49 protein-coding genes and 1 pseudogene (1 of these 50 only partly in view) are annotated in these 54643 nt (G+C 70.0%); 26 read left to right on the top strand and 24 right to left on the bottom strand.

All coding sequences use genetic code 11. The annotated features are described in order from the left end of the window. Window positions 1-854 precede the first annotated feature (854 nt). Together C1J01_RS01155 and C1J01_RS01150 are read right to left on the bottom strand one after the other, a co-directional pair. Window positions 855-1619, bottom strand: coding sequence for a glucose 1-dehydrogenase (locus C1J01_RS01155; RefSeq protein WP_111175165.1), 765 nt, complete (start codon window positions 1617-1619; stop codon window positions 855-857). 72 nt (window positions 1620-1691) lie between these two features. Further along, window positions 1692-2609 (bottom strand): NADP-dependent oxidoreductase, encoded by a 918-nt coding sequence (locus C1J01_RS01150; RefSeq protein ID WP_235854159.1) that lies wholly within the window; start codon window positions 2607-2609, stop codon window positions 1692-1694. Window positions 2610-2809: 200 nt separating this feature from the next. Between C1J01_RS01150 and C1J01_RS01145 the strand changes: the two genes are divergently transcribed. Beyond that, the gene (locus C1J01_RS01145; RefSeq protein WP_111175163.1) at window positions 2810-3196 is read left to right on the top strand and encodes a winged helix-turn-helix transcriptional regulator; all 387 of its coding nucleotides are present in this window, start codon (window positions 2810-2812) and stop codon (window positions 3194-3196) included. A 169-nt stretch (window positions 3197-3365) separates the two neighbouring features. Next, on the top strand, window positions 3366-3563 hold the full coding sequence (locus C1J01_RS01140) for a transposase (protein WP_111175162.1): 198 nt from the start codon (window positions 3366-3368) through the stop codon (window positions 3561-3563). Window positions 3564-3580: 17 nt separating this feature from the next. Here the strand turns inward: C1J01_RS01140 and C1J01_RS01135 are convergent, their stop codons facing one another. Both C1J01_RS01135 and C1J01_RS01130 read right to left on the bottom strand, forming a co-directional pair. Beyond that, complete coding sequence (locus C1J01_RS01135; RefSeq protein WP_111175161.1) at window positions 3581-4582, bottom strand: C-terminal binding protein; 1002 nt, start codon at window positions 4580-4582, stop codon at window positions 3581-3583. Further along, on the bottom strand, window positions 4569-6296 hold the full coding sequence (locus C1J01_RS01130; protein ID WP_235854158.1) for an IlvD/Edd family dehydratase: 1728 nt from the start codon (window positions 6294-6296) through the stop codon (window positions 4569-4571). The genes C1J01_RS01135 and C1J01_RS01130 overlap by 14 nt, the downstream gene beginning before the upstream one ends. A 486-nt stretch (window positions 6297-6782) precedes the next feature. On the opposite strand from C1J01_RS01130, the gene C1J01_RS01125 reads away from it, so the two are divergent. The 4 genes from C1J01_RS01125 to C1J01_RS01115 all read left to right on the top strand — a co-directional run bounded on the left by C1J01_RS01125 (window position 6783) and on the right by C1J01_RS01115 (window position 13631). After that, a complete protein-coding gene (locus C1J01_RS01125) occupies window positions 6783-8660 on the top strand; it encodes an elongation factor G (RefSeq protein ID WP_111175159.1) in 1878 nt (625 codons plus the stop codon). A gap of 91 nt (window positions 8661-8751) precedes the next feature. Further along, complete coding sequence (locus C1J01_RS52930; RefSeq protein ID WP_268958552.1) at window positions 8752-8877, top strand: hypothetical protein; 126 nt, start codon at window positions 8752-8754, stop codon at window positions 8875-8877. A gap of 106 nt (window positions 8878-8983) precedes the next feature. Beyond that, window positions 8984-12106, top strand: a complete 3123-nt coding sequence (locus C1J01_RS01120) for a S41 family peptidase (RefSeq protein WP_111175158.1) — start codon at window positions 8984-8986, stop codon at window positions 12104-12106. A gap of 166 nt (window positions 12107-12272) precedes the next feature. Continuing rightward, the gene (locus C1J01_RS01115; protein ID WP_111175157.1) at window positions 12273-13631 is read left to right on the top strand and encodes a glycosyltransferase family 4 protein; all 1359 of its coding nucleotides are present in this window, start codon (window positions 12273-12275) and stop codon (window positions 13629-13631) included. 12 nt (window positions 13632-13643) lie between these two features. On the opposite strand, the gene C1J01_RS01110 is transcribed toward C1J01_RS01115, so the two are convergent. Together C1J01_RS01110 and C1J01_RS01105 are read right to left on the bottom strand one after the other, a co-directional pair. Beyond that, window positions 13644-14906 (bottom strand): PP2C family protein-serine/threonine phosphatase, encoded by a 1263-nt coding sequence (locus C1J01_RS01110; protein ID WP_181448512.1) that lies wholly within the window; start codon window positions 14904-14906, stop codon window positions 13644-13646. A gap of 137 nt (window positions 14907-15043) precedes the next feature. Beyond that, window positions 15044-15964 carry a S1C family serine protease gene (locus C1J01_RS01105; protein ID WP_111175155.1) on the bottom strand — a complete coding sequence of 307 codons (921 nt, stop codon included), beginning with the start codon at window positions 15962-15964 and terminating at the stop codon, window positions 15044-15046. A gap of 157 nt (window positions 15965-16121) precedes the next feature. Here C1J01_RS01105 and C1J01_RS01100 point away from each other — a divergent pair, with 157 nt between their 5' ends. After that, entirely contained in the window at window positions 16122-16835 is a 714-nt protein-coding gene (locus tag C1J01_RS01100; RefSeq protein ID WP_111175154.1) for an HNH endonuclease family protein, read from the top strand. A 3-nt stretch (window positions 16836-16838) separates the two neighbouring features. Here C1J01_RS01100 and C1J01_RS01095 read toward each other — a convergent pair whose 3' ends face one another. Beyond that, window positions 16839-17672, bottom strand: a complete 834-nt coding sequence (locus tag C1J01_RS01095) for an SGNH/GDSL hydrolase family protein (protein ID WP_111175153.1) — start codon at window positions 17670-17672, stop codon at window positions 16839-16841. 218 nt (window positions 17673-17890) lie between these two features. On the opposite strand from C1J01_RS01095, the gene C1J01_RS01090 reads away from it, so the two are divergent. Further along, a complete protein-coding gene (locus C1J01_RS01090; protein ID WP_111175152.1) occupies window positions 17891-19120 on the top strand; it encodes an isochorismate synthase in 1230 nt (409 codons plus the stop codon). A gap of 4 nt (window positions 19121-19124) precedes the next feature. Here the strand turns inward: C1J01_RS01090 and C1J01_RS01085 are convergent, their stop codons facing one another. Beyond that, a complete protein-coding gene (locus C1J01_RS01085) occupies window positions 19125-19745 on the bottom strand; it encodes a YigZ family protein (protein WP_111175151.1) in 621 nt (206 codons plus the stop codon). A 72-nt stretch (window positions 19746-19817) separates the two neighbouring features. Here C1J01_RS01085 and C1J01_RS01080 point away from each other — a divergent pair, with 72 nt between their 5' ends. Continuing rightward, window positions 19818-20129: a hypothetical protein gene (locus C1J01_RS01080; protein WP_111175150.1), complete on the top strand. Its 312-nt coding sequence runs from the start codon at window positions 19818-19820 to the stop codon at window positions 20127-20129. Window positions 20130-20142: 13 nt separating this feature from the next. Here the strand turns inward: C1J01_RS01080 and C1J01_RS01075 are convergent, their stop codons facing one another. The 6 genes from C1J01_RS01075 to C1J01_RS01055 form a co-directional block, all read right to left on the bottom strand. Next, complete coding sequence (locus tag C1J01_RS01075) at window positions 20143-21759, bottom strand: PucR family transcriptional regulator (RefSeq protein ID WP_111175149.1); 1617 nt, start codon at window positions 21757-21759, stop codon at window positions 20143-20145. Beyond that, window positions 21756-22790 (bottom strand): DUF917 domain-containing protein, encoded by a 1035-nt coding sequence (locus C1J01_RS49510; protein WP_181448511.1) that lies wholly within the window; start codon window positions 22788-22790, stop codon window positions 21756-21758. The genes C1J01_RS01075 and C1J01_RS49510 overlap by 4 nt, the downstream gene beginning before the upstream one ends. Continuing rightward, complete coding sequence (locus C1J01_RS49505; RefSeq protein WP_181448510.1) at window positions 22787-23710, bottom strand: hypothetical protein; 924 nt, start codon at window positions 23708-23710, stop codon at window positions 22787-22789. The genes C1J01_RS49510 and C1J01_RS49505 overlap by 4 nt, the downstream gene beginning before the upstream one ends. 581 nt (window positions 23711-24291) lie before the next feature. Beyond that, window positions 24292-25047 carry an ATP-binding cassette domain-containing protein gene (locus C1J01_RS01065; protein ID WP_111175148.1) on the bottom strand — a complete coding sequence of 252 codons (756 nt, stop codon included), beginning with the start codon at window positions 25045-25047 and terminating at the stop codon, window positions 24292-24294. Then, entirely contained in the window at window positions 25044-26084 is a 1041-nt protein-coding gene (locus tag C1J01_RS01060) for an ABC transporter permease (RefSeq protein WP_111175147.1), read from the bottom strand. Before C1J01_RS01060 ends, C1J01_RS01065 begins: the two co-directional genes overlap by 4 nt. Continuing rightward, window positions 26081-27058: a sugar ABC transporter substrate-binding protein gene (locus C1J01_RS01055; RefSeq protein WP_111175146.1), complete on the bottom strand. Its 978-nt coding sequence runs from the start codon at window positions 27056-27058 to the stop codon at window positions 26081-26083. The genes C1J01_RS01060 and C1J01_RS01055 overlap by 4 nt, the downstream gene beginning before the upstream one ends. 182 nt (window positions 27059-27240) lie before the next feature. On the opposite strand from C1J01_RS01055, the gene C1J01_RS01050 reads away from it, so the two are divergent. From C1J01_RS01050 to C1J01_RS51800, 9 genes are all read left to right on the top strand, one after another. Beyond that, window positions 27241-27645 carry a phytase gene (locus C1J01_RS01050; protein ID WP_220039666.1) on the top strand — a complete coding sequence of 135 codons (405 nt, stop codon included), beginning with the start codon at window positions 27241-27243 and terminating at the stop codon, window positions 27643-27645. Between the two features lie 292 nt (window positions 27646-27937). Further along, window positions 27938-28339: a DUF6223 family protein gene (locus C1J01_RS01045; protein ID WP_111175145.1), complete on the top strand. Its 402-nt coding sequence runs from the start codon at window positions 27938-27940 to the stop codon at window positions 28337-28339. Window positions 28340-28531: 192 nt separating this feature from the next. Next, entirely contained in the window at window positions 28532-28780 is a 249-nt protein-coding gene (locus tag C1J01_RS49500) for a hypothetical protein (RefSeq protein WP_181448509.1), read from the top strand. 288 nt (window positions 28781-29068) lie between these two features. Beyond that, complete coding sequence (locus tag C1J01_RS01035) at window positions 29069-31522, top strand: glycoside hydrolase family 3 N-terminal domain-containing protein (protein ID WP_220039665.1); 2454 nt, start codon at window positions 29069-29071, stop codon at window positions 31520-31522. Between the two features lie 182 nt (window positions 31523-31704). Further along, a complete protein-coding gene (locus C1J01_RS01030; protein WP_111175143.1) occupies window positions 31705-32718 on the top strand; it encodes a LacI family DNA-binding transcriptional regulator in 1014 nt (337 codons plus the stop codon). Window positions 32719-32878: 160 nt separating this feature from the next. Beyond that, window positions 32879-35062, top strand: coding sequence for an alpha/beta hydrolase (locus tag C1J01_RS01025; RefSeq protein WP_111175142.1), 2184 nt, complete (start codon window positions 32879-32881; stop codon window positions 35060-35062). A 198-nt stretch (window positions 35063-35260) separates the two neighbouring features. Continuing rightward, the gene (locus C1J01_RS01020) at window positions 35261-36613 is read left to right on the top strand and encodes an ABC transporter substrate-binding protein (RefSeq protein WP_220039664.1); all 1353 of its coding nucleotides are present in this window, start codon (window positions 35261-35263) and stop codon (window positions 36611-36613) included. A 99-nt stretch (window positions 36614-36712) separates the two neighbouring features. Then, on the top strand, window positions 36713-37645 hold the full coding sequence (locus C1J01_RS01015; RefSeq protein WP_220039663.1) for a carbohydrate ABC transporter permease: 933 nt from the start codon (window positions 36713-36715) through the stop codon (window positions 37643-37645). An 80-nt stretch (window positions 37646-37725) separates the two neighbouring features. Continuing rightward, complete coding sequence (locus C1J01_RS51800; RefSeq protein WP_235854157.1) at window positions 37726-38526, top strand: carbohydrate ABC transporter permease; 801 nt, start codon at window positions 37726-37728, stop codon at window positions 38524-38526. Window positions 38527-38616: 90 nt separating this feature from the next. On the opposite strand, the pseudogene C1J01_RS51040 reads toward C1J01_RS51800, so the two are convergent. The 4 genes and pseudogenes from C1J01_RS51040 to C1J01_RS00990 all read right to left on the bottom strand — a co-directional run. Further along, window positions 38617-39732, bottom strand: a pseudogene (locus tag C1J01_RS51040) (glycoside hydrolase family 68 protein); the annotation flags it as partial. A gap of 61 nt (window positions 39733-39793) precedes the next feature. Beyond that, a complete protein-coding gene (locus C1J01_RS01000) occupies window positions 39794-40618 on the bottom strand; it encodes a carbohydrate ABC transporter permease (protein WP_111175137.1) in 825 nt (274 codons plus the stop codon). Then, complete coding sequence (locus C1J01_RS00995) at window positions 40615-41469, bottom strand: carbohydrate ABC transporter permease (protein WP_220039662.1); 855 nt, start codon at window positions 41467-41469, stop codon at window positions 40615-40617. Before C1J01_RS00995 ends, C1J01_RS01000 begins: the two co-directional genes overlap by 4 nt. A 65-nt stretch (window positions 41470-41534) precedes the next feature. Further along, window positions 41535-42896 (bottom strand): ABC transporter substrate-binding protein, encoded by a 1362-nt coding sequence (locus tag C1J01_RS00990; RefSeq protein WP_181448508.1) that lies wholly within the window; start codon window positions 42894-42896, stop codon window positions 41535-41537. Window positions 42897-43044: 148 nt separating this feature from the next. Between C1J01_RS00990 and C1J01_RS00985 the strand changes: the two genes are divergently transcribed. Next, a complete protein-coding gene (locus C1J01_RS00985; protein ID WP_111175135.1) occupies window positions 43045-44118 on the top strand; it encodes a LacI family DNA-binding transcriptional regulator in 1074 nt (357 codons plus the stop codon). A gap of 147 nt (window positions 44119-44265) precedes the next feature. Here the strand turns inward: C1J01_RS00985 and C1J01_RS00980 are convergent, their stop codons facing one another. Beyond that, window positions 44266-45288 carry a hypothetical protein gene (locus C1J01_RS00980; protein WP_111175134.1) on the bottom strand — a complete coding sequence of 341 codons (1023 nt, stop codon included), beginning with the start codon at window positions 45286-45288 and terminating at the stop codon, window positions 44266-44268. Further along, window positions 45288-45866, bottom strand: coding sequence for an RNA polymerase sigma factor (locus C1J01_RS00975; RefSeq protein ID WP_111175133.1), 579 nt, complete (start codon window positions 45864-45866; stop codon window positions 45288-45290). Before C1J01_RS00975 ends, C1J01_RS00980 begins: the two co-directional genes overlap by 1 nt. Window positions 45867-46231: 365 nt before the next feature. Between C1J01_RS00975 and C1J01_RS00970 the strand changes: the two genes are divergently transcribed. After that, window positions 46232-46717 (top strand): hypothetical protein, encoded by a 486-nt coding sequence (locus C1J01_RS00970; RefSeq protein WP_111175132.1) that lies wholly within the window; start codon window positions 46232-46234, stop codon window positions 46715-46717. Window positions 46718-46906: 189 nt separating this feature from the next. On the opposite strand, the gene C1J01_RS48950 is transcribed toward C1J01_RS00970, so the two are convergent. Then, window positions 46907-47221 (bottom strand): hypothetical protein, encoded by a 315-nt coding sequence (locus C1J01_RS48950; protein ID WP_146615428.1) that lies wholly within the window; start codon window positions 47219-47221, stop codon window positions 46907-46909. Window positions 47222-47337: 116 nt separating this feature from the next. Then, a complete protein-coding gene (locus C1J01_RS00960; protein ID WP_111175130.1) occupies window positions 47338-47934 on the bottom strand; it encodes a hypothetical protein in 597 nt (198 codons plus the stop codon). A gap of 352 nt (window positions 47935-48286) precedes the next feature. Between C1J01_RS00960 and C1J01_RS00955 the strand changes: the two genes are divergently transcribed. Then, complete coding sequence (locus tag C1J01_RS00955) at window positions 48287-48586, top strand: hypothetical protein (RefSeq protein WP_146615427.1); 300 nt, start codon at window positions 48287-48289, stop codon at window positions 48584-48586. A 397-nt stretch (window positions 48587-48983) separates the two neighbouring features. On the opposite strand, the gene C1J01_RS00950 is transcribed toward C1J01_RS00955, so the two are convergent. After that, window positions 48984-49646 carry a TetR/AcrR family transcriptional regulator gene (locus tag C1J01_RS00950; RefSeq protein WP_181448507.1) on the bottom strand — a complete coding sequence of 221 codons (663 nt, stop codon included), beginning with the start codon at window positions 49644-49646 and terminating at the stop codon, window positions 48984-48986. Window positions 49647-49747: 101 nt separating this feature from the next. Between C1J01_RS00950 and C1J01_RS00945 the strand changes: the two genes are divergently transcribed. The 4 genes from C1J01_RS00945 (at window position 49748) to C1J01_RS00920 (ending at window position 53219) form a co-directional block, all read left to right on the top strand. Beyond that, window positions 49748-50956, top strand: coding sequence for a cytochrome P450 (locus C1J01_RS00945; RefSeq protein WP_111175127.1), 1209 nt, complete (start codon window positions 49748-49750; stop codon window positions 50954-50956). Window positions 50957-50963: 7 nt separating this feature from the next. Beyond that, window positions 50964-51155 carry a ferredoxin gene (locus C1J01_RS00940; RefSeq protein WP_111175126.1) on the top strand — a complete coding sequence of 64 codons (192 nt, stop codon included), beginning with the start codon at window positions 50964-50966 and terminating at the stop codon, window positions 51153-51155. Between the two features lie 649 nt (window positions 51156-51804). Further along, window positions 51805-52332 carry a recombinase family protein gene (locus C1J01_RS00925; RefSeq protein ID WP_235854156.1) on the top strand — a complete coding sequence of 176 codons (528 nt, stop codon included), beginning with the start codon at window positions 51805-51807 and terminating at the stop codon, window positions 52330-52332. Between the two features lie 263 nt (window positions 52333-52595). Further along, window positions 52596-53219 carry a DUF6461 domain-containing protein gene (locus C1J01_RS00920; RefSeq protein WP_111175125.1) on the top strand — a complete coding sequence of 208 codons (624 nt, stop codon included), beginning with the start codon at window positions 52596-52598 and terminating at the stop codon, window positions 53217-53219. Between the two features lie 154 nt (window positions 53220-53373). Here C1J01_RS00920 and C1J01_RS00915 read toward each other — a convergent pair whose 3' ends face one another. After that, a complete protein-coding gene (locus C1J01_RS00915; protein ID WP_111175124.1) occupies window positions 53374-54120 on the bottom strand; it encodes a TetR/AcrR family transcriptional regulator in 747 nt (248 codons plus the stop codon). Between the two features lie 113 nt (window positions 54121-54233). On the opposite strand from C1J01_RS00915, the gene C1J01_RS00910 reads away from it, so the two are divergent. Continuing rightward, on the top strand, window positions 54234-54643 hold the start of the coding sequence (locus tag C1J01_RS00910; protein WP_111175123.1) for an ATP-binding cassette domain-containing protein. 574 nt of this gene lie beyond the right edge of the window; the window shows 410 of its 984 coding nt (coding positions 1-410); its start codon is at window positions 54234-54236; its stop codon lies off the right edge, out of view.

The raw sequence follows: 54643 nt of genomic DNA, 5'->3' as shown, positions 1-54643 counted from the left end.
CAGTCCCCCACCAGAGCCCGAACAACTCCGCCTGCTGTGAACATGGGGCGAGCGCCGACGCACCGTTCGAGTCGGAACCGACTGCCGCTTCTCCCCGGGATCGGCCGTCGGCACACCCTGCGCGCTGAACAGCCCGCAGGCGCGCAACGACGCAGCGCGTACGCCGCGCGGCCGGCCCCCGGTCCACCTCGATGATCTGCTCGTGGTCTCGTCGAGGACCCTCACCTGCCCGGCGCCGGCGTTCTTCGGGCGATCAAGGGTTACGGGATGTCCGTCGCAGCGGACGCGAAGTCTGCCGTGTTGCGCATCGGAGGTCCCAGCTCGGCATCACACCCAACGCGCCGCCCGACTGGTGCGTTCCGTCACCTCGACCTGACGGCGGAGGAGGTCCGCACGTTCATGCTCGAGAGCGGTCCGGCGCGCTCGGGCCCCCGGGACGGAGCCGCCCAAGGGGCGACAGGTCATCCTCGATGTCCCGCATACGGGCACTGAGGGCAGCGTCCAGGTCGGAAAGGTCTTGGGCGCGCTGGGCCGGTGTGCCGTAGACGGGAAGCGGCGTTCCGGGCGGCGTCCAGGCGCTGTATCCGGTCGGTGAGTGCCTGGCGGCGCCGGCGCAGGTCTTGCTCGGCCGGACCGCCACCGTGATGGGTGTAGCGGGCGAGGGCCTGCTCGGCAGCGCGTATGGCTGAGGCGGGCTCCTGTCGCTTGAGTCGGAGTACGGCGATGTGAGCGGCGAGTCGGGGATCTGTGAGCAGCCCGACACCGTACGGCTTCAGCGCGGCCGTGAGATGTTCGTGGTGCTGGACCAGATCCGTGATCGCCTTCTCCTGCCGTCCGAACGGCAGCATCCGGCGTCAGGCGGCGGTCATGCCGCCATCGATGGCGAGGGCGGCGCCGGTGATGAACGCCGCTTCGTCGCTGAGCAGGAACGCTGCGAACGCCGCGATCTCCTCCGGCTGGGCGATCCGCCCGATCGGGTGCATCGCCCCGGCCGCGCGCAGTGACTCCTCCGGCGTCGGCCCCAGGTTGCCGCGCAGCAGCGGGGTGTCGACGCCGCCGGTGACCAGGGCGTTGATCCGGACGCCGTCCGTGGCCGTCTCCAGCGCGGCCGAGCGGGTGAGGCCGACCACGCCGTGCTTGGCGGCGCTGTAGGAAGCCATGCCCGGCGCCCCGACAACGCCGAGGTTGGAGGCGTTGTTGACGATCGCGCCGCCGCCGTTCGCGCGCAGCGCAGGAATCTGGTGTTTGAGGCTGTAGAAGACGCTGCTGAGGTTGAGCGCGAGGTCGGCCTGCCAGGCGTCGCCGTCGATATCGGTCACCGGGCCGATGGCGGTGGCGGCGCCGACATTGTTGAACGCCCCATCCAGCCGCCCGTACCGCTCGACCGTCTGGCGGACCAGCTCTGCCATCTCGGCCTCCACCGTCACGTCGGCGGGGATGAAGGTGGCCTCTCCTCCGGCGGCACCAAGCTCGGTGGCCAGCGCGTTACCTGCGTCCTTGCCGCGCGCGGCCAGGACGACGTGTCCGCCCTCGGCCGCGATTCGCTCGGCGGCGGCGCGGCCCATGCCGGAGGTGGCGCCGGTGACCAGAATGACTTTGTCTGTGAAACGTGCGGACACGATGACTCCTATGTCAGTGCGAATGAGTGGTATCGAAGGGCTCAGATCAGAGCTCTCAGTAGGGGGCTGGTGTCAGAAGGTGAGCACGAGCCGGCCGCGCAGCCCGCCGGCTTCGAGCCGCTGATGCGCGTCGGTTGCCTCGGCGGCGGGAAGCGCTGCGGCAACGCGCGGCTTGATCACGCCCGACTCGGCGAGCCGGCGGATCTGGTGCAGCTTGTCGGTGCGGCCGGCATAGTCGGGGACGAACGTGGTCTGCACCACGACCCGGCCGTTGCCGTCGAACTCGTGGCCGCCGGGTTCGTCCGCGGTGCGGAAGCGGGCGTAGGCGCCGCCGTCCCGTACGGCATCGAGCAGGCGCGGCCCGATCAGGGCCGTGTCGGCTACGGCGTCCACGCCATCGGGGTAGCGTGCCCGGATGCCTGCGGCGACATTGCTTCCCCTGGCCACGACGTGGGCCGCGCCCAGACGGCGGACCAGGGCTTCATCGGCGGGCGCGGCATCGGCGACGACGGTAAGCCCCGCGTACGCGGCTAGCTGCACCAGATAGCCGCCAAGGATGCCGGCGGCCCCGGTCACGGCCAGGACCGAGCCAGGAGACAACGCCAGCAGATCCAGGGCCAGCAACGCGGTGAGCCCGTTCATCGGCAGTGTCGCCGCCGCCACGTGATCGGCGCCCGCCGGTGCGGGGACGACCCAGCCGGCCGGCAGGACCACATGCTCGGCGTAGCCGCCCGCGGCCGTGCCCATCGGCACGACCATCGCCATCACCGGCTCGCCCGGGGACAGATCGGTTCGCGTCCCTGGGCCGATCTCGTCGATCACACCGGCGATGTCCAGCCCGGGCACGTACGGGCCCGGGACACCGGCGAGCATCCCCGCGTGCACGCCGGAGCGCAGCAGCGTATCCGCCGGGTTGACTGCGGCCGCGTGCACGCGCACCCGGACCTCGCCGGGCCCGGCGTGCGGTTCCGGCAGTTCGATGACCCGCAATACATCGGGTCCTCCGAACTCATACAGGCCTACTGCTCGCATAGTCGCAGCTCCTCGATGGTTCTCTTTCATTACCTGGTACTAAGCAGGAACCATCGCATCGACCCAGCGGAAATCGCAAGAGAGCACTTTGACGTGCCCAGGTATCATCGGAAGAACCGTTCCTCACAGGAACCTGGTATACGGCATATACTGGAAATATGGCGCATCCGATCATCCAGGCGAACGGCACCGCCTCAGACCGGTGCGAAGAGGGTCGTGACCTGGTCCGCGACGTGCTCGAACGCATCGGTGACAAGTGGTCGGTGGTCGTGATCTGCCAACTCGGTGACACCACCCGGCGGTTCAACGAGCTGCGCCGGATGAGCGCGCCCATCACCCAGCGCATGCTCAGCGCGACGCTGCGCGGGCTGGAACGGGACGGGTTGGTGACACGGACCGTCCATGACACCACCCCGCCGCGAGTGGACTACGCGCTGACCTCGCGCGGGCTCAGCCTGCTCAAGGTTGTCCGCGACCTGGCCGGATGGGCCGAGGACAACGCCTCCGGCATCCTGAGCTCCAGGACGGCCTTCGACGCTCGATAATCCGCCTGTGATGCGGACGCGCCCGAGAACCGGCGGACACCGCTGGCACTGAGAGCGATCAAGAAGCACAAGGCTGAAACGGCCTCACTTGTAACGCATCAGTCACTATCACGTCCGGAAGCTGCGACGGCAGAGGGTTAGCGACCTGGGAGAACGCCGTTAACGCCGTGTGGAAAATCCGTACCGGTGCGGCCATCGCGGTGGCCGGCCGCCACGCTTCGATCACTCCCTCTACCGGCGCCGCAATGTCGTCGAGCGCTGCTTCAACCGGCTCAAGCAGTTTCGCGGGTCGGCCACCCGCTGCGACAAGACCGCCACGTCCTACGCCTCAGTCGTCACCATCGCGTGTCTGATGCTCTGGCTATGATCATTTGAAGACACGGCCTATCCGGTCGTGAGGTCGTTGACGGGTGAGCGGGCGGGATGGCCGGTCAGGACGCGGACGGCCTCCTCGGCGGCGATGCGGCGTACCGTGGCGATGGCCTGTTCGGAGTAATAGGCGGCATGGGGCGTGACGATCAGGTTGGGCAGGCTGAGGAGGGGGTTGCGCGGGCGCCAGTCGCGTTGTTTCGCGGGCTCTTCCTCGAGGTCGTCCAGCGCTGCGCCGGCGATCCACCCTTCCGCGAGCGCGTCGTGGAGGGCCGCGTCCTCCACGATGGGTCCTCGCCCGGTGTTGACGAGAACGGCGGTCGGCTTCAGCCTTCGGAGCGTCGCGCGGTCGAAGGTGTGGTGTGTCTGCGGGGTGAGCGGCGACTGGACCACCAGGTAGTCGGCGCCCTCCACCAGATCATCGAAGCTCACCGGCCGGACCTGGCGCGATCGCATCTCGGACTCGTCGACGAACGGGTCGTGCGCCCAGATCTCGACGCCGAACGCTCTCACCCGTTCGGCGATGAGTCGCGCGATCGCGCCGAAGGACATCAGCCCGAACACCCGTCCCCTCAGCCGCCAGATCGGCTCTCCGCTCTGCCACTGCCACACGCCCTGACGGGTCGCCCGGTCGTATTCGCAGATCTTGCGGGCGGCGGCGAGCCAGAGCGCGACGGCGTGATCGGCGACCTCCTCGGCGCACCACTCGTTCGGCGCGTTCGTGACCTGGATGCCCCGTCTGGTCGCGGCGTCGACGTCGACGATGTCCACCCCCGTGCCGTAGCGGGCGATCACCCGGCAACGGGTGAACGCGTCGATGGCACGGGCGCCGACCCGCGCGTACTGGGTCAGGACGCCATCGACGTCCCGGCCCTGCTCGATCACCTCGTCCTCGCTTTTGCACTGCGCCGTACGCAGCTCGAATCCGGCGCCTTCCACGATCGCGCGTTCGATGTCCGCATCGCCGAAGTCCGAATCGGCGATCAGGATCGTGCCTCTCGGGTCAGTGCGAGTCACGCGGAATCCCCTTGGTATGTACGAGATCTTGGTACGACACGGCGAGTTCGAGGCAGCCTCCGCTGTCCAGCTGGCCCACTGTCGAGCGGTAGATCTCCTGCCACGGTGTCTGGTGCTCCAACGGCGGCGGCGTGTAACGAGCCCACCGTTCGGCGATCTCCTCGGCCGACAGGAGGACGTCGACGCGGGCGTTCTCCATGTCGACGCGGAGTCGATCGCCGGTGCGCAGGATGGCGAGGTTGCCGCCGACCGCGGCCTCGGGGCTGGCGTTGAGAATGGACGGCGCGTCCGACGTGCCGCTCTGCCGGCCGTCACCGAGCGTGGGCAGCGCGGTGACCCCCTTCTCGAGCAGCGCGACGGGGACCTCCATGTTCACGACCTCGGCCGATCCCGGATAGCCGATCGGCCCGGCGTAACGCATGACGAGGATGCAGTCCTCGTCGATGCCGAGCCCGGGATCTCCGATGCGGGCGTGGTAGTCCTCGGGCCCGTCGAAGACGACGGCGCGGAGCTCGAACACCGCTGGGCCACCGGGGTGGGGGAGGTAGCGGGCACGGAACTCATCGGTGATGACCGAGATCTTCATGATCGCGGAGTCGAACAGGTTCCCGGACATGACGAACAGTCCTCCCCGGGCGGCGACCGGCTCGTGGAGGGGCCGGATGACGGCCGGGTCGACAGGCGGGGCGTTCTCCAGGTTCTCGGCCACGGTACGGCCGGAGACCGTCAGCGCGTCGCCGTGCAGGAGCCCGGCGGTCAGCAACGACCACATGACCGCGGGCACGCCGCCGGCCCGGTAGAAGTCCTCGCCGAGGAACTCACCGGCAGGCGCGACGTTGGTCAGCACCGGGATGTCGGCTCCGACGCGTTGCCAGTCCTGGTTGGACAGCGCCACCCCGACGTGGCGGGCGATGGCGTTGATGTGGATGGGCACGTTGGTCGAGGCGGCTATGGCCGACGCGACGACGATCGCGTTCTCGAAGGCCTGCCGGGTCATGATCTTGCGTGGGGTGAGGTCCTCGTGCACGATGGCCACCGCTCGGCGGCCTGTCTCGTAGGCCATCTGGGAGCGCGTCCGGTAGGGGGCCGGGATCGCCGCGCAGCCGGGCAGCGACATCCCCAGAGCCTCGGCCAGGCTGTTCATCGACAACGCGGTCCCCATCGTGTTGCAGTGCCCGATGCTCGGCGCCGAAGCGGTCACCCGCTCCATGAACTCGTCGGGGTCGATCTCTCCGGCGGCGAGCAGCCTCCTCGACTGCCAGATCACGAGCCCCGAGCCGGACGCGCCCACTCGGTCGCCATGGTGGTAGCCGTTGAGCATCGGCCCGCCGGACAGGACTATCGCCGGGATGTTCACCGTCGCCGCCGCGGTCAGACACGCGGGCGTGGTCTTGTCGCAGCCTGTCGTCAGCACCACTCCGTCGAGCGGATACCCGTAGAGGACCTCCACCAGCCCGAGATAGGCGAGGTTGCGGTCCAGCGCCGCGGTCGGGCGCTTGCCCGTCTCCTGCAGCGGGTGGACGGGGAACTCGAACGGGATGCCGCCGCCGTCGCGGATCCCCGCCTTGACCCGGTCGGCGAGGGCGAGGTGGTGCCGGTTGCAAGGAACCAGGTCGCTACCCGTCTGAGCGATGCCGATGATCGGCCGGCCGGACCGGAGCTCCGCCGGGGTGAGGCCGTAGTTGAGGAAGCGCTCGAGGTACAGAGCCGTCATCCCCGGATTGTCCGCGTTGTCCCACCAGGCCTGGCTGCGTAGTTTCCTTGTGGTACGTGTCGTCAGCGGCATGAGGCACTCCTCGCGGGCCTTGCTCGGGCTCGTGTTCAGGCAAGCCGGGCGATGCCATGGTGAAGGAGAAGTCTCCGGGCGATGCCGAGGCTCCCCTTCCCTTTCTCTCTGTGCGACCGCTTCATCCGGGGCTGCCTCTACCCGAGAGCGCCGGAAGAAATCCGCTTGACGTGCGGAGACACGGCGAAGGCAGTGGCGACAGGCGGCGACAGGCGGCGACAGGCGGCGGCGACAACGCCGCCGGAAGCCTGACGGGCGCGGGTGTGGCGGTAAATGGCTGGCGGTGGTCGCGGCGGCGGTGGCAGGATGGCCGGCGTCGTTCAGTGATCGCACGTCAGGAGCTTGAGATGCGGCGCCACCTCGGAATCTCCCCGCGCCCCATTGGCACGAGAGTTCTCGAAGGCTCCTGCATCCATGCACATCCTGAACATCGGCATCCTCGCGCACGTAGACGCGGGCAAGACCAGCCTCACTGAGCGGCTGCTGTTCGAGACCGGCGTGATCGACCGGCTCGGCAGCGTCGACGAAGGCAGCACCCAGACCGACACCAACGCGATCGAACGCCGCCGCGGCATCACCATCCGCACCGCCGTGGCCTCCTTCACCTTGGGTGACCTGCGCGTCAACCTGGTGGACACGCCCGGTCACGCCGACTTCGCGGCCGAGGTGGACCGGGCGCTCGGTGTGCTCGACGGGGCCGTGCTGGTGGTGTCGGCCGTGGAGGGCGTCCAGCCGCACACGCGCGTCCTGATGCGGGCGCTCAGCCGGTTGCGCCTGCCGACGCTCGTCTTCGTCAACAAGATCGACCGGGCGGGCGCCCGGGAGGGCGGGCTGCTGGACGACATCCGGCGGCGGTTGTCGCCGTCCTGCGTCCCCGTCAACACCGTGTCCGGTATCGGCACCCCGCAGGCGAAGACCCGTCCGCTGGGCCACCTCGGGGACGCGGCCGAGGTGCTGGCCGAGCGGGACGACGGGCTGCTGGAGGTGCTCGTCGACGGTGGGACGCCCGATCCGGGGCGGATTCGGGCGGCGCTGGCGCGGCAGTGCGCGGCCGGGGTCGCCCACCCGGTGCTGTTCGGGTCGGCGATCACCGGTCAGGGCGTCCCCGAGCTGCTCGACGCCGTGGCCGGCCTGCTGCCGTCCGTGCCGCAGCCGGGGCCCGCGCGGGCGGTGCGCGGGACGGTGTTCGCGATCGAGCGGGCGCCCTCCGGCGAGAAGGCGGCGCTGCTGCGGATCCGCGGCGGCGAGCTGCGGGCGCGCGAGCGGCTGACGTTCCACCGCGGGCCGCGTGCCTACGAGGGCCGGGTGAGCGCGGTCGAGGTCGCCGGCGCCCCCGACCGGCACAGCGCGGTGACCGGCGACATCGTCAGGGTCTGGGGCGTGCCCGAGATCCGCGTCGGCGACCACCTGGGCGAGCCGGGACCGGCCGCCGCCCACTTCCCGCCGCCCGCCCTGGAGACCGTCGTACGCCCGCGCGTTCCCGGCCAGGAGCCGCGTCTGCACGCCGCCCTGCTGACGCTCGCCGAGCAGGACCCGCTCATCGGCACCCGTACGCTGCCCGGCGGCGAGACCTCGGTGCTGCTCTACGGCGAGGTGCAGAAGGAGGTCATCGCCGAGACGCTGGCGGCGGACTTCGGCGTCGAGGCCCGTTTCGAGCCGAGCCGGCCCGTCTACTTCGAGCGTCCCGCAGGAGTCGGCGAGGCCGTCGAGGAGATGGTCCGCCACGGCCGCAACGACTTCATGGCGACCGTCGGCCTGCGCGTCGAGCCCGGCCCGCGCGGCTCGGGGGTGGACTACCGGCTGGAGGTCGACCTCGGGTCCCTGCCGGCGGCCTACCACCGGGCGATCGAGGAGAGCGTGCGCCTGGCCCTGGGCGCGGGGCCGCACGGGTGGCCGGTGACCGACGTCGTCGTGACGCTGACCAGGACCGGGTACGCGGCGCCCGTCACCGTCGCGGCCGACTTCCGCGGGCGCACGCCGATCGTGCTCATGGCGGCGCTGCGCCGGGCGGGCACCACGGTGTACGCGCCGTGCCACCGCTTCGAGCTGGAGGTGCCGGAGGAGACGCTGGGCCCGGTGACGTCCGCGCTGGCGGCGCTGGGCGGCGTGCCGCACGACACCCGGCGCGCCGGCGAGGCGTGGATGCTGGCGGGCGAGATCCCGGCGGCCGCCGTGCACGTGTTCGAGCGGCGGTTGCCCGGCCTGACGCACGGCGAGGGCGTGTGGTCGTCGCGGCCGTCCGGCGACCGCCCGGCCCGCTTCCCCGCCCCAGCCGGACACACCACCACGTAAGGCGGTATGTCGTGTTTCGACGCTAGATGGGTATTAACGGGCTTGGTGCACCGATCAGGTGCAACTCGTCCGTACAGGGGGGGAATCTCCAATGGCTGACACCAAGAAGAAACCGGCCGCCAAGTCCGGCAAGTCCAAGAAGCAGGCCATCAAGACCAACAGGCAGGCCAAGGAGACGAAGAAGGAAACCAGGCAGGCTTCGCCGGACGAGGCGTGACCTCGGGCCTTTGACCGGGCGGCCGGCTGCCCCGGCCGCCCGGCGGTGACATGATCGGACGGCCGGACCGCGTTCCGGCCGTCCGATCGACTGTGGAGCGGCATTCATGTCGGCTTACCTGCGCTTCCCCGCCGTCTTCCAGGACGTGGTGGTCTTCGCCGCCGAGGACGACCTGTGGATGGTCTCCGCCCGCGGCGGGCGCGCGTTCCGCCTCACCGCGGGCCTGGCCGAGGCCGGCTACCCGCGCATCTCGCCGCGCGGCGACCAGCTGGCGTTCGTCGGGCGCGAAGAGGGGCCGGAGGAGGTGTACGTGATGCCGTCCGCGGGCGGCGCGGCCCGCCGCGTGACCTTCCACGGCGCCCGCTGCACGGTGACCGGCTGGGACCCGGAAGGCCGGATCCTGTACGCCAGCGACCAGTCCCAGCCGTTCGAGGGCCGTAAGTGGCTGCACCGGGTGGCGCCGGGCGGGGTGCCGGAGCGGCTGCCGTACGGACCGGCGAACTCGATCGCGTACGGACCCGACGGCATGATCGTGCTCGGCCGCAACACCGCCGACCCGGCGCGGTGGAAGCGCTACCGCGGCGGCACGGTCGGCGACCTGTGGATCGACCCGCGCGGCGACGGCGAGTTCCGGCGGCTGATCCGGCTGCCGGGGAACCTCGCCTCGCCCTGCTGGAGCGGCGGCCGGGTGTGCTTCATCTCCGACCACGAGGGCGTCGGCAACGTCTACTCGTGCGACCCCGGCGGCGGCGACCTGCGCAGGCACACCCACCACGACGACTACTACGCGCGCAACCTGTCGGGTGACGGGCACCGCCTGGTCTACCACGCGGGCGCCGACCTCTACCTGCTGGAGCCGGGCGAGCCGCCGCGCCGGCTGGACGTGCTGCTGGCCAGCTCCAGGACCCAGCGCAACCGCAGGTTCGTCGACGCCGCAGAGTACCTCGACAGCGCCACGCTCAGCCCCGACGGCAGCGCGCTGGCCGTCACCGCGCGCGGCAAGGCGTACGCGATGGCCGGCTGGGAAGGGCCGGTGCGCCAGCACGGCTCCCCCGACGGCGTCCGCTACCGCTTCCTGACCTGGCTCAACGACGGTGTCCGGCTGGTCGCGGCGGCCAGCGACGACGGCGACGAGGAGCGGCTGGTCGTCCTTTCCGGCGCGCAGGGCGGCCCGGGCACGGAGGTTGCCCGGCTGGGGCGGATCAGCGAGCTGGTGCCCGACCCGGCGCACGACCGGGTGGCGATCGTCAACCACCGCGACGAGCTGTACCTGCTCGACCTGGCCACGGGGCAGGCGACGCTGGTCGAGGCCAACCCGCACGGCCCGCCGGAGGATCCGGCCTGGTCGCACGACGGGTGCTGGCTGGCGTACGCGAGCCCGCTCAACTCGCAGACCAGCGCGATCAAGCTGCACCACACCGAGAGCGGGCGGACGGCACAGGCCAGCGAGCCGGTGCTGAAGGACTCGGCGCCGGCGTTCGACCCGCAGGGCCGCTACCTGTACTTCATCGGGCAGCGCGTCTTCTCCCCCGTCTACGACCAGCTCCAGTTCGACCTGGGTTTCCCGCTCGGCACCCGGCCGTACGCGGTGGCTCTGCGCGCGGACGTGCCCGACCCGTTCGTGCCCGTGCCGCGTCCGCTGGAGGACAAGGACGACAAGGAAGACGGCGAGGACGACGACGAGGAGCCGGAGCCGCTGCGGGTGGACCTGGACGGGCTGGCCCGCCGGGTGACCGCGTTCCCGCTGCCGGAGGGCCGCTACGAGCAGGTGGCGGGGCTGAAGGGCAAGGCGCTGATCCTGGCCAGCCCGCTGGAGGGGGACGACACGCTGCACCTGTTCGACTTCGCCAAGGGCCTCGCCGAGACGTTCGCCGAGGACGTCGCGAGTTTCGAGCTGAGCCGCGACCACAAGGCGGTGCTGTACCGGACGGGCGACCGGCTGCGAGTGGTCAAGGCGGGCGAGCCGCCCGGCGACGACGAGGGGCGGGGGCGCGAGAGCGGCTGGATCGACCTGTCGCGGATCAAGGTGTCGGTCTGCCCGGAGGCGGAGTGGCGGCAGATGTTCCGGGAGGCGTGGCGGCTGCAGCTGGAGAACTTCTGGACCGAGGACATGGCGGGCGTGGACTGGCCGGCCGTCTACGCGCGCTACCAGCCGCTGGTGGACCGGGTCACGACCCGGGGCGAGTTCTCCGACCTGCTGTGGGAGCTGCACGGCGAGCTGGCCACCAGCCACGCCTTCGAGAGCGGCGGCGAGTATCGTCCCGGTCCCGACTACAGCCAGGGCAAGCTGGGCGTGGACTGGGACTACCGCGACGGCGTCTACCGCATCCGCGCCATCGTGACCGGCGACCCGTGGGAACCGAAGGCGACCTCGCCGCTGAACCGGCTCGGGCTCGACGTGCGGCCCGGCGACGCCGTGCTGGCGATCAACGGCGCGCCCATCGGCACGGCCGCCACGCCGAACGAACGGCTGGTCAACCAGGCGGGCGAGGAAGTCGAGCTGACGCTGCGGCGGGAGGAGCGCCTTTTCACGGTCACCGTACGCGCGCTGGCCGACGAGCAGCCGGCCCGCTACCGCGACTGGGTGAACCTCAACCGCGCCCGCTGCCACCAGCGCTCCGGCGGCCGCGTCGGCTACCTGCACGTGCCCGACATGGGCACGGACGGGTTCGGGGAGTTCCACCGGGGGTTCCTGGCCGAGTACGACCGGCACGCGCTGATCGTGGACGTGCGCTTCAACGGCGGCGGCCACGTCTCGGCGCTGCTGCTGGAGAAGCTGGCCCGGCGACGCATCGGCTACGACTATCCGCGCTGGGGCGATCCGGAGCCGTACCCGCCGGAGTCGCCGCGCGGGCCGCTGGTGGCCATCACCAACGAGTGGGCCGGCTCCGACGGCGACATCTTCAGCCACACCTTCAAGCTGCGGCGGCTCGGCCCGCTGGTGGGCAGGCGCACGTGGGGCGGCGTGATCGGCATCTGGCCGCGCCACCGGCTGGCCGACGGGACCGTGACCACGCAGCCGGAGTTCTCCTTCGCCTTCGACGACGTCGGCTGGCAGGTCGAGAACTACGGCACCGACCCGGACATCGAGGTGGACATCACCCCGCAGGACTACGCCAGAGGCGTGGACACCCAGCTGGAGAAGGCCATCGACGTGGCGCTCGAGCTGCTGGCCGAGCACCCGCCGCACACTCCCGACCCCCGGCACCGGCCGCGCATGCAACCTTAGTCCCCTATATGGCGTCTAAAGATCATAGGTGGGGAAAGCGCACAGGGGATGAACATGGTGCACCCCACCAGAGCGAGACGAAGGGCCGGTGGCGAGGCTGAAGCGCTTCGCCACCGGCCGCGTGTGTTGAGGCTGCTTCAACACCTCACGAGGGGAATCTGACAAAGTGCGCGCATTGGCACGCAAGGGCAGGTCGGCAGCGGTTCAGCTGCTTCGGGGGTTCGACCGGCGCAGGGCGCGCAACGCGCCCGCGCCCTCGACCAAGCAGGTACGCATCCTCTTACTGCACGCCCACGGCATGGGCGGCACGATCAGGACCGTGTTCAACCTGGCCGGCTACCTGGCCGAGGATCACGACGTGGAGATCGTGAGCATCCTGAAGGAGGCCGACAAGCCGTTCTTCCCCGTGGACCCCCGCGTGCGGTTCCGCTTCCTGGACGACCGCCTGCGGCCCGGCGGCGGCCCGCTGCGCTCGATGTTGTCGAAGCGGGCGAGCCGGCTGATCCCCAAGGCGGAGAACGCCTACCACCGCTTCAACCAGTGGACCGACCTCCAGCTGGCCCGCTACATCCGTTCGCTGGACACCGGCGTGCTGATCGCCACGCGTCCGGGGCTCAACCTGGCGGTGGCCCAGCTGGCGCGGCCCGGCGTCATCACGATCGGGCAGGAGCACGTGGCCCTGCGCACCCAGCCCGAGGAGGTCCAGGAGCTGATCAAATGGCGCTACCGCCGCCTCGACGCCCTGGTCACGCTGACCAAGGCCGACCTGCAGGACTACCGGGAGGCGCTGCCGAAGAAGCCGCGCAAACTGGCGCGCATCCCGAACGCCGTGCCGCCGATGGGCGGCGGGGTGTCCCCGCTGGACGCCAAGGTGGCCGTCGCGGTGGGCCGGATGACCAAGATCAAGGGCTTCCACCGGCTGATCACCGCCTGGGAGACCGTGGCCGCCGCGCACCCCGACTGGACGCTACGCATCTACGGCGCCGGGCCGCAGCAGGAGGCCCTCGCGCGGCAGGTCGCGGAGGCGGGCCTGGAGGGCTCGGTCGAGCTGCCGGGGCCGGCCTCCGACGTGGGCGCCGAGCTGGAGAAGGCGTCGATCTTCGTGCTCAGCTCGCGTCACGAGGGCTTCCCCATGACGATCCTGGAGGCCATGGCCAAGGGGCTGGCCATCGTCAGCTTCAACAGCCCGCACGGCCCCAAGGAGATGATCACGCACGGGGTGGACGGCCTGCTGGTCAAGCCGAGGACGAACGCCGAGCTCGCGTCCTCGATCATCCGCGTCATCGAGGACGAACGGCTGCGCCGCAACCTCGCGGCGGGCGCGCTGGAGACCGCCAAGGCCTACGACGTCGACGTCATCGGCCGCCAATGGGACACCCTCCTGTCCGACCTCCTGGCCCGCCGCCTGCGGACCCGCCCCGAGCCCTCCTCGCCGGAGCCCGAGGCACCGCGCCCGTCCTCGGAGCCCGAGGCACGGCCGGCGAACGGCCCGGTGTCGGCGACGGTCACGCCCCCGAACCCGTGAGCCCAGCGGGATCTAGCAAGGCAGGCGCAGGCACAGGAGGGCTATGTCGTCCTCCGCATCGCCCCGGTGGGCCAGCAGGCCGTCGCAGATCTCGGCCTCCGTGCGACCGTGGAGGCGCTCGGCGGTCCGGGCGACGTCCTCCATCCCGCCGGCCAGGGGCATGCCGCGCCCCTCGACGAGCCCGTCCGTGAACATCAGCACGGTCGAGCCCGGCGCGATGACGTGCTCGTGCTCGGCGCGCGCCATGTCCACGCCCACCCCGATCGGCGGTCCGCTGTCGGTCGGGAGGTACGACGCCTCTCCGCCCGGCGTGACGAGGAGCGGCGGCAGATGCCCCGCGCTGGCCCAGCGCAGCCGCCGCATCCCGTCCTCGTCCTCGTCCATCTCGGCGAGCAGCACGGTCGCCATCGGCTTCTCGTCCAGGCGCTGGAGCGCGCGGTCGAGCACGCGCAGCACGAGGCCGGACGATGCCGTCTCGTCCAGGGCCAGGACCCTCAGCATGTTCATGATCTTGCTCATCGCGGAGGCCGCCTGCAGGTCGTGACCCATCACGTCGCCGACCACGAACCGTGCCCCCCGCTCCACCGGGATCACGTCGTACCAGTCGCCGCCGATGCTCGGGGTCTCGGTGGCCGGGCGATAGCGGACCTCCACGCGCAGCGGGGCCACGTCCAGCCGCTTGGGCAGCAGGCTGCGCTGGAACGTCTCCGTCACCCCGCGCAGCTCCCCGTAGAGGCGGGCGTTCTCGATCGCCACCGCCGCCGCGCCCGCCAGCCCCGCCACGATGTCCTCGTCGTCCTGGGTGAACGGCTCACCCGAGCGTTTGTCGGCCAGATAGAGGTCGCCCTGGAGCGTCCCCCTGGTCCGGATCGGCACGCCGAGCAGGCTGTGCATCGGCGGATGCCCGCGGGGGAAGCCGACCCGCTGCGGGGACCGGTCGAGATCGTCCACCCGGATCGGCCGGCCGTGCAGCATCATCTCGCCCAGCAACCCCTTCCCGCGCGGCAGCCGCCCCACGCGGGCGTGCACCGCCGGGTCGATGCCGGCGGTGATCAGCTGCGTCAGCTCGCCCTGCGGGCTCAGGATGCCCAGCGCGCCGTACCGGGCGTCGACCAGGATCCGTGCGTCGTCCACGATCCGGTGCAGGACGGCGGACATGTCGAGCGTGCCGCTGATGGTCAGGATCGTGCCCATGAGCCGGTGCAGCCGCTCGTACAGGAGAGCGATCTCCTTGACCTCGGCCTCCAGCCGCTCCACCTTCGAAGTGCCGACCACTGGCAGCCGAGGGTGGTCAGGCCTGTTCCTGCCCATGTCGCGTCACTCCCCCGTTGTGCAACCGTGGACGGCCCTTTGGACCGTCCTACCCCGCTTCCCCCTGATCCCTCATGCGGGGCGGCGGCTCCGGCAGGGGATCAGGCGCCGGAGCCGGTGAGCTCGACCGGCTCGGCGATGACGTCCACGAGCGCGCCGTTGCGGTGGACGGTGATCGGCAGCGGACGTCCGATCGCGTCGGCGAACATCAGCCGCTGCAGGCCCTGCGCGTCGGTCACCGGGGTACGCCCGGCGCTCAGCACCAGGTCGCCGGCGCGCAGCCCGGCCCGGCCGGCGGGCGAGCCCGGCACGACCTCGACGACGCGCAGCGCGCCGTCCTGCCCGGTGCGCCGCCGCAGGTGCTCGGGCAGCGGCGCGGGCGAGGTCACCAGCCCGAGGAACGCCCGCCTGACCCGGCCGTCCCTGATCAGCGCGGCGATGATGGAACGGGTGGTGCCGTTCACCGGTACGGCCAGCCCCACGCCGACCCCGGCCACGGCCGTGTTGATCCCGACCACCCGGGCCCGCGAGTCGGCCAGCGCGCCACCGGAGTTGCCCGGGTTGAGGGCGGCGTCGGTCTGGATGACGTCCTCGATCAGGCGGGTGGCGTTGCCGGCGCTGGCGGGCAGCGACCGGCCGAGGCCGGAGACGACCCCGGCCGTCACGGACCCGGCCAGCCCGAGCGGGTTGCCCACGGCCACGACGAGCTGCCCGACGACCAGCCCGTCACTGTCGCCGAGCTCGGCTGGCGGCGGCGTGGCCGTCTGCGCCCTGATCACCGCCAGGTCCGACAACGGGTCGCGCCCGACCACCTCGAAGCCGCCGGACGTGCCGTCGGCGAAGGCGATCGTGCCGGCGCGGGACGAGCCGACCACGTGCGCGTTCGTGAGCAGGAACCCGTCGGCGGTGAACACCACCGCGGACCCGCTGCCCCGCCCGGCCCGCACACCGGCCACTTTCGGCAGCAACTCGGCCGCCACGGACGACACGACGCGCGAGTAGGCGTCGAGGGGATCCGCCATACGTGCACTCCTTTGCTTACAGAATTACACGCTAACTCGCCCTCTCCGCACCCGCGCCCCTCCAACGAGACGGGCGGGGGTCACGGAATCGTTGCCGTATCGGAACGGGAGCGGCGGGGAATCCCTCTAGGCGACCAGGAGCGCTCGGAGGACGGGTTTGAGCACCAAGGACGCGGTCGCGTTCCTAGCCGGAGCCATCATCGTCGTTTCGTTCATCGGCACGGCCAAGCAGTCACCCGCGACGGCGGCGAGCCCGCTGGCCAACAGCAGCGGCACACTGCCCGGTCTGGCCCCCATCACCGCCCGCGACGACAAAGCGGACGCCCGCCGCCTCATCCAGCGCCTTCGGGTCAAGGCCATGGGCCCGAACACCGGCTACTCCCGCCTGCGCTACGGCGAGAACTGGGCCGACACCGCCACCGGCGTGCCGTACGCCCGCAACGGATGCCGCACCCGTGACGACCTGCTCGCCCGCGACGGCCGGAACGTGAGGTACCGCAAGGGCTCCGACTGCGTGGTCGTCGCGATGGAGTTATCCGATCCCTACACCGGCCGGTTGATCCGCTGGCACAAGGACAACGCCGGCGAGGTGCAGGTCGACCACGTGGTGCCGCTCAACTACGGCTGGCGGATGGGCGCGCCGCGCTGGCCGATGAGAAAGCGCCTCGACTTCGCCAACGACCCGCTCAACCTGCTGCCGGTGTACGGCGACGCCAACGAGCAGAAGGACGCCTCCGGCCCGGCGAACTGGCTGCCCCCACGGCGCGGCATCCGCTGCGCGTACGTCACCCGCTTCGCCCAGGTGGCGATCAAGTACGACATCCCGGTCACGCGCGCCGACAAGCGCACGATGCTGGCGCAGTGCCGGTAGCGGCTAACGCGGGTCGATCCAGGAGAAGCCCCGCTTGAACGTCTGCTCGGCGAGCACCCGCTGCCCGGTCGAGTTGGGGTGGAAGAAGTCCCACTTGCTGACGTGGTCGAGGGTGAACGGGAAGTCGAAGATCGCTCCCCCGTCGGTGCGGCAGGCGGGGCCGTAGGCGGCGCACGCCTGGGCGGCGGCCCGGTTGTAGGCCATCACCCGCGCCCGCACGCGGTTGCGGCGCTCGGTGTCGGCCCGCTTGGTGGAGGTCGGGTCGGCCAGCATGCTCGGGCAGACCCGGCCGAGCGTCCAGAACGTGCGGGCGATGGGGTTCTTCCTGCCGACCTGCCAGAGCCGCCGCAGGTCGGGGATGCTGGCGATGAACACCCGGGCCCGCGGCGCCCCGGCCCGCAGCTCGGCCAGCGCCGTGTCCATCCGCTGGCGGTAGGTCTGCACGGAGGTCATCGCCTGCTCGGTGCTGCGGCAGGCGTCCTGGGCGCCGATGAGGACGGTGACGTAGTCGGCCTTGGCCTCGACCGCCTTGCGCACCTGGCCGAGCAGGTCGGCGCTGGTGGAGCCGGGCGCGGCGAAGTTGAGGTTGTGCTCGCGCAGCGTGGCCGACAGCTTCGACAGGCGCAGGTAGTGGCTGCGCACGTCGGCGTTGTCGCCCGCCGACCACGAGCGGGAGGTGCAGGAGACGTACCAGCCGCAGGCGTTGAACCCGGTGGAGATGGAGTCGCCCAGCGCGGCCATCACCTCGGGCACGGGCTGGGCCGGGGCGGCGTGCGCGGTGCCGGAGGCGGTCAGGACGGCGACTGCGGCGAGGGCGGAACCCAGGCGAGCGATCATGGGCTCCAAGGTAGGGAGCCGATCTTCGGCTCACTATGACCTCATGGCAAGGTCTGCCAGTTCAGGACCTACTCCCTATCGCCGCTTGACAGAGCGGGGGCGAACTGGTTGCGCAGAATGGCCGACGAGACGTGGCTCTTTCTGCGTTCATTGCCCGTAACCTCTCATTCACGGGGGTCCGAGTCGAACGTGTTCAGTTCCCGCATAGAGTGTGTCGGGTGAGTGTCGCGCTCGGAACAACCCGCCCGCTGCCGGTTCGCACCACCCCCGTCGGCGACCCCGGTAACCTGCTGGCATCCCTGCCGGCGACAACGCCGTACGCCTGGATCAGGAACGGCGATGGCCTCGTCGGATGGGGTGAGGCCGCGCGGGTGGCCGTGCCGCCCGGCCCAGGACGCTTCGCCTGGGCCAGGCAGTGGCTGGCCACCGTGCTCGGCGACGCGCAGGTCGACGACGCCGTGCGTCATCCCGGCTCGGGGCCGGTCGCCTTCGGCAGTTTCACCTTCGACGAGAACGCCCACGGCTCGGTTCTCGTCGTGCCGCGGGCGGTGCTCACCCGGCGCGGTGGCCGGGCCTGGCTCACCACGATCGGCGAGGCGCCGGTGAAGACGTTCTCCCCCATCACCGACCCGGGCCGCGTCAGCTACGGCGACGGCAGCCTGAGCGCCCCCGAGTGGGAGCGGGTCGTGGCGCGCGCGGCGCGGCGCATCCGTGAGGGCGAGCTGGAGAAGGTGGTGCTGGCCCGCGACCTCGTCGCCACCGCCGAGCGGCCGATCGACGTGCGGCTGCTGCTGATGCGGCTGGCCAGGCGCTACCCGGAGTGCTACACGTTCTCCGTCGCGGGGCTGGTCGGGGCCACGCCGGAGCTGCTGATCCGGCGCACGGGGCAGGAGATCGAGTCACTGGTGCTGGCCGGCACGACGCCGCGGGGCAGCGACCCGGCCGACGACTTCGCCCGAGGGGCGGCGCTGTTCGCCTCGCCGAAGGACCGCCACGAGCACGAGTGCGCCATCGCCTCCGTACGCGAGACGCTGGCGCCACTGTGCTCCTCGCTGACCACGCCCGACGAGCCGGAGCTGCTGGTGCTGCCCAACGTCCAGCACCTGGCCAGCCACGTGACCGGGCGGCTGGCCGACGGCGCGTCGGTGCTCGACGTGGTCGCGGCCATGCACCCGACGGCGGCCGTCGGCGGCACGCCGACCAGGACCGCGATCGAGGTGATCCGCGAACTGGAGGGCATGGACCGCGCGGGCTACGCCGGCCCGGTGGGCTGGATCGACGCCAACGGCGACGGCGAGTGGGGCATCGCGCTGCGCTCGGGGCTCGTCCAGGGCCGCCGGGCGCGGTTGTTCGCGGGCGGCGGCATCATGGGCGACTCCGACCCGGCCGCCGAGCTGGCCGAGGCCCAGGCGAAGTTCCGGGTCATGCAGTACGCCCTCGAGGGCTGAGGTCTCAGCCGGGCACATGGATCTCCTCGCCGACGTCCACCCGGGCGCGGCCCGCGGTCAGCGTCGCCACCCAGTCGGTGAACGCGGCCACCTCGTCCTCGCCCACCGCGACGGCGAAGGTGACCTGCCCGGCGTACGTCACGTCGCGCACGGCGTGGCGTGAGGCGCGCAGGTCGTTCTCCACCCGGCCGGCCTGGTCGTGCGCGACCGTGACCCGCACGAGCCTGGCCGGCACCATCCGCACGGGGTCCGCCCGGTCGAGGGTCTCGGTCACGGCCGAGCCGTAGGCGCGCACCAGGCCGCCCGCGCCCAGCAGGGTGCCGCCGAAGTAGCGGGTCACGACCGCCACCACGTCGCTGAACCCGCGGCCGACCAGCGCCTGGACCATCGGGGTGCCCGCGGTGCCGCCCGGCTCGCCGTCGTCGTCGCCCTTCTGGACGCGCTGCCCGATCACGTACGCGGTGCAGTTGTGCGTCGCGGAGGGGTGCTCGCGGCGGCGCTCTGCGATGAAGGCCGCCGCCTCCTCGACGGTGCGCGCGGGTGCGAGGGCGCAGATGAAGCGTGAGCGCCGGGCCTCGGTCTCGTGCTCGATGACGGTCTTGAGAGTGAGGTACGGCGCAGACACATTCGACAGGGTATGCCCTTGCCGCGGCACCCCGGAGAGCTACGATCGCGTCATTCCCCACGGGAGGGTGCCATGGAGACGGTGAACCTCGTCATGCCCTACGTCACCGCGGCCATCGACGCCTATGGCGAGACGGTGCTGGCCAAGACCCGGGAGCTGGCCGCGGGCACGCCCGAGGCCCGGGGCGGGCGCGTTCTGCAGCGGGTCTTCGGCCGGGGCGACCGGCGCTCGCTGGAGGTGATCGCGCGGGTGGCCGGGGCCAAGCCCGACGATGAGCCCAGCCGGGCGGCGTTGCGGCGGGCGCTCACGGAGGCGTTCCAGGCCGACCCGCTCCTGCGCCGGGAGGTCGCCGCGATGCTGCCCCCGGATCCGGGCGGCCGCTGACCTGTCGGCGCGCTCATCGGAGCATGACGTGGCAGGCGAGTTGGAGGGCGAGGCGGGTGGCGGGGTCGTCGAGGTCGAAGCCGGCCGTCTTGATGCGGTCCAGGCGGGTGGTGACGGTGTTGCGGTGGACGCCGAGCCGTTCGGCCGCCTTGAGCGCGCCGCCCTCGTCCAGGACGGCGGCCAGCGTCTCCAGCAGCGTGCCGTCCCGGTCGATGGTGAGCAGCGGCCGCAGGATGACGGTGGCGGGGGCCCGCAGCGCCCGTGAGGGCAGCGCGCCGAGCAGCTCGGCCGGTCCCATCTCGTCCGCCCTGGCCACGGTACCCGGGTCCGCCATGGCCGCCGCCGCCTCGGCGCCGGTCAGCGACTCACCGGCCGCCTCCAGGCCCGGCACCTGCGCGCCGACGCCGGCCGAGCACGGCCACGGCATCGTCGGGAGGCAGCGTTCGAGCCGTCCGGCCAGCTCGGCGGGGTCGAGCGCCGACCAGCCCGCCCATCCCTCGCCCCGGACGGTCACCGGGACCTGGCCGAGCGCGGCGGTGATGAGCGTCTGCGCCAACGCCGCGTCCCCCGCGCCGGAGGCCGGGCGCACCTGGTAGGCGGTGAGCGGCCCGCGCACCGGCCAGCCCAGCGCGACCGCCGCCATCCGGACGGGCCCGGCCTCCTCCCCGGCAGAGGCCGCCCCAGAGGAGGCCGCCGCAGACGAGGCCGCGGATGGAGCCGCCGCGGAGGGCACCGCCGCGGCGGAAGCCGGCGTGGCGGAGGCCGTTCCGGCGGCCCCGGTCGCCGGCGCGAGATCGGCTTCGGGGGCGGCGGCGTCGGCGAGGAGGCGTTCGGCCAGGGCCGCCTGCCGGGCGAAGTCCCGGCAGGCGCGCAGCCGTTCGCGCGCCGCCCACGCGGTCAGCGGCGCCACCGCCAGGCTCAGCACGGTACGCACCACCGACGGCCATCCCGGCGACCGCGACGAGCCGCCCGCCACCAGCGTGCCCAGCACGCCGCCCTCCTGGTCGGGCACCTCCGCCTGCGCGGACCATCCCGGCACGCTCTCCCCCGCCTCTCCCTCCGGCCTGCCGCCCGCGGCGGCGTCGCGGCGGCCCGCCAGGAGCACGCCGTGGCGGTCGAGGAAGGCCACCGACGTCCCGGGGAGCTCGGCGTTCAGCACGCCGAGGACCCGGCGCGCCGACGTCCCGGCCTCGACGAGCCGCGTGGCGCAGCGGGCGACGAGCTGCATGCGGGCCGCGTCCGGCCGGGAGGCCGCCGAGGCGACCCGTACCGCGACGAGCAGCGGATCCTCGTCCACGAAGATCAGGGTGATGCCGAGCCGCTCCGCCAGCACCTCCCCGGAGCTCTCGCTCAGCCCGCCGGAGGGTGCGATCACGCAGGCCGCCGCCTGTTCCCAGGCCCGGCGCATGGCCATCTCCACCGCCCAGCCGCCGCTGGCGGCCGTGCCGATGAGCACCACCGCGGTGTGCGGGGCGACCGTCCCGAGGACCGACAGCTCGTCCACGATGCGGACGCCGCGCACCGGGTTCTCGCCCGCGCCGTACATCCGCGCTCCGGCGAGCGTGCCCGCGTTGACCAGCTCGGTCACCGTGACCGGCGCCTCCCAGCCGGGCGCCCGCACCCCGGTCACAGCGCGATCCCGAACGCGCGCGGCCCGCCCAGCGCCAGCCCGCACGCGGTGTGCCACACGGGGGCGGCCTTGACGACCATGATGTCCACCTCGAGGCCGGGGCGGGCCTCGTCGACGTCCACGACCATGCCGTCGGCCGTGCCGATCATGCAGATCTGGTCCGGCACGGTCGCCACCACCGCGCCGTCGGCCAGGGCCAGCACGATCTCGTTGTGCGCCTCCAGCCGTACCAGGCGGCGCATGCCGTCCGGTTCGCGCAGCACGATGCTGGACGGCTGCGACGGCAGCGACACCTCGGCGTCGTGCCCCGTGCTGCCCTCCACGGACAGGATCAGCCCCCGGCACAGCCGCTGCACCCCGAACGGCGCCGCCGCCGTCCGTGGCGTACCCGGCGTCCCGGCGCGGATCAGCAGGCTGACCGTCCCGGGGACGAGCACTCGCACCAGGTCGGCCGCCGCCATCGGGTAGCACGCCACGACCGCCCACCCTCCGACGGCCAGCACGACGGGACGCAACAGCTCCTCCACCCGCCCGGCCTCCGTCTCCAGCAGGATCAGCTCGCCCGAGCCGCCCGCCAGCGCCAGCGGGGCCGGGCTCATCCCGCCGAGCGCGTACGTGGTCTGCTCCACCAGCGGGAACACCCGCCCGGAGCCGTCGCCGTCGACCAGCGGCACCCGCAGCAGGGCGGCGGTGATCAGCGGGACGAGCGCGTTCTCGGCGGCCAGGTTCAGTGCCACCACGGCTCCGATCCGCTCCCCCAGCCGGCGCTCCAGGGCGTGTACGACCCGCTCGGGCTCGTCGCCGCGCGGCAGGTGCTCGCCCAGCGCGGTCGTGGAGCCGGCCAGGCTGACCGCGACGCACAGGGTCTGCGGTCTCAGCTCCCCTGCCGTCACCAGCTCGACGCCCTTCCCGGCCACCGACCTGGCCCAGTCGAGCGCCAGGTGGTAGGGGGAATCGCCCGCCCCCGTCGCGAACGCCCGCGCGCCCGCCGCGAACCGGCCCAGCTCGTCGAGGTCGATCAGCCGGCTCACGGCGTGGCCCCCTGCCCTATGACCCGCACCCGGTACAGCCCGACGGGCAGGTACGACATCGGGTTCACCGTCGTCTCGGCGATCTGGGCCGAGCCAGGCGCGGCCCCCGCGCTGACCACGCGGGTGAGCGCCTCGTCGCGGGCGCGCTGCAGCTCCCGGTCCAGCTCGGCCTGTCCCCGCGCCTGCACGATCCGCTCGACCTGCGCCTCCGGCCGTCCGAGCGTCGCCCCGTACGCCGCCGCCTCGTCGTCGGGGACCGGCACGCCGAGGGCGGCCCGGCCGCGTTCGAGGCTCGCGGCGGCGCCCCGGTAACAGGCCAGCGGGTAGCGGCGGAAGTAGTGCGCCGACACGAGCCCGCCGCCCGACCGGGCGAAGTACGCCGGCACGCCGGGCAGCTCTCTCGCCACCTCGTCGGCGATGCGCCCGGCCTCGGGGCCGAGCCCGGCGTTGCGGACGGCGTCGGCCTCGCGTTCGCGCAGCCCGGGGTGGCCGAACTCGTACGACAGGGTGATGCGGGCGTCGGGCACCTCGGCCGTGATGGCGGCGGCCACCTCCAGCTCGTGGTCGGCCAGCATGGTGGAGCCGGTGGCGGTCACGGCGAAGTCGGCCAGGCCGCAGGTGGCGGCGAAGCGCCGTACCGCCTCGGTGTCCAGGGGCGCGAGCGGCCGGCCCGTCACGCCGTGGCCGCCGCGCACGATGGTGGCGACGCCGGAGCCGACGACCGGGCGCAGCGCCTCGGGGCACGGCCCGCCGACGCGGATCGCCGCGACGGGCGCCGTGCGCGCGCGGCTGAGGTCGAGCGCCACGCAGGCGCGCTCGGCCGTACGGGCGGCGGCCCTGGCGACGGGCCAGGCGGGGACGCCGTCCGTGACCCCGACCAGCACGGGTGCCGGCCTGCCGAGGACGACGCCGAGGATCACGCCGGCCCGCGCGATCGAGTCGTGCCCGGGCCGGCCGCCCTGGCGTGCCGCACCCGCCAGGGAGACCGGCCCGGAGCTCTCACCCGCGCCCCGTCACCTGGACGGGCGCGGGACGCCACGGTGTAATAACGGCGATGGCCGCACATCGAGCCACATCTCCACGCCGGGATCGTGCTCGCTCGATGGATGGCCGGCGTCGCCGGCCGGGAGAGGTGTGTGGTGCCCCACGGGGCGGTGGAATGCCGCCGGTGCGGGACGAGGTCGTTCAGGGCGGGCGCACGCGAACACGCGTGGCACCCTGCGGAGGCGGCGTCCGCCAGGTCGTTCGGCACACGGGCGTCCAGGCGGGCGGTCTCGTACGCCCCGGGTGCGGAGCGGGCGCGTCGTGCTGCGGCGCGGCGCGTGAGATAAGGGACGTTCACCGTCGGCGGGCCGCCCCGCCGCCCGTCCCAGCACGACCCGGTCGCTGATCGTCGTGGCCATGGTGATCCCCCGGCTCTTCCTGGTTCGGCGTGCCGAGGTTTTCGTTCCCTGACCTTACCTCCCGATGACCGCCAGAATCGGTCAAAAGTCCATCAAACTCACTCGCGTCTCAGCTCGTGCGTCAGCTCCTCCAGCTCCGCGCCACCGGCCATGAGCGCGGTCAGCTCCTGCGGGGTGATGTCCTGCTTGGCGTACTGGCCGAGGGTGGTGCCCCGGTTGAGCAGCAGGAACCGGTCGCCGACCGGGTAGGCGTGGTGCGGGTTGTGGGTGATGAAGACCACGCCTAGCCCACGGTCGCGGGCGCGGGCGATGTAGCGCAGCACGACCCCGGCCTGCTTGACCCCGAGCGCCGAGGTGGGCTCGTCGAGGATGAGGACGCGGGCGCCGAAGTGGACCGCGCGGGCGATGGCCACCGACTGGCGTTCGCCGCCGGACAGCGTGCCGACGGGCTGGTCCACGTCGCGGATGTCGATGCCCATGGCGCGCAGTTCCTCACGGGCCACCCGCCGGGCCTTGGCCACGTCGAAGGCCAGGCCCTTGCGCGGCTCCGAGCCGAGGAAGAAGTTCCGCCAGACCGACATGAGCGGGATCATCGCGAGGTCCTGGTAGACGGTGGCGATGCCGCGGTCGAGGGCGTCGCGGGGGCTGGAGAAGCGTACCTCCCGCCCGTCCACCAGGTACGTGCCGGCGTCGTGCTGGTGCACCCCGGACAGGATCTTGATGAGCGTGGACTTGCCGGCGCCGTTGTCGCCGAGCACGCAGGTGACCTCGCCGGCCGCCACCCCCATCGACACCTCGCGCAGCGCCAGCACCGAGCCGAACGTCTTGCCGATGCCGCGGGTCTCGAGGATCAATGCTTCACCTCCTCGGCGTACCGCCTGACCAGGCGGTTGGCCAGCGTGGCCAGCAGCAGCATCGCGCCCAGGAAGAACGTGAACCAGTCGGCGTCCCAGCCCAGGAAGACGATGCCCTTGTCGGCCATCCCGAAGATCACCGCGCCGAACGCGGCCCCGATGGCGGAGCCGTACCCACCGGTGAGCAGGCAACCGCCGATCACGGCGGCGATGATGTAGATGAACTCCTGCCCGATGCCGATGTTGGCCTGCACCGACGTGTAGCGCAGGGCCAGGATCGAGCCGACCAGCCAGGCGGCGAACGCCGTCGTCATGAACAGCGCGATCTTCGTCCGGGCGGCGGGCACGCCGACCGCGCGGGCGGCCTGCTCGTTGCCGCCCACCGCGAAGATCCAGTTGCCGGGGCGGGTGCGCATCAGCACCCAGGTGGCCACGGCGGTCACCAGGATCCACCACAGGATCGCGACCCGGAACGGGGTGCCGCCGATCTCGATCGTCCCGGCGAGGATCGCCGCGGCGCCGTCGTAGCCCTCGGCGCGGCGCAGGCCGCTGACCTGGACGGTGCCGGTGATGGCCTTGGTGACGCCGAGGTTGACGCCCTGCAGCATGAGGAACGTGCCCAGCGTCACGATGAAGCTGGGCAGCCTCGTCCTGGTGACGATCAGCCCGTTGGCGAAGCCGACGGCCAGCGCGACGACCAGGCCGACGAGCATCGCCGACCACACGTCAAAGCCGAAGCGGGTGGCGAGCGTGACGAGGATCAGCCCGCTGGTGCCGGTCAGCACGCCCGCCGACAGGTCGAACTCCCCGCCGATCATGAGCAGCGCGACCGCGACCGCCATGATGCCGAGCGTGGCGGCCGGGTCGAGCCAGTTGGCGATGCCGGCCGGCGACCGGAACACCGGCGACTGGGAGGCGAAGAAGGTGAACACCGCCACGAGCCCGACCACCGCGCCGAGCTCGGGCCGGATGAGCAGGCGGCGGGCGAGCCCGACGTGGACCACCCGTTCGTCGGCCCGCGCGGGAGCCGTCGTCATCGGGTGCCCGCCTCCGCCAGCTTGGCCACCTGCTCGGCGTTGTCCTTGGTCACGAACCCGGGCCCGGTGTTGACGGGCAGGCCGCCGCCGACGGTGTTGAGGTTGTTCTTGTACAGGTTGAGGAACGTGATGGGCAGGTAGCCCTGGAGGTACTGCTGCTGGTCGACGGCGAACAGGATCTCGTCGTCCTGGATCGCCGTCACCACGTCGGCCGACAGGTCGAACGTGGCCAGCTTGGCCTGCGACCCCGAGTCCCTGATGGCGTCCCTGGCGGCGATCGCGATGGCCGGGTTGAGCGCGAGCACGCCGTTGACCTGCTGGTCGGACTGGAGGGTCGCGGTGACCTTGGAGGTGACGTCGGCCAGGTTGCTCACGTCGACCTGGAGCCGTTCGACGGTGCCGCCCAGCGTCTCCTCGGCGCCCCGGCAGCGCTGGTCGAGGCCGATGTTGCCGGCCTCGTGGACGACGCACAGCAGCTTGGTGACGCCGGCGGCCTTGAGCTGCTCGCCCGCGCCGCGCCCGGCGACGTCCTCGGACTGGCCGACGTGGGTGAGCGCGCCGAACGCCTTGGCGGAGTCGGCGCCCGAGTTGATGGTCACCACCGGGATGTCCGCCGCGACGGCCCTGCCGACGGCCTCGCGCAGCGCGTCGGGGTTGGCCATGGAGACCACGATGCCGTCCACCTGCTGGGAGACGGCCTGGTCGATGAGTTGCGACTGCCGGGCCGGGTCGCCGTCGCCCTGGTAGGTGACCGTCACTCCGTACTGCCTGCCCGCGGCCTCGGCGCCGTTCTTGACCACGTCCCAGAAGGAGTCGCCGGCGGCTCCGTGGGTGATGACGGAGAAGGTGGCGCCGCTCCCCGCGGGGGCGGAGGAGGCGGGCGGGGCGGCGCTCTGCGCACTCTGCCCTCCGGAGGAGCAGCCGGTGAGGGCGAGCGCGCCCAGCAGGGCCAGCACGATCGGGGTACGTCTCATAGGACACCTCCAAGACCAACGGGCTCGCCCCGGTTGTACATCAATGTCATTTATTTGTATAGACATAAGGACGAAGGCCCGCCGAGCCGGCGGCGGGCGACGGGCACGAGCCGGGCCGGCTCGACAACGTCGACCTCGTCCACGGCTTCCGCCTGTCCACGGGCGCGAGGGTGGACCTGGCCGTGGCCTCCGACCGGGGGCGTGACCAGCAGCGCGCGTACGCGATCGACCCCGCCAAGGCGGCCGCGGGGCAGCCGCCGCCACCGGACCACGGTCGGGCTGCTGCAGCTCGCCGCCGCGACCGGCGGCACGGTCACCTACCAGCGGGTGCGCACGCTGGACCTGCCGGCCACGTTCCCGCTGCCCGACGGCACCACGTGGACGCCGTGGCCTCCAGCCAGGGCGACGACACGTTCTCGATCTACGACCGCCACCTCGGCCGGTTCCGCGTGGCGCCCGGACCGCACGCGGACGGCTCGGAGATCAGCGACGGCGCCATGGTCGCCAGCGCCTCACTGGGCGACGCCTTCCCGAAGGGCCTGCTGGTGGTGCACGACGGCACGGACGCCGGCGGACGGCGGCCGTGAGATCACCGACTTCACGTTCGTGGACTGGCGCAAGGTCGAACGCACCCTCCGCTGACCGATCCCCGCCCTTTCACCGAGCCGACGACCGCGCGAGCCGGCAGCTCTCGCGGTCGCGTCACCGGCAGCGATCGGTGGCCTTACCCCTTCGACCCGCCTACCGCGGATGCAGTAGATTCTCGCGGCTCATGCGGAGTCCGCGGCAGTGGGAGGTGTCTCCGTCAGCAGGATGACCGGCGGCGGGCCCAGCGGACATAGTTCATGCGTCCCGTCGCAGGAAGTGAAGGAGAAGCCCATGTCCGTCCTCTTCGTGCTCGCCGCACAGGCGGCCTCGCCGGTCTGTACGACGGCGGCGGAATGCGCGGGCCAGGGCGTCGATACCTTCCTCGGGACCCCTGAGCGGATCTGGGCCAGTGCGGCCGCGATGGTGGCGCTGGGCGGCGTGGTCATCGGCTGGCTGGCGCTGCGCTTCGTCCGTCGTATCGGCGACGGCGGGCGGAGGGCGGCCATCGTGGCCTTGGTGGTGGGGCTGATCGGCGGGCTCAACGGCGCGGTGAATCTGGTCGTCGCCGACGGTGGTCTGGGCACCGGCAACGGAGTGTTCGGCGGGGCCTTGGCCCTGGTGCTCGGGCTGGCCGGCGCGGCCCTCGGCCGGCTGGCCCTCGCCCGCTCCCGCCGCACCGAGCTGAGCGGCTGACTTCCCTGGGAACGCGCGCCGCGTAGCAGGCCGAGTCAGCCGCTCAGTACGGGCAGCGGTTCCGGGAGGTGGCCGTCGGAGGCGAGACCCGTGGTGAGGCGCTCGGCGGGGGGTTCGCCGTAGAGGGTAGTGCGTTGGCGGGCCGGGCGGCCGGCCGCTGCGGCGATCGCCGGGTGGAGCAGCGTCGAGGGCGTGCACGTGCATGCCGGGCACGTCCTCTTTGACCGCAAGGGCGATGTCGAAGGAGGCGGTGCCTCCCGTCTCCTCGGCCCCCTTCGCGCGGACGACGACGAAGAGCTGGTGGCCGCACTGGTACAGGTGTACGACGGCGCCAACGCGGCCGCACACCTCGACCGCTTGAAGACGAGCGCGCGGATCGCCGGAAGACCGCCGAACTCCTCCTGGCCACCCGAAAGCCGGCCCCGGAACGAGGGCAACTGACCCTCAGATCCCCGGCGCCTGCCATGGCGGCGACCGCGATCGCCGCTCTGGTGCCGCTGCCCGCCGTCCTGTGTACGTCGCGGCCAGCACCGTTGACCAGCGACGGGGCATAGCCGTGTTTTCCCAGACTCTGGACAAAACGGTCTTGGTCGGCGACGGTGTTGTAAACGTTATCGATTACGTTTGCAAAAGAGCGGAAGTCATCTGACCGACGGACCGCGTCCGTCAGGGCCGGGCGGTCTCATCGACCGCGCGAGGATGGAGTATCAGGATGATTGCGGTGACCCCATGACCACGATGAGGCAAGAGTCCGGCGCGGTTTACACCGATCCCACCGTGCCTGTCGGGGAGCGGGTGGCTGACCTGATGGGGCGGATGACCCGGGAGGAGAAGCTCGCGCAGTTGGGCAGTGTCTGGGCGTTCTCCTTGATCGAGGGTGGCCGGTACTCGGCGGAGCGGGCGCGGACGATCCTTCGGCATGGCCTGGGCCAGGTGACTCGTGTCGCGGGAGCCACCAATCTGAAGGCGGCGCAGGTGGCGCGGGTGGCGAACGCGATCCAGCGTTTCCTGATGACGGAGACCCGGCTGGGGATCCCGGCGATCGTGCACGAGGAAGTGTGCTCCGGGTTGATGGCCCGGGAGGCGACCATCTTCCCTCAGGCGATCGGTGTCGCGAGTACCTGGGAGCCGGAGCTCAACCGGCGGCTGGCGGATGCCGTTCGTGCGCAGATGCGCGCGATGGGCAGCCATCAGGGACTCTCACCGGTGCTGGACGTGGTACGGGACCCCCGGTGGGGCCGGACGGAGGAGACCTACGGGGAGGACCCGTACCTGGTCGCCCGCATGGGCGCGGCCTTCGTCCGTGGCCTCCAGGGCTCTTCTCCGGCGGAGGGCGTCATCGCGACGGCCAAGCACTTCGTCGGTTACGGGGCGTCCGAGGGCGGGTTGAACTGGGCGCCTGCGCATCTGCCGCCTCGTCTGCTGCGGGAGGTGTACCTGTATCCGTTCGAGGCGGCGGTCCGCGAAGCGGGTCTTCAGTCGGTGATGGCCGGATACCACGAGCTGGACGGGATCCCCTGCCACGCCAACCATGAGCTGCTCAACGATGTCCTCCGCGGGGAGTGGGGCTTCACGGGAACCGTCGTGTCGGACTACTTCGCTGTCGACGATCTCCATTCGTATCACCGCTTCGCCGAGGACAAGGCGCGGGCCGCGGCTCTGGCACTCGACGCCGGCGTCGACGTCGAGCTTCCGGCGACGGACGCGTACGCGGGTTCGCTGACAGGCGCATTGGACGCCGGCGAGGTCGACGAGAGGAAGTTGGACGAAGCGGTCTCACGGGTTCTCCGCCACAAGTTCGAGCTCGGCCTGTTCGAGAACCCTTACGTCGACGAGGCCGCGGTCATGACGGCGGTGAACGCCGAGCAGCACCAGGAGGTGGCGCTCGAGACAGCCCGCCGCAGCCTCGTCCTGCTCAAGAACGAGGGCATCCTGCCGCTGCGGCCCGGGGCCGGAACGGTCGCTCTCATCGGGCCGAACGCCGACAACGCCCGGCACCTGCTCGGCGACTACTCCTTCGCGGCACATGTCGAGTCGTTGGCACAGGCGCGTGAGAGCCAGGGCCTGCTCGGCCAGATGATGACGGTCCCCGACGACCTCGAGATCGGGGAGAGCACGGACCAGCTGCCCACGGTGCGTGACGCGCTGACGGCACGTCTGGGCGACGCGCTGCGCTACGCGCGCGGATGCGACGTGATCGACCCGTCGAAGGACGGCTTCGAGGAGGCGGTCGCGGCCGCCGCGGCGGCCGATGTCGCGGTGCTGGTCCTGGGAGATCGTTCCGGGTTGACGCTCGGGGCCACCACGGGCGAGTCGCGCGATCGGTCCAGCCTGGAACTTCCCGGCGTCCAGGAGGACCTGGTCCGCGCCGTCGTCGCCACCGGCACTCCCGTGGTGGCGGTACTCGTCGCCGGTCGGCCGGTCGGCGGTGACTTCCTGCACGAGAAATGCGCCGGGGTGCTGATGGCCTGGCTGCCGGGGCAGACCGGAGCACAGGCGATCGCCGAGGTTCTGCTCGGCGAGGTGAACCCGAGCGGCAAGCTGCCCATCTCCTACCCGCGCACTGTCGGCCAGATACCGGTCTACTACGGGCACAAGGTGTCCGGCGGACGGTCGCACTGGCACGGCGACTACGTCGACTCGCCCGTCGGCCCGCGATACTGCTTCGGTCACGGACTCGGCTACACCTCGTTCGTCATCGAACAGGCCGCGCTGGACCGCACCGAAGTGACCGCCGGGGACAGCGTCGCCGTGGAGGTCACCGTGGCGAACACGGGCGATCGAGCCGGCGAGGAAGTCGTCCAGCTCTACATTCGCGACGCGCAGGCGACGGTGACCCGGCCCGTGCTGGAGTTGAAGAGCTTCGCCCGCGTGTCCGCCGGCCCCGGAGGACGAACGGCCGTGCGCTTCCAGCTGCCCACAGGGCAGCTCGGCTTCTACGACCGGGACATGACCTACACCGTCGAAAGTGGACAGATCGAGGTGTACGTCGGCTTTTCCTCCGACAACCACACCCTCGCCGGCACGTTCACCATCACCAGCGGCGATGACCGGCTGAAGGTGCAAAAGTCCTACACGGGCACGGTCAGTATCAGTGAACTGCCGCCGGCTTCTTTCCGTGACTCGAGTCGATCGGATGACGGTGCGGTGAGGCCGGCCGGTAACCGGGTGGCGGAGAAATAGGCACTCCGCCGGCGGGCCGCTATTCTCGGTCCGCCGGCGGAGATGCGACATCGACCGACGCGATCCGGCCAATGTTCATTTGTGACGCGCGGCCGACCGAAAAGGTCTTGTCATCGTAAAAGCCATCGCTTACGTTGGCGCTGGAAACGTAACCGATAACGTTTGCAACCTGTGAGGCGGGCATGGCCGAGGGCGGTGCGCCGGTGACTATGAACGATGTCGCGCGACTGGCGGGCGTCTCCACCGCGACTGTGTCCCGGGTGGTCAACGGGCGTTACGGCGTGAGCGCGAGCACCATCGCCCAGGTGCGTTCGGCCATTGAGCGGCTCGGCTACGAGTCGAGTCTGGTGGCGACGAGCCTACGCCGTAGCCGCACCAATGTTCTGGGACTGGTGACCCACAGCTTTCAGTCCTATACGGCCGAGGTGCTCAAAGGCGTGATGGAGGCGTTGAGACAGTCGGGCTTCGACTTGATCGTCTACGCCAACGGCGATCTCTACGGGACGTACTCCGAGGGCTGGGAGCAGCGGCATCTGACCCGCCTGTCGGGCACGCTCACGGACGGGTGCATCGTGCTGACGCCCTGGGGCGAGGTGCGGAGCAGCACTCCGGTCGTGGTCATCGACCCGGCGAAGGACTCGGCGGCGCCGTCGGTGACGGCGGACAACCTCGCGGGCGCCACCGCGGTGGTCGAACATCTTCTTGGCCTGGGTCATCGGCGTATCGGATTCATCGCCGGCCGCTCCAGCCTGGCGGCCGCATGGGCGCGCGAGGAAGGTTACCGGTCGGCCCTGGCCGAAGCCGGCGTTCGGGTCGATCCCACGCTGATCGGCAGAGGGGACTTCAATCCCGAGTCCGCTGTGCCGCTCGCGCGGGCGTTGCTGGACCGGGCGGACCGTCCGACGGCGGTCTTCGCGGCGAGCGACGGGATGGCTCTGAAGACCTTGGAGGTCGCGAAAGACTTGGGGATCGACGTTCCCGGCGACCTGTCGGTGGTCGGATTCGACAACATTCCGGAGTCCGCGTTGGCCGAGCCTGCGCTGACCACGGTCGACCAGTCGATGTACCGGCTCGGATACGAGGCCGCGCGCATGCTCAAGTCTCTGGTGAGCGGCGAGTGGGAGGGCCCCAGCCACATCGTGCTCCCGACCCGGCTGGTGATCCGTGGATCCACCGCGAGCCCGGCGAGACCCTGACCGCACCCGACAGGTGCGGCGGCCGAGCGCACCTGACACTCAGGTGGAGTGAACCAGTGATTGGACGGAGGTGGCAGGCACAGAACCCGCGACAGATCCATCGATGAGTAAGGCCGGCCAGTCGGGCGCCATCCGCGGCCAGCCATCAAAGGAGCTCAGTATGACAACGTCAAGATTCTATCATGCCGGCTTACGCCTCAGCGGCGTACGCCGCTTCTCCGCGGCCATCACCGCCGGAGTCATGGCGATCGCGGCGGTGTTACCGGCGCCGCGACCAGCGGCGGCGGACACGCCGTGGGTGAGTGTCTCCGACGACGGCTACACGTCGTTCAGTGTCCCGGCGGCCTACATCGAGGCCAAGGCGGGCCAGGTGTCGCAGGTCGTCGTCGAGGGGAACTTCGGCCCCTCCTTCGCCTGGGCCGAATTCGGTCTGACCCGCCGGGGCGACGTCTGGTCGGGGGTTCTCGGCCCGCTCGAGCCGGGGCTGTACTCCTACCAGGTCACGGGCGACGACACCAAGGGGTTGAAGGATCCGACGAACAGCACCGGCGTGGCGTCCCAGCCTCTCTGGAGCACCTTCTTCGTGCCGGGCGACTCGGCGCGCCTGCTGGCGGACGCGCCTCAGGGGCAGGGTGGCAAGGTCGAGACCCTGACGTACCGCACGGGGAACGAGGAGCGGTCGGCTCTGGTGTGGACGCCGCGGGGGTACTCGGCCGGCGGCAAGGGTTACCCGGTGCTGTTCCTGCAGTCCGGCGACGGCGGAAGCGCCACCGACTGGCTTGACCTCGGTCGTGCCAAGCAGATCTTCGACAACCTGTCGGCACGGAAGTCCATGGTGCCGATGCTGGTCGTGATCAGTGACGGCGGCGCGGCCGATGACGACAGGAAGGTGAGAGAGCTCCAGAAAGCGGTCGCGGACCGCTACAACGTCCTTCGCGGCCCGGCGCATCAGGCGATCGCCGGTGTGGCCGAGGGCGGGACGCGGGCGCTGCGTGCCGTTCTGACCCGCCCGGACCGGTTCGCCTACGTCGGCTCGTTCTCGGGGCTTTTGACGGAGAACGTCAGCGGGGCGAACGCTCACGCGATCAACCGCGGCACCAAGCTGGCGCGTCTGTACACGGGTAACGTGACGGATCCCGCGTACAACGCGACCAACCGCCTGACGCAGGCGCTGGACCGCGCCGGTGTCCGTTACGAATTCGACGGTGTCAACCCCGACGCCGGGGCCAACTGGAACGCCTGGCAGGAGAACCTGATCGACTTCGTGCCGCGACTGTTCCGCAAGGTGTCGGATCACGGGCCGAGTGCCGGTCACGGGCCGCTGAAGGGCGAGTTCACCCCGCCGGCGGCGGGCACCACCCCGACGCCGTTCGTGGCCGAGGACGGCTTCGTCACCTTCGAGACCACGACGGAGTTCAAGGACGCCCAGCATGTCACCGTGTGGGCGAACTGGGCTCCGAACGGAAGCTGGTTGCGCATCCCGCTGTCCCGCGCAGGTGACCGGTGGCGGGCGACCGTGGGTCCGCTCGATCCGTGGTTCTACTACTACCGGCTGATCGTGGACCGGGCCTCGGTCAAGGACGTGTCGAACCCGACGAAGGTGACCTCCGAGCCGGCCTGGAGCACCTTCTTCGTCCCCGGAGAAGAGGCGCGCCTGCTCTCGGACGTTCCCGCCGGCCAGGGCGGACAGGTCGAGAGCATGACGTACCGCAGCACCGTGGCGAACGAGAACCGGACCGCGTTGGTGTGGACCCCGCCGGGATACGACCCGGACCGTGCGGAGCCGTATCCCGTCTTCTATCTTCAGCACGGGGGCGGCCAGAGTTACACGGACTGGGTCGAGATGGGACGCGCCAAGCAGATCCTCGACCACCAGTTCCTCGACGGGGACCTGACGCCGATGGTCGTCGTGATGAGCAACGGCAACGTGTCCGACTTCACCAAGGAACTGCTGGAGAACATCGTGCCGGCGGCCCGCGCCCGCTACCACGTCTCCAGCGACCCGTCGCGGCAGGCGCTGGCCGGCCTCTCCATGGGCGGCGGCCAGACGTTCGGGGTGCTCAAGGCACATCCGGGTCGGTTCGCCTACGTCGCGGCGTTCTCCGCCGGCTTCGGCAGCGGGACAGGCGTCGACGCACAGGCCATCAACAACGGGACCAAGCTGTTGCGCCTGTACGTCGGCGACCAGACCGACTTCGTGTACCCGTCATTCATGGCGTCCCTGACCACCATCAACAATCTCGGCATCCGATACGAATTCGACGGAATCACCCCGGGGCCGCACGGCTGGGACGTGTGGCAGAAGAATCTCATCGACCTGGCACCACGTCTTTTCAAACGCTAGCCAAGCCCACTGAGGCGACCCACCGAAGGCGTCAGAGCGCCGCCCGAGTGTTGTCGCCACGAACGCCGTGTTAACGCTCACACGACGATCGGCACAAGGGATGGGGCGCGGGTTCTCTCCCACGCCCCGTCCCGGTCGATCGTCCGGTCTCAGCGGCGCATGAACCTTTGTGCGCCGCGTTCCCCAAGGGAAATGTCAATGAAAAAGAGATTGCTTGCCCTGACGGCCATGCTCGCCACCGCGCTTGTCGCCTGCTCCCCCGGCGGGGAAGGGAGCGGAAGCAACGCAAGCGGGAACAACGCGAGCAACTGCACGAACACGATTCCCAAGAAGGACCTGCCGGTCGTGACGATGTGGGGTTGGTACCCCAACATGCAGCTCGTCGTCGACAACTTCAACAAGCAGAACGCCGAGGTGCAGGTCTGCTGGACCAACGTGGGCCAGGGCAGTGACGAGTACGACAAGTTCCAGACGGCCATCTCGGCGGGCACCGGCGCGCCCGACGTCATCATGATCGAGATGGACCGGATCCCGACCTTCCAGATCCAGAACGCGCTCGTCGACATCAGACCGTACGGCTTCGATGCCGTGAAGGCCGACTACAGCGAGGGCGCGTGGAAGGACGTCTCGGTCGGTGACGCCGTCTACGGCGTGCCGGTCGACGGCGGCCCGCTGGCGATGATCTACCGGAAGGACATCTTCGACGAATACGGCATCACGCCGCCGAAGACGTGGGCCGAGTACGAACAGGCTGCGCAGAAGGTCAAGGACGCGGGTGGCCCGCTCTTCGGAGACTTCGCCGCGAACGTGTCGGCACTCACCATGGCGCTGCAGATCCAGAAGGGCGCCGCTCCGTTCACCTACGACCCCGCCCAGCAGAGCTCGATCGGCATCAAGCTGAACGACCAGGCCTCCAAGGACGTGCTCGACTACTGGGCGCGCCTCGTGCAGAAGGGCCTGGTCGGCACGCAGGACCAGTTCACGCCGGAGTACATCTCCGGTGTGATCAACGGCAACTACGCGACGTACATCTCGGCGGCCTGGGCACCCGGGTACCTCACCGGCGCCGGCGTCGGTAAGGGCGAGGACACCGGCAAGTTCGCGGTGGCGCCGCTCCCGCAGTGGGATCCGGACAACCCGGTGCAGGTCAACTGGGGCGGGTCGGCCTTCTCCGTGACGAGCCAGGCGAAGAACCCCGAACTCGCGGCGAAGGTGGCGTACGGGCTCTACGCCGACGATGAGTCCCTCACGGACGGCTGGACCAACCAGATCATTTTCCCGCTGAACCTCAAGGCGCTGAACGATCCCGAGTTCGTGAACCTGAAGGTGGCGTTCTTCGACGGCCAGCAGGCGAACAAGGAGGTCTACGTCCCCGCGGCGAACGCCTACGCGGGGGTCACCTACAGCCCCTTCGGCCAGTACTACTTCGACGCCATGACCAAGCAGGTCAGCGAGATCATCAAGGGCTCCGTCACCGGTGCGCAGGCCGCCGACCGGTTGCAGGAGGACGTGGTGAGCTACGCCGGCGAGCAGGGTTTCACCGTTCAGTGACGAGATGGGTGGGCCACGCCGTCCGCGCCGTATCCGCGGCCGGCCGGCCCACCCCCGCCATCCCCCAGCATCGACATCCCGGAGCCCAAGTTGACCCTCTTGATAGAGAAGAACGCACCACGCACCCAAGAGAAACCGCGCAAGGTACGCGGGAAGGTGCACCTACGTGAACATCTGATGGGGTGGCTCTTCGTCGGGCCGTTCGGGATCGTCTTCCTGGCATTTCTCATCGCGCCGCTGGCGTACGCGCTGTATCTCAGCCTTTTCCAGAAAAGGCTGATCGGTGGCACCAGCTTCGTCTTTCTCGACAATTATGTGAAGGCGTTCACCGACCCGAGCTTCCTGTCCGGATCATGGTTCGTGATCCGCTTCTCGCTGGTGGCCATCCCGCTGCAGATCATCGTCGCCCTCGCGATGGCGCTGATTCTCGACGCCGTGACCTCTCTTTTCACCCGCTTCTCCCGCCTCATGATCTTTCTCCCCTACGCGATTCCCACGGTCATCGGGGCGGTCATGTGGGGATTCCTGTACAGCAAGAGCTTCGGGCCGCTCTCCGACATCTTCGGGTTGTTCGGCGCCACCCCGCCCGATTTTCTCAGCAGCAACCTGATCTTCTACGGTCTGGTCAACGTCGTCACCTGGCAGTGGGCCGGCTACTACATGATCATCCTTTACGCGGCGCTCCAGGGCATCGACCCGACGCTCTACGAGGCCGCTCGCATGGACGGCGCCGGAAAATGGCAGATCGCGCTTCGCATCAAGATCCCGCTGATCGCCCCCGCGCTGCTGCTGATCCTGGTCTTCTCCCTCATCGGCACCCTGCAGTTCTTCAACGAACCGCAGATTCTGCGTTCGCTGGCGGCCGGCACGATCGGACCGGACTTCACGCCCAACATGTACGCGTATCAGCAGGCTTTCTCACTCGCGAACTTCAACTACGGATCGGCGATCTCCTTCGCCCTCGGCGGGATCGTGTTCATCGGCGTCTACGTGTTCCTGTTCTTCACCCGCAAGCGGAGGAGCTTCCTGTGATGAGTGACCGCTCCCGCGCCGGCGCCCGCCGCCGGCCACAACGCCACCTCCCCCTGCAGGTGCTCCTCGGCTTTCTGGTCGTGTACTTCCTCGTGCCGTTCTGGTGGGTCATCGTCAACAGTTCCAAGGACGCCCCCGGCCTGTTCGGGGGCGGCAACACCCTGTGGTTCGCCGACCAGATCGACTATCTCGGCAACCTCTCACAGTTGTTCACCTACGACGGCGGTATTTACGGCAGGTGGATTCTCAACTCCACGCTGTACGCACTCGCGGGCGGGATCGGCGCCACGATCCTGTCCGTCATGGCCGGCTACGGATTCGCCAAGTACCGCTTCGCCGCCAGACGCTTCAGCTTCGCACTCGTGCTCGGCGCGCTGATGGTGCCCGCAACCGCCCTGGTGATCCCCACCTTCATCATGTTCGCCGAGCTCGGCCTGACGAACACGATCTGGGCGGTGATTCTCCCGTCGCTGCTCAACCCGTTCGGCGTCTACTTGATGCACGTATACGCGCGCGACGCGGTTCCCGACGAGATTCTCGACGCGGCGCGGGCCGACGGCGCGGGCGAAATACGAACGTTCCTCCGGATCGCATTCCCGCTGATGAGGCCCGCGGTGGTCACGGTGCTGCTCCTGTCGGCCGTGGCATCGTGGAACAACTACTTCCTGCCCCTGGCCATGCTCTCCGACAACCGCCTCTTCCCCGTCACCGTCGGACTCGGCCTATGGCAGGGAATCGCCTCGGCGAACAATGCCGGCAGCACCTCCCTCTGGAGCCTCATCATCATGGGCGCGCTCGTGTCGGTCATCCCACTCGTGATCGCGTTCTTCACGCTCCAGCGGCACTGGCGCGGCGGACTGTCCCTCGGCGGCTTGAGGTAGGCGACAGTCCGCGGGTTCGCGTCGCGGCGGCGGCGCGGTGACGTGCCGCTCGAGGTCGTGGCAGCCCGGCCGGGCTGCCACGACCGACGTGGTCAGCCCGTCGAGCGTGAGCGTGAGGGTCGGCGCGATGGTCCCGCCGAAGTTCGCCCGGGCCTGCGCCGCGTCCGCGTGCCGGGGGTCCCTGGCCTGGTGGGCTCGGTAGTTGGCGAAGCTGACCACGCGGAGGTCGGGCAGCACCAGCCAGGCGTACGCCTGATCGGGTTCCCGAGAAGGGTTCCGGACCACGAGACCGGAACCGTTGAGCGGCTCGTACGGTCCCGTCAGGCTGGGCGCGGCGAAGCCGTAGAGCCCGGTGGGCGCGCGCTCGGCTGGGTGGAAATTGTGACGATGGGTGGAGAAGAAGAGGTAGTACCACGAGTCGTGGACGACGACATGGGGCCGTTCGAGCTCGTGATTGACGCCCTCGGCCACGATGAGGGGCGGGAGCAGGGACCAGGTGCCGGCCCGCGTCCCGGCCAGGGCGACCGCGCCTGTGAAGCCGTCCTCCCAGGCGGTGGAGGCGGCGACGAGCAGGTAGTCGCGCCCGTCGGCGGGGTCGCGGAACCAGCCGGGGTCGCGGAAGGCCCTGATGTTCACCGGTGATCCGTCGGCCTCGTCGGCCGGGAGATACATGCGGCCGTCGGGGCGGAGGATCTCCCGGTGTTCGGCGTCTTCGCGCAACAGGATCCGGTCGCCGTCGGTGACCAGGGCGGGGCGCGCCTCGACCACGCGCTGCCGGAACGTCGGGCGGGTCTCGCCCCGCCGACCGGCGGCCGTGTAGAACACCGACACCGTGCCGTCGGGCCGGCGGACCGCTGATCCCGACCACTCGCGGCTGCCCGGGCAGGCGCCGTCGGCGAAGGCGTGACCCAGGTCCCTCCACCGGCCGTCGCCATGTCGGGCGAGCAGCCGGATGCGGGCGTGGTCATGGCGCTGTTCGGGGTGGCCGAGGATGGGGGCCGACAACGCCATCCACAGTTCACAGCCGTCGATCAGGCTCGTCGAACCGTCCTCCTCCTGGATCGGCCACAGGTCCCAGAGGTCGTGGTCCGGCAGGATCCGCGGGACGGCCGCCGCGGGGTCGAAGACGGGCGCCGTGGTCGCGCCGCTGTCGACGAGCAGCTCGAGGTGCCGGCGCGTCCAGCGCGCCGGCCGGCCACCGCTCACGCGGCGCCTCCCCGTCCTCCAGGAACCATGGAACGACCTCTGCTTTCGGTACGGTGGCGCCTCAGCCCTTCAAAGAGCCCTGGAGCAGGGCCTTGACGAAGTGCCGCTGGAAGATGAGGAAGACCGCGAGCGTGGGGGTCAGGATCAGCAGCGATCCGGCGCACAACAACGGGATGTCGGTCCCCCACTGGCCCTGGAAGGCTCCCAGCGCGCCCGACATCGTGCGCTTGGCAGGGTCGTCGACCAGGACGATCGCCAGCAGGAACTGATTCCAGGTCCACAGGAACAGCAGGATGCCCAGGGACGAGATCGCCGGCATGGCCAGGGGCACGTGGATGCGCCGGAACAGCTGCCACACGTTGGCGCCGTCCATGCGTGCGCTTTCCGACAGTTCCCCCGGCATGTTGACGAAATGCGCGCGCATCCAGAAGACGGAGAACGGCATGAACAGGCCGATGAGCGGCAGAATGATCGCCCAGCGCGTGTTCAACAGCCCCATGTCGCGGATCTGGTAGTACAGCGGCGTGATGATGCCCTCGAACGGAAGGGTCAGGCCGAGCACGAAGAGCACGAACAACACGCGGCTGCCGACCACGCGAAGGTGACCGATGGCGAAGCCGGCCATCGTGCCGAGGAGGATCGAGATCGGCACCACGCCCAGGACGATGAGGGCGCTGGACTTCAGCAGCTCCCCCATGTTCGCGGCCTCGAAGGCTTTGCCGAAGTTGCCCCACTGCGGGTCGCTCGGCCAGGCGAGCCCAGGCGGGTAGGTGCCCGAAGGATGCAGGGCGGTGACGAAGAGACTGAGGAACGGCAGGATCGTGACCGCCATCATGAGGACGAGCAGAGCCCTGCCGGTCCAGGCTTCCCGCCACGCGGTGATCATCGTTCGCCGTCCTTCGCGAACCACTGGATGGGAAAGGCGCAGGCGATCACGAGCACCATGAGCACCATGGCCAGGGCCGAGGCCGTTCCGACCTCGCGTTCGGAGAAGGCGAGGTAGTAGATCTGCAGGCCGGGCACCATCGTCGTGTTGCCGGGACCGCCCTGGGTCGAGATGTAGATGATGTCGAAGCTCGCCAGGGCCGCGATCACCGTCACGGTGACGCAGACCGCGATCTCCTGCCGCAGGCTGGGGACCGTGATCGAGACGAACTCACGCCACGCCCCGGCGCCGTCCAGCCGGGCGGCCTCGTAGAGCGAGGGGTCGATCTTGCTCATGCCGGCCAGGAGCAAGAGCGTGCACAGGCCGAGGAGAACCCACGCGCCGATCATGCCGACCGCGGGCAGGGCGGTGGAGAAGTCGCCCAGCCAGGCCCGGGTGATCCCGCCGAGGCCGACCAGTTCGAGCAGCTGGTTGATCACACCGGTCGAGGCCAGCAGCCAGCTCCACGCGATGCCGGCGGCCACCAGCGGGATGACCTGCGGCAGGAAGAGCACGGTCCGCGCCACGAGAGCGAGCCGGCTGGCGGCGATGCGCCGGATCGTGGCGGCGGCCGCCAGCCCCAGCGCGACCGGGACCGCGCTGAAGAAAACGATCAGCTGGAAGGCGTTGACCAGCGAGTCGAACAGGTCGGGGTCGGTGAAGACCTTGCCGTAGTTGGCCGGCCCCGCCCAGGTGGACGGGCCGATGCCGTCCCACTCGTACAGCGAGTACTGGAACGTCAGGGCGATCGGGCGCAGGACGAAGACCGCGTAGAAGGCGAGCGCCGGAAGGACGAACAGCCAGCCGACCAAGCTGCGACGCTTGGCCGGGCGCCGGTGGGAGGAGCGAACGCCGGCAGGGCGGGCCGTCACCTCGTTCAGCTCCCCTCGATCTGGCTCGCGTAGTCGGCCTGGACCGCCTTCAGCAGCTCCTGCGGCGTCTGCTGCCCGGCCACCAGCTTCTGCAGGTTCGGGGTCCAGCTCTTGGCGTAGATGGCGCCGGTGGCGTTGGCGATGAAGTCCATCGCGCCGTCGGCCTCGGCGAGGTCCGCGCCGGCGGCGAGCGTGCTCGCGGTGACCGTGTCCGACGCCACCTCCGGCATGTACGCGTCGGCCGGCCCCATCGGGCGCGATCCGCCCACTTCGACGCCGATCTCGCGGGCCCGCTGGTCGGTGGCCACCCAGTTGAGGAAGAAGGCGGCGCAGTCGGCGTTCTTCGCGCTCGCCGCGATCCCGAAGGTGAGCGGCGCCGACATGGTGGCCGGCTTGCCGCCCTCCTGAGCGGACGGCATGAGCATGAAGCCGACGTTGCCCGCCATCTGCTTGTCGAGGTTGCCCGACTCCCAGTCGCCGTTGAACGTGAACAGCCCCTGGCCGTCGATGAAACGGCTCATCATGGTCGCGTAGTCGACCGCGTTGACGTCCTTCTCGAAGTAGCCCGCCTTGATCCACCGCTCCAGGTGCTGGACGGCCTGCAGGTTCGGCGGGGTGTCGATCGTGGCCCCGGGCTTCTGGAAGATCCAGTCGTTGATCGGCCCGGGCGGGCCGTAGGAGGCCATGAGGTTCTGCAGCGGGAAGGCCAGGCCGCCGGTGGCGCCGCCGTTGAACTGCACGATCGGGGTGATGCCCGCGCTCTTGGCCTTGGCCAGCACCGCGTCGAACTCCGCCAGGGTGGCGGGCGGCGCGGACATGCCGATCTGGGTGGCGAGCTTCTTGTTGTAGAAGACGCCGGTCATGCTGACGTTGAGCCCGAGGGCGTACAACGACCCCTCGCCGCGCGGCCGGCCGCCCGGGCCCAGGCGCAATTGTTCGAGCTGCGAGGCAGGCCACCTGTCCCAGCCGAACGACTGCGCGTAGCCGTCCAGGTTCTTCAGCAGGTCGTCCTTGACGAGTTCGGAGACCTGGGGCAGGCGCATGAGGTCGGGCGGGTTGTCCGCCAGGACGCGCGGGGCGTTCTGGGTGATCACCGCGAACTGGTCCTCGCGGATGTTCCACGTGACGTTCGGGTGCTGTTTGGAGAACTCCGTGGTCAACGCCTTGGGCAGCGGGAAGCCGGTCTCGAAGTAGCCGGTCATCGTGATCGGCGCCGTACCGCAGGTGGGTGCCGCGGCCTGCGGCGACGCGCTGGTGGCCGCGGGTTGCGGGCTGTTGCTGCCGGGAGCCGCACAGGCGGCGGCGAGCGTCCCCATGGCGATCACAAGCGCGGCTCCGGCCCTGCCGGGACGACCTCGTCCAGCCATGTGCATCTCCTCTGCTGCGTGGGACATCCGGCACCGGGCTGATGTCCCGCCGTCCTTTGCTAAATCGGATTAGCGCACGATAGTCTCACGGCGCGCGTCGTACCATGTCAACCCCCTGTAACACACCCTTGACGATCGGAGGTGCTGGGTGAGCCCACGACGGGTCACGCTGGCCGATGTGGCAAAGGCCGCGGGCGTCTCCCGCACGACCGCCTCGCTGGTGTTGTCCGGCCGTGGGCGCGAGCTGCGTATCTCTCAGGACGTCGAGCAGCGGGTCCTGCGAGCCGCCGACGAGTTGCGGTACCGGCCCAACATCGTCTCCGTGGGCCTGCGCACGGGCACCACCCGCACGATCGGCTTCGTCTCCGACACCGTCGCCACCTCACGGCTGGCCGGCGACATGATCAAGGGAGCGCTGGAGGCCGCCCGCGACCGTGGCTTCATGCTGTTCATCGGTGAGACGGAGGGCGACTCCGAGCTCGAACGTCTCCTGCTGCAGGCCATGCACGACCGCCAGGTGGACGGGCTCGTTCTGGCCTCGATGTTCACCAGGACCATCAAGGTGCCCGAGGACATCACGAACGCTCCCGCCGTTCTGCTCAACGCGCTGCCCGAGCAGCCCACGCCCCTGCCCGCCGTCCTGCCCGACGAGGTCGAAGCCGGCCGGACTGCGGCGCGCGCCCTGCTCGAGGCCGGTCACCGCGACGGCGTCTACCTGATCGGCGCCGGCCCCGGCATGCGTGACGTGCCCCCGGAGAGCGTCGCCGCGGTGGAACGGCTCGTCGGCATCCGCGAGGCGTTCGGCGATGCGGGTGTCGCGGTGGCGGGCGGCCGTACCTGTGCGGACTGGCAGCCGGAGTACGGCCTCGCGGCGACGCGGGAGCTCCTGCGGACGGCGCGGCCGCGCGCCCTGATCTGCTTCAACGACCGGATCGCGATGGGCGCCTACCAGGCACTCGACGATGTCGGGCTCAAGGTTCCTGACGACGTGTCCGTCGTCTCCTTCGACGACCACCCGATCGCCTCGTGGATCCGGCCCAAGCTGACGACCGTGGCACTGCCCTACTACGAACTCGGCCGCAAGGCCGTCGACGTGTTGTTCACCGAGATCGGCCGCGACCACGCGGGCCCGGACGGCCAGGGTGAGGTGCACCGGGTGCCGATGCCTCTGTGCAGCCGCGAGTCCATCGCGCCACCACCTGCGGCGGCCCCCGCCGGCTGAACCCGCCGGGAGCCGGGCGACGCGTGCCGCTGCCCGGGGAGCCGCACGAGGTGCCGCACCGCTCGGTCGCGGAAGCGGCGGCACCTTCCGACGAGCATGCGAGCCGCTCGGCGACCGAGCGGCCCGCGTGATCTCGCTGGTGACGGGTCAGAACCTGCCGGCTTCGACGTCGGCGAGCGTCACCCGGGAGGTGTGGTAGTAGGTCATGGTGGACGGCACGTCCGAGCCGCTGCCGGACAAGGCGACCGGCCGGCCGGTGCCGGCGTTGATGACCAGCGTTTCCACGATCTCGCCCGTGGCGGACCACCTGGCGGTCAGCGTGAGCGTGGGCTCGCCGGCGGTGATGGTCTTCGCGACCTCGACTGTCGGCATCGTCGCCAGGAGGCGCAGCACGCCGGCCCGGACCTGGGGGTTCTCCGGCGCCGCGATCAGCGCGTCGATGGAGTTCGCCCAGATGTGGTTGTCGGTGATCTCCTTCTGCTGCTCAGGGGTCGGCGGCTCCGGCGGCACGTACGTCTCGCCTCGCGCCTTGGCGAGGCCCTTGAGCTTCTCGATCTTCGTCTGTTCCGGATCCTGGTTCGTGCCCGGGGCGATGTTGGCGTCGGCCATCCGTGCGCGCGCGGTGTCGAGATCGCCCTCCGCGGCGTAGAGCGCCGCCGCTATGTCGCGCTTGAACACGTCGTCACCCCCGTCCTTCTGGACGACGGCCCGCCGCAGGGCCTTCTTGTCGTACCCCCAGTAGTAGGTGCCGTCGTCGGTGAACAGGCCGATGCCGTTGCCGCCCGGCTCGTCACTGGTCGGCGACTGGTTGCGGATCTCCAGCGTCGCGTCGCCCGGCGCGTCGGCCCGCAGGGGCGTGATGCCGGCGGCCAGCTCCACCAGGATCGTGTTCCCTGTCGCCGGCGCCGCCTCCGTGGGGGGCTTGACGGGCGTCGACGCGGACGTGACGACCAGCGTCACGGCGGCGGCCGCGGCGACCAAGGCGGCGGCGCCGAAGCCCACCGTGCGGCGCATGCCCCACCGGGCCCGCCGGACCGGTGCCGTTCTCGTTCCCGGCGCCCCTTCCGCGGCCATCGCCGCCCGCAGCACGGCCCTGGCGTCCTCGTAGGCGTGCGGCCGGACCGGCTCGGCGTCCTTCAGGTCCCTCAGCAGGTCCATCTCGTCGATCATCACTTGGCCCCCTTGATCGTGTGGTGATGGGTCAGCAACGCGGCCATCCCCGGCGCGTTCCGCAGCGCCATGCGCGCCTCGTGCAGGTGGCGGCGCGCCGTTCCCGGCGGTATGCCGATCGCCCGTCCCGCGTCGGCGACGGTCAGGTCCTCCCAGGCGACCAGGGTCAAGATCTCCCGCTGCTGCGGCCGGAGCAGGGCGAGGGCGTGCCGCAGCACCGACCCGACGTCGACGCGGTCGTCCACGGCGGCCCACGGGTCCCATCCGGGCGCGAGGTCGGGCACGTGCGCCAGCGGTTCCTCGGCCGGGCGGGATCGCCAGTGCCGCCGGAGCGTGTTGTGCGCGACGCCGATCAACCATGGGCGGGCGTCGGGGAACGAACGATCGTAGGCCGCCCGGGACGTGAGCGCCGCCACCCATACCTCGCCGAGCAGGTCCTCGGCCAGTTCGCGGCCGGCCCGTCGCGCGAGGTAGGCCCCCACGGCCGCCTCGTGACGCCGGACCACCTCGACGAAGGCGTCCTCATCTCCGTGGAGCGATCGGGCGATCAACTCCGCATCGTCTGGATCAGATGTCATGAACTTCCTCGTATCTGGATCGCCTTACATCCAGGTATTGCCGGTTGATGGGGTGAAGTGTTCGGCGCTGGTCGGCGTCCGGTTCCTGAGGACTTCTGTAGTACCAGCACGAAACCGGGCAAGCCGCCTGGGGGCCTACGTCGCCCCGGCGTCGCCGTCCAGATCGGTCCTGTGTGACACCACGCAATGACGTCACCGGCGGAAACGTCATGGTGAGGTCATGACGCGGCCCCACTGACCGTCGAGGGCGGACGACAGCTGAGATGGATCGCAGGGCTTCGCGGGCAGCGACGTCCGAACGTCACGAGAGCAAGGAACTCATCACCATGTCACGTCGGCCGGCTTCCGCTGGTGCCACCTCCCCGATGCGGCCTGGCCGGCCCGAGATCGTGGTGAGCCTGCGCGCGTTGACGGCCGCCGCGGCCGTGGTCGTGCTGTTCGGCCGGCTGGGGCTGGCCCCGGTGGTGTACGGGCTGATCGTGGCCGCCCGGTCGGGCATCGCCGGCCTCGTCGGCTTCGCCGCGGCGGCACTCGTGTGCATCCGCCCGCTCAGCTCCTTCAGCGTTCGCCGCACCACCTGGCGCTGGATACTCATCGGCGGGGCGGCAGGCGTGGTCGCCTTCGTCCTCAAGGGCGTGGTGAACCACGCCGTCATCGCCCTGACCATGTTCGACACCGACCCGCAAGGCATGTACTACGACGCGGCGGGCGGCGGTGTGCCGCCCCTGATCCTGGCAATCCTGTTCCTCGCCGTCCTCACCCCTGTCGGCAAGGAGGGGGTGGTCCCCTCTCCCCTCTGCCGGAAGATCCACCCGGCCCGCGCGAAGTCGGCCCCGCGCATGCGGGGATAGCCGGGGCTGGAAAAGTCCGATCTCGATGGCCAGCACGCCGAGCGCTGCCTTCTCCAGGCTGTAGATGCGCGGATATTGGCCAGTTGCTGCCCGGGGGCTGTCGGGGTTGACGTTGGCCGCGCTCTCAGCGTCCAGCATCTCCTCGGTCAGTAGGTCTCAATGACAGTTCTGTTGTCGGCATAATCTTGCTCAGGTGTCGAGGTGATGGCGATGGCCTTGCCGATGGACTGGCCCACGTGCGAACTCCTGCCGTTCGACCGTCACCTCGAAGTGTTGCGGGAACGTGCCGTCCACCAGGTCGCACGTCGCCCCGAAATAGCCGTACTGGCTCAGGGCCGTGCCGTTTCGCACTCCGGTGATGGCCTGGCCAGAGGAGACATACACGTCGGGATCGCGCAACAGGCCCGCTGCGCGGGTGCGGGGATGATGCGATCCGCCCAGCTTGAGGAGCGCGGAGAGCGGAACCTGCGGTGGGAGCCGCGCGCGGGCTACTTCGTGTGTCACGGGTGCTGGCGGCACGTTTCCGAGGTCGAAGGGCGGATCCTGGTCACTGAGAAGAAGGGAGCGCGACTACCTCGTCCCGAGCCGCCCGTCCGAATCGGAGGTCGAGCGTGGAAGTCTTAGATCCAGATCCTTGGGCTCTCCAGAGTCCCTATCTTCCTGTGGCTGCTGTCGAACACCGTGATTCTTGACAGGTATACAGAGTTCGCCCCAGCACTCGGATAGAGGGTGACGTCCGACCGGCCTTGGGTGCAGGGCCGCTGCTGCGGCCCCACGGCTACTACGCCGTCGCGTAAGACCTGGTAGACGTCCACGATGTACACCAGGTAATACGCGCAGTTACTAGGCAAGCCTGAGTTGTAAGCGTCCGCCCTGAAGTAGCCGCCCGACACGGATATACAGGGATAAGTTCTCACGAACCCGTTACCGCTGTAGGCCGGTCGGCAGCCGCCGCCTTCCAGCACTCCCACCGTGCTTGCAGCCCGGGCTGCCTGAGTCAGTCCGGGCATGGAAAGGAGCAGAATTACGCCTAAGGCAGTGGTGAAGAAAGATGCGAGCCTTTTCATCGCTCTCCTCGTCTTTTGTCCCCTGTTCTGGCGATCTTTCATCATGACTGTCTCCTGGGTGACTTTGGCAGTCAAGGGCGTTGTGGACGCGGGGCCCGTGACGCGGAGGCCGTCGAGGCGTTCCAGGCGAAGGTCGGTGAGCAGGTCCACGGCTGACCGACGCGGCAGAGGCCCGAACCCTCCTGTCTGGGTTCGGACCTCCACTCTGCGTACGGCCTACCAGCCCCCCATGTGCTTTATGCCGCCTGTGCTCCGCATCCCGCCGAAGTGGTTGCGGCATCGCGACACCGACCGGCAGAAGACCCTGCTCCGTGAACACTTCGCATGCCCGACGGCCGAATTTCGCGCTGGCTCGCAGAGCTGGACCGAACTGCATCCTTCTACTTCGACTCCATCACCCAGATCCGGCTGGACACGTGGCCACGCGGCCGGGTGGCGCTGGTCGGCGACGCCGGGCTGTCACCCCGCGTAGCGATCGGCGCCAGGCACGAGCCTCGCCGTGGTGTCGGCGTACGTGCTCGCCGGGCAACTGGCCACGACCGGTGGCGATCACACCCGGGCGCTCGCCGCCTACCAGGCCGAGCTGGACGAGTTCGTCCGGCGTAGCCGCGTGTTCGCGCGGGGCATGGCGAAAACCTTGCTGCCCTCGCCCCGGCGGGGCCTGACGCTGCTGGAGAACGGCAAGGAACTGGCCACCTGCCCGACCAGCGGACTCACCCGATGGCTGGCCACACTCAACTCCAAGGGAATCCGGCTGTTCGACTCCTTCCCGATGCGGGACTATCAACCGTGCACGTACTGAGCAAAGGCTGAACCGTTCTTCGAGGACGCGAGCCGCCGACAGGCTGATGAGCCGGTGGTTCAACAGCTCATCAGCCTGTCGCGTCGCCCAGACGCCATCTGCGGACCGTGAACTCCGCCGCTACCCCCGGTTACCGACGACCGGCACGCCCTCAGGGAGTGAGTGCTCTGGCGGATGCTCTACGAAACGGGGGTCGGAGAGATTTGGAACAGAATCCGGCGTCAGTGGGGTTCTCGCTGGTCAGCAAGTCCCTGTCATCTCTCTTTCAGATGAGCGGCCTGGGAGGCCGACCGTTTCCAGGGCAAGGAGCAGTTCGGCGGCCTGCACCGGGGTGGTGGATGGAGCGGCCGGTCAGCGCCTGCAGCTTGGCGAGGCCCTCCGGCGGACGTCGAGCCGGCTACTCCGCCATTCTGAGGTGGCGGTCCAGGTCGTCGAGGGTCAGCGGCTGCCTGCGCAGCGGCTCGGAGGCGTCCAGCGCCGTGGCGTTGAGGCCGCCGAGGAACAGCTCCAGCTGCTGGTCGGTGATCAGCCGGTTCAGCTCGGCACCGACGACAGGCAGCGGGCGGGACAGCTTGATGACGCCGAGCCAGATGTCGATGGGGTTGATGCCTTGGCGGAGCCGGCCCTCCTGCTGGGCGGCGCGGGTGAGCTGCTCCATCTGCTCGTAGAGCTGGTCGCGTCGCGCCTTCAGCGTTCCCCCTTCGCCGCGCGCGTCCTGCTCCAGGCCGGGGAGCAGCACCGGCATGATGACGCCGAGCCGCAACTCCACGAGGCGGCGTATGAGCTGTGTGAGCACGCCCCAGGCGTCGGGGTGCGCGCCGGCGGCGCGGTCCAGTTCCTCGCCGACCAGGGTCAGGTTGTCCAGGGCGACCTGCTGGACGAGCGTGTGGCGGTCGGGGAAGCGGCGGTAGAGGGTGGCGATGCCGATGCCGGCTCGGCGGGCGATCTCCTCCAGCGGCGCGTGGATGCCCTGCTCGAGGAAGACCTCGCGGGCCGCGATGATGATCTGCTCGCGGTTGCGGCGGGCGTCCGCCCGCAGCCGGGTCGTGTTCTCGGCCAACCGGTACCCATCTCCTTGATGTGGAGGGAAACCCTTCGTTTGTGCTAGCTTACCGCTAACAGCAACCGAAGGGTTTTCCTCCACTTATTGAGGAGAGGCTGATGTCCCAGACCACGACTCCTGACAGCCGGAGCTTCCCGCTCCGGAGGCAGTGCCCGCTGGCCCCACCGCCGGAGTACGACCGGCTGCGCGCCGAGGAACCCGTCTCCAAGGTGCGACTGCCCACCGGCGGCGCCGCCTGGCTGGTGACCCGGTATGAAGATGTCCGGACCGTGCTGAGCAGTCCGGTGTTCAGTGCCGACGGCACCCGCCCCGGCTTCCCCACGCTTCTGCCGGGGCAGGCGCAGGTTCTGCGGCGCCCGCCGTTCATCCGCATGGACCCGCCGCAGCACAGCTTCTATCGGCGCATGCTCATCCAGGAGTTCACCCTCAAGCGCATCAAGACGATGCGGCCCGGCATCCAGGCCTCGGTGAACAGGCTGCTCGACGACCTGCTCGCCATGACCCCGCCGGTGGACCTGGTCGAGGCGTTCGCGCTCCCAGTGTCGTCACTGGTGATCTGCCAGCTGCTCGGAGTGCCCTACGACGACCACGAGTTCTTCCAGAGCAGGAGCAAGGTCGGCGTGTCAGGGCAGAGCACCGCGGAGCAGTTCGCGGCCGCGTTGGGTGAGCTCCGCGCCTATATGGACGGCCTGATCACCCGCAAGCAGCAGGAGCCCGGCGACGACCTGCTGAGCAAGCTGGTCACCGAGCACCTGGAGCCCGTCGGCGAGCTCCGCCGGGATGAGCTGCTCATGATGTGCCTGATGCTGCTCAACGCAGGACACGAGACCACGGCGAACATGATCTCGCTGGGCACCGTGGCGCTTCTGGAGCACCCTGACCAGCTCGCCGCCCTGCGGGAGAACCCTGAGCTGCTCCCCGACGCCATCGAGGAGCTGCTGCGCTACCTCAGTATCGCCGACCTCGTCACCACCAGGATCGCGGCCGAGGAAACCGAGCTCAGCGGCACCCGGATCCGAGCGGGCGAGGGGGTCATCGCCCTGCTGGCCGCGGCCGACTGGGACCCCGCGGTGTTCCCCGAGCCCGAGCGGCTCGACGTTCACCGCGGCAACCGGCACCACGTGGCCTTCGGCTACGGCGTGCACCAGTGCCTTGGGCAGAACCTCGCCCGGGCCGAGCTGGAGATCGTGTTCGCCACCCTCTTCGAGCGCATCCCCGCCCTGCGGGTCGCCGTGCCGGTGGACGAACTGCCCTACAAACACGGCAATCTCGCGTACGGCGTCCACGAACTGCCCGTCACCTGGTAGGTGGAGCATGCGGATCACCGCCGACACCACCATCTGCATCAGCGCCGGCATGTGCGCGCTCACCGCGCCGGGGGTCTTCGACCAGGGCGACAACGACGGACTGGTCGCGGTAGTCCTACCGGACCCGCCCGAGGAACTGCGCAAGGCCGCGGCCGAGGCCGTCCGGCTGTGCCCCAGCGGGGCGCTCGGCATCAGATAGGCCTCGAATATCGGATAGGCAAAGAGCAGGCACGAGCCTCGATGCGACGCTTCGTCCTCCCCAGGAGGACCTGCGCCTGCCCTGCCGTCGTGGCTCACCAACCGGCTGCGGGACCAGCTCACCGCGCTGGTGCCCGGCCGCCCCGCCGGCTACCATCCCGGCCACCCGCTGGGCCGGATCGGCGTCCCGGAGGAGATCACGGCGGACGGCGGCTGGACGTCCGGACAGGCCATGATGACGCAGCGCCTCGACACCACCGACGAGACCACCTCTGACCCTCGGGTTCAAGTCAATCACCTTTAGATCGCGTCGCCCGGGGATTCGCATCTCCAGGCGACCCGACCTAGAAGCCAAACAGGATGCGGCCCGGACCGGTGGGACCGTAGATACCGGACAGCGGCCCGGCGAGCATCTCCAGCACCAGGCCGTGCGCCGTCAGATGGTCGCCCAGCCGACGCCATGCGCTGCTTCGGCGCTGCCCTTTGAGACTCGCACGGCCGAGTCGCTATCGGAGCGACATCGACGTAGCGGCGGTGGCCGCTGTTTCATAAGCGACCACCTATGAAGCACGCGTCGCGTGCCGAGCCCGTCCAGGGCCAACGTTGTTTCATACGTCGGCGCAAACAAAGTGGCCGGATGAAACACTCCTATGAAACGATCTCGGGGGCGGGACGACGACTACCTCCGCGTGGAGGCCCACGCCTGCCCGATGACCTCCTGCGCCGCCCCGGCCGGCTCACCCGCCGAACCGGCAAAGGGCAAGGTCGCCGTCCAGTACCACACCGCCCGCTTCCGCCTCGTGCCCGCGCTCGCCAAGGCGCTCACCGTGACCACCCCACCAGTCCGCAAGCCGGGTACGCTCTGGATCGAACTGCCCTGCCCTGCCGCAGCGAGCATCGAACCGGCCGGGCACGTGCGGATCGGATACGCCCGCGCCTCCACCGTCCGCCAGTCCCTGGACACCCAGCTCGACGCGCTCAATGCCACCGGCATCACCCGCATCTTCTCCGAGAAGATGTCCACCCGCGCCACCACCCGGCCCGAACTCGACAGGGCCGTCGCCCTGGCCCGCCGGCTCCGCTCGACCGGGGTCGCGGTCACGCTCGTGGTGCACGAGCACAAACGGCTGGGCCGCGGCCTCGGCCTGGCCGCGCTCGCCGAGCGTCGAGGTCATTGAGGACGTCGCCCGCCTCGGTGCCCGGCTGATCATCCAGATCGCCGTCGGGGCCCGAGGTGGACGCGTTCCTCGGCCGAGCCCGGGTGAATTCCAGACGTTGTCGCAACACGGTGACTGATCTCTCGCGTCGAGAAGCACAGCGAGACGCTCGGCTGGGCTGCCCCAGCAGAGCCACTTCTTGTGATCGGAATTGTCGTGGTCGGTCGCTACCCTGTCGTCTCCACTCATCGAAAGGGAAGAACATGAGTCCAGTTACGTCCGAGATGATCAACTATTACGTACAGCTCCTCAAGGATCTGGACCGGCTGGATCCCTATATCAACAACGCGATGTTCTGGATGGTCGTGCGAGGGCGGGCAGAGCCCCTCACGGTCACCGATGTCGCCCATCGGCTGGATGCCAACCTCGACACGGCGATTCCCCGCACGGTGCTGGAGCCGGGGCGGGAGAAGGTCGTCGTTCTGGAACAGAGCGGTCACGATGTGATCGTGCTGGCCGCCAACGCCTATATCAGCGATCCCGATATCTGGACCCGCCTGACCGAGAACGCACAGGCGTGGGGTTTCTGGTGGCTGGTCAACAACACCAACCGCTTGTTCTACGCCGCCGACGGAGACCTCATCACCAAGGTGGACGTTTTTCGTCCTAGTCCCGCGGAGTGCACGGGCCGAAATCCACGGGCGCTGGACGATTATCTTGGAGCGATTCGGGCGCTTGTGGCACAAAGGGAGGCAGATGACCGTGCAGGGGCATTCGACGCTCCGCCCTATCCCAGATATCCGCACTGGGAGGCCGCCCTGGCAACCGTAGAGGCGATGACAGGCGTTCGCTTGGACCTCGACCGGTTTACCCGAAAGCAACTATCCATCCAAGCCCGTGGCCTGTAGTGAACTGGAGTCTTTCAACCTGACAGCCCTGGTCACCATGGCTTCGCGGAGAGACCTGCGCAACGGCTACACCTACGCCCGCCTGACCGGCGGCTTCGCCATCCGCACGGAAGGCCACTATGGGCTTTCAACGGGCCGGCAGTCCGGAACTGGCTCATCTGCTAGGGAGAGTCGCAGCGATACCGGCGATGATCCTGTCAAGCCCGCGTTCGAACCGCATATCGAAGTCATGGTCGATGCCCTCGCGTACGATACGCGTGAAGTATGGATAGTCACCGCTGCTCATCAGGTTTTCGATGTACGGTGCGATGTTCTGGCGCCATTCCTGCACGCTGAGTCCGCTCCGTTCGCGGACCGCCTCTTCGGTCAACTCCTCCCGCACGAACCCGTTGACCCAACTGCTGATCAACGAGTAGATCTCCAGCATCTCAGCGAGGGAGAGTCCAAGGCCGTCGAGGATGGACATGCCGTGTTCCAGCATGCGCAGCGTGTTCGGACCCATGGTGGGCCGGCCGGCCGCGATTCCGGCGAGCCACGGATGGGCCAGTTGCGTCATCCGTTGTGCCACGGCCAACGCCCGCAGATCGGTGCGCCATTCGCCGGTACGTTCTGGCAGCACGGCCTGGCCCACCATGTGGTCGACCATCAGTTGACATAGTGCCTCCTTGTTCTTGACATACCGGTAAAGGCTCATCGCGCCGGTTCCCAGGGCTGTCGCGACCTTGCGCATGGAGAGTGCTTCGACGCCCTCCGCGTCGGCGATCTTGATGGCGGCCTCGGCGATCTGGGCGCGACTGTAACCGGGAGGCCGTCCACGCGCAGAATCCGTTGACCGAGACGAAGGCCGCCAAAGACGTGCTTCGGACGGCAGCTCGGATCGAGCGGGGGTTCTGTCGGTCATTCTCCCTATGCCTCCATCATGCCGTCTTGCCTGCGGTGCTTGCGTACATCGTACCCGAAAGCTAGGGTCACATTTCGCATAGACCGTACTCGAATTCGCTTCAAGGAGGCCGGGTGGACATTCGCAGCAGTGACGCGATTGTCGTCACAGAAGGACTACGCAAGCGTTTCGGCAGGACACAGGCCCTCGCAGGGCTAGATCTAGCGGTGCCGGCCGGGACGATCTTCGGCGTCCTGGGGCCCAACGGGGCGGGCAAGACCACCGCCATCCGCATACTGGCGACATTGACCACCGTGGACGAAGGGCGAGCGACCGTCGCTGGCTACGACGTGGTACGCCAGTCGCGTCAGGTCCGCCGCCACATTCGGTTGACCGGTCAGCATGCGGCCCTGGACGAAGACCTCACCGGCCGGGAGAACCTCTACATCTTCGCCCGCCTCTTACACCTGCGGCGCGCCGAGGCCCGTCGGCGGGCCGAGGAACTGCTGGAGCGATTCGGGCTCGCGGACGCAGCCGACCGGTT

It is taken from the genome of Nonomuraea aridisoli, assembly GCF_003236395.1.
Classification (GTDB): Bacteria; Actinomycetota; Actinomycetes; order Streptosporangiales; family Streptosporangiaceae; genus Nonomuraea; species Nonomuraea aridisoli.
The sequence above is the reverse complement of the archived record's forward strand: the minus strand, read 5'-3'. Positions and strand labels throughout refer to the sequence as shown.

Coding starts and splice junctions, on each gene's coding strand:
- C1J01_RS00970 (WP_111175132.1), top strand. CDS start 46,232: ATGCGGCCTGGCCGGCCCGAGATCGTGGTGAGCCTGCGCGCGTTGACG.
- C1J01_RS01025 (WP_111175142.1), top strand. CDS start 32,879: ATGACAACGTCAAGATTCTATCATGCCGGCTTACGCCTCAGCGGCGTA.
- C1J01_RS01095 (WP_111175153.1), bottom strand. CDS start 17,672: ATGATCGCTCGCCTGGGTTCCGCCCTCGCCGCAGTCGCCGTCCTGACC.
- C1J01_RS00945 (WP_111175127.1), top strand. CDS start 49,748: ATGTCCCAGACCACGACTCCTGACAGCCGGAGCTTCCCGCTCCGGAGG.
- C1J01_RS52930 (WP_268958552.1), top strand. CDS start 8,752: ATGGCTGACACCAAGAAGAAACCGGCCGCCAAGTCCGGCAAGTCCAAG.
- C1J01_RS01030 (WP_111175143.1), top strand. CDS start 31,705: ATGGCCGAGGGCGGTGCGCCGGTGACTATGAACGATGTCGCGCGACTG.
- C1J01_RS01145 (WP_111175163.1), top strand. CDS start 2,810: ATGGCGCATCCGATCATCCAGGCGAACGGCACCGCCTCAGACCGGTGC.
- C1J01_RS01055 (WP_111175146.1), bottom strand. CDS start 27,058: ATGAGACGTACCCCGATCGTGCTGGCCCTGCTGGGCGCGCTCGCCCTC.
- C1J01_RS00920 (WP_111175125.1), top strand. CDS start 52,596: ATGATCAACTATTACGTACAGCTCCTCAAGGATCTGGACCGGCTGGAT.
- C1J01_RS00940 (WP_111175126.1), top strand. CDS start 50,964: ATGCGGATCACCGCCGACACCACCATCTGCATCAGCGCCGGCATGTGC.
- C1J01_RS00980 (WP_111175134.1), bottom strand. CDS start 45,288: ATGATCGACGAGATGGACCTGCTGAGGGACCTGAAGGACGCCGAGCCG.
- C1J01_RS00990 (WP_181448508.1), bottom strand. CDS start 42,896: ATGGCTGGACGAGGTCGTCCCGGCAGGGCCGGAGCCGCGCTTGTGATC.
- C1J01_RS01125 (WP_111175159.1), top strand. CDS start 6,783: ATGCACATCCTGAACATCGGCATCCTCGCGCACGTAGACGCGGGCAAG.
- C1J01_RS01080 (WP_111175150.1), top strand. CDS start 19,818: ATGGAGACGGTGAACCTCGTCATGCCCTACGTCACCGCGGCCATCGAC.
- C1J01_RS00925 (WP_235854156.1), top strand. CDS start 51,805: ATGAAACGATCTCGGGGGCGGGACGACGACTACCTCCGCGTGGAGGCC.
- C1J01_RS01035 (WP_220039665.1), top strand. CDS start 29,069: ATGACCACGATGAGGCAAGAGTCCGGCGCGGTTTACACCGATCCCACC.
- C1J01_RS01120 (WP_111175158.1), top strand. CDS start 8,984: ATGTCGGCTTACCTGCGCTTCCCCGCCGTCTTCCAGGACGTGGTGGTC.
- C1J01_RS01105 (WP_111175155.1), bottom strand. CDS start 15,964: ATGGCGGATCCCCTCGACGCCTACTCGCGCGTCGTGTCGTCCGTGGCG.
- C1J01_RS01060 (WP_111175147.1), bottom strand. CDS start 26,084: ATGACGACGGCTCCCGCGCGGGCCGACGAACGGGTGGTCCACGTCGGG.
- C1J01_RS00915 (WP_111175124.1), bottom strand. CDS start 54,120: ATGACCGACAGAACCCCCGCTCGATCCGAGCTGCCGTCCGAAGCACGT.
- C1J01_RS01130 (WP_235854158.1), bottom strand. CDS start 6,296: ATGACGGCTCTGTACCTCGAGCGCTTCCTCAACTACGGCCTCACCCCG.
- C1J01_RS01000 (WP_111175137.1), bottom strand. CDS start 40,618: ATGATCACCGCGTGGCGGGAAGCCTGGACCGGCAGGGCTCTGCTCGTC.
- C1J01_RS00975 (WP_111175133.1), bottom strand. CDS start 45,866: ATGACATCTGATCCAGACGATGCGGAGTTGATCGCCCGATCGCTCCAC.
- C1J01_RS01045 (WP_111175145.1), top strand. CDS start 27,938: ATGTCCGTCCTCTTCGTGCTCGCCGCACAGGCGGCCTCGCCGGTCTGT.
- C1J01_RS01020 (WP_220039664.1), top strand. CDS start 35,261: ATGAAAAAGAGATTGCTTGCCCTGACGGCCATGCTCGCCACCGCGCTT.